The sequence below is a fragment of the Mesorhizobium sp. B2-3-6 genome (genome assembly GCF_006442305.1).
Lineage (GTDB): Bacteria > Pseudomonadota > Alphaproteobacteria > Rhizobiales > Rhizobiaceae > Mesorhizobium.
The window spans coordinates 112,376-168,056 of sequence record NZ_VFVW01000008.1; the positions used below are offsets into that span (position 1 = coordinate 112,376).

The window sequence follows — 55,681 nt, forward strand, 5'->3', positions numbered from 1 at the left end:
CAGGCTGGACTATGTGGATCTGGCACAGGCCTATGAGCGGTTCCAGCGTTTTCCGATGATTTCCATTTCACGCAGCCAGAGGACGAGGCTCGCGTCCGCCAACTGGTTGGCGACCATCCATCATGGGCTGCCGCTCGATCTCTATGGGCCGGATTTTGAAGCCGGCTCCGACGGCACATATCTGGCGTTCCTCGGCAGGATGTCGCGCGACAAGCGGCCGGACCGGGCGATCGAGATTGCCAGGCGCACGGGCCTGAGGCTCAAGCTCGCGGCCAAGGTGGGCGACGGCGACCGGGCCTATTTCGAGGAGGTCGTCCAGCCGCTGATCGATGGCGATCGCGTCGAATATGTCGGCGAGATCAGCGAGGACCAGAAGAGCAGGTTTCTCGGCAATGCCGCTGCCTTGCTGTTCCCCATCGACTGGCCCGAGCCTTTTGGTCTGGCGGTAATCGAGGCGATGGCCTGCGGAACCCCTGTCATGGCTTGGAGCTGCGGCGCCATGCCCGAGATCATCGATCACGGTGTGACCGGCTTCGTCGTCGAAACCCTCGAGGATGCCGTCGCCACCATGCCGGCCCTGCTTCAGCTCGACAGGCGCCGGATAAGGGCCGTTTTCGAAGGACGGTTCTCGGCCGACCGCATGGCGCGCGACTATGTCGCCACCTATTCACAGGCGATCGACACTCAACAAATCAGGGCTTCCTAGTACAGTGCCCCGTTCAGAAACAAGCACGGGACAGTCTTCTTGACCATCACCCAACTTGACGAGCGCAAGCTTGATCCCGCAATAGCCCTGGCCTCCCTGGACGAAACCGCGCCGAGGGAACCGCACCGGCTCTTCGCACTCAAGCATGGCGACTGCTTCGCCGTCGCCGATTCCTATGGCGACATACGCGGTGTGGGCGACGGCTTCTTCCGCGACGACACGCGCGTGCTTTCCGAATTCCGCCTCGCGGTGGGCGGTCGTTCGACGTCGTTGCTGGGCGCATCGCTGAGCCAGGACAATGTCCTGTTCACCTCCAACCTGACCAATCTGCCTATAGAGAGTGCCGGCGGCCGTCCCATCCCGCAAGGAGCGATCCACATCGAGCGTGTCAGGCTGCTGTGGGAGGACCGGCTGTATGAGCGCCTGACCCTTTCCAACTACAGCCAGGAACATTCGACCGTCCTGCTTTCGCTGCGCTTCGCCGCCGATTTCCGCGACATGTTCGAAGTTCGTGGCTCGACACGCGCCAAACGAGGCACCGCCCATACCGCCGAGATGGACCAGAACTCGGTTCTGCTTCGCTATGAAGGCCTGGACAAGGTGGTGCGTACGTCGACGATATCGTTTTCGCAGAAACCCGACGAATTGACCTCCGACCGGGCGGATTTCTTCATTGCAGTCACCAAACGCAGCCGCAAGACACTGTATGTCGAGGTCGGCAGCGAGATGGCCGATGTGCCCGACCGCGACCGGTTTCGCGCCGCAGCGGCGCGCGCGCGTTTCGGCATGCGCGCCAAGCGCCGCCATGGCGCGACGCTGCACAGTTCGGGCAGGGTGTTCAACGACTGGATGGAGCGCGCCCGTGCCGATGTGGCGCTGCTCACCACCGAACTTGCGACCGGCCCTTATCCCTATGCCGGCATTCCGTGGTTCTCGACGGCCTTCGGCAGAGACGGCGTGATCTCGGCGTTGCAGATGCTCTGGCTCAATCCCGGCCTGGCGCGCGGCGTGCTTGCCTTTCTCGCGCAACATCAGGCGACCGAAACCTCGCCCTTCAGCGACTCTCAGCCCGGCAAGATCATGCATGAAACGCGCAAAGGTGAAATGACGGCGCTGAGCGAGTTGCCGTTCGGCCGCTACTATGGCGGCGTCGACACCACCCCGCTCTACGTTCATCTCGCCTGCGCTTACGCGGACCGCACCGGCGACATGGTCTTTATCGACGGCCTGTGGCAGTCGCTATGTGCAGCCGCCGAATGGATCGAGGCGGCAAGCGCTTCGACCGGATTCGTCACCTACCGGCGTGCGGCGGAGTCAGGCCTCGCCAACCAGGGATGGAAGGACAGCTTTGATTCGGTCTTTCATGCAGACGGTCGTATCCCGAAGGGGCCGATCGCGCTGGTCGAGGTGCAGGGCTACGTCTTCGCGGCGTTCCAGGGGCTGGCGAGACTGGCTCGCCGGCGAGGCGAGACAGAAAAGGCGGAAGGCTGGGAAAGGCGGGCCGAAGAGATCCGCCGGCGGGTTGAAAGTCATTTCTGGATCGAAGAGCTGGGTTACTACGCGCTGGCGCTCGATGGCGACGGCCGACCATGCGAGGTGCGCACGTCCAATGCTGGACATCTGCTCTATGTGGGGCTTCCGGATCCGGATCGGGCGCGGATCGTCGCCGATCAGTTGCTGTCGGCTTCTTTTCACTCCGGCTGGGGATTGAGGACGCTCGCCGACGACGCAATATTCTTCAATCCCATGTCGTATCACAATGGCTCCATCTGGCCGCACGACACGGCGATATGCGCGGCAGGCCTTGCGCGGTACGGCATTCGCGACAATGTGGTGCGGCTGATGAGCGGGACGTTCGAATCCGCCGTCCATTTCAACATGCGCCTGCCCGAACTTTTCTGCGGCTTCACCCGCGCACCGGGCGAGGCGCCGATCGCGTATCCGGTCGCTTGCCTGCCGCAGGCCTGGTCGGCAGGTTCCGCCTTCATGCTGATGCAGGCCTGTCTGGGCCTCCATATCGACGGCTGGGCCGGCGAAATCCATGTCACAAGGCCGCGCCTGCCAATCGGCATCGACAGCCTGGTGATCCGCCATCTCGCGGTGGCGGGCACGGCAGTCGACCTGACGTTCCAGCGTGTAGGAGATCGTGTGGGCGCGTTCCTGGCCGACCGCCATGAAGGGTTGGCGCCTTTGATCGTGCGCAGCTAAAAACCGGAACCATCACCGGCGACGTGCGTTGCACCATCTCCCCCGCGGAGAGGCGCGACCTAGGCCGGAGCAATTCACATCGATGCCAGACAACAATTTTGACTTCCTCCACTCTGCCTCCGCTCTATGGTTCGTCATTCTTGCCAGCCTCTGCGTTTCCCTTGTTGCCTTGGTGATTTCCGCGCTGCGATCCCGCCGGACCCCGCCGGAACCGGCGAATGTCGAGCCTCCACCGGCTCGTGTCGTATTGCGGGAGTTCGAAAAGAATGGCCATTCCGCCGACGCGGCGCTCGTCAACTGGTCGCCCTCGACACTGCGCGAAATCCTGGCGAAGGAACTGCCGGATGCGCAAGTGATCGTCGTCTCCAACCGCGAGCCCTACATTCACAATCTCAGGGATGACAATGTCGACCTGGTTGTGCCGGCCAGTGGACTTGTCTCGGCGCTGGAGCCGATCACCCGTGCCTGCGCGGGAACCTGGATAGCCTATGGCGGCGGCTCGGCGGATCATCTCGTCGTCGACCAGAACGACCGCATCGAGGTCCCACCTGAGAACCCATCCTACACGTTGCGCCGTGTCTGGCTGACCGACGAGGAACAGCAAGGCTATTATCTGGGCTTTGCCAATGAGGGTCTCTGGCCCCTGTGCCACATAGCCTTTACGCGGCCCGTCTTCCGCACGTCCGACTGGGAAACGTACGAAGCCGTCAATCGCAAATTCGCCGATACCGTCGTTGCCGAAGCGCGGAACGAACGCCCGATCGTCCTCGTCCAGGACTATCATTTCGCGCTGCTGCCGCGAATGATCCGGGAACGCCTGCCCGATGCGATCATCATCACCTTCTGGCACATTCCGTGGCCAAATTCGGAAGTCTTCAGCATCTGCCCCTGGCGGGAAAAGATCCTGGACGGCCTGCTGGGGAGCTCTATCATCGGCTTTCATACGCAGTTCCACTGCAACAACTTCATCGAGAGCGTCGACCGCTTCCTGGAAAGCAGGATCGAGCGCGAGGATTCGGCGATCTCCTATGGCGGCCAGACCAGCCTGGTCCACGCCTATCCGATCTCGATAGAGTGGCCGCCGGCTCAACTCGGGAAATTGCCCGCCATCGCGCAGTGCCGCGCGCGAATTCGCGAAAAATTCGGGCTGGCGGACAATGTCAGCCTCTGTGTCGGCGTCGAGCGCCTCGATTATACGAAAGGCATTCTCGACCGGTTTCATGCATTGGACGAACTGTTCAAGCAACACCCGGAGTGGATCGGCCAGGTGGCCTTCCTGCAGATCGCGGCGCCAAGCCGTGGAACCTTGCCGGCCTACCAGCAACTGCACGAGGAATGCCTGCGTTGCGCGGCGGAGCTCAACGAGCGTTATGGCCGGGACGGCTACACGCCTGTCTTGATGGTGGCTGAACACCATTCCCAGGAGCAGGTCTACGAAATCTACCGAGCCGCCGATGTCTGCATGGTGACCAGCCTGCACGACGGAATGAACCTGGTCGCCAAGGAATTTGTCGCCGCACGCGACGACGAGCAGGGCGTGCTGATGCTCAGCATGTTTGCCGGCGCTTCCAAGGAGCTTCTCGAGGCACTGATCGTCAATCCTTACGACGCGACGATGATGGCCGAGGCGTTGCTGCAGGCATTGACCATGGTGCCCGCCGAGCAGCGCCAGCGCATGCAGCGCATGCGCGAGATCGTCCGCGACAACAATGTCTATCGCTGGGCGGGCAGCATGCTTCTCGACGCCGCCCGCTTGCGCAAGCGAATCGCGATCGACCCTGCCGGGCCGGGCTCCGTTGCCGCGGCCAATGTGATATCGCTGCTTGATCGCAAACGGGTCGCGGCGCTGTGATGTCGGGATCGGCAAATCTGTCCGTGCCGACCGTCCCGCAAGGCCGATGGGCACTCTTCCTGGACATTGACGGTACGCTTCTGGAACATGCCGCCCATCCCGACGCGGTGGTCGTCGGCGATGCGTTGCGAAGCATGCTAACAAGGCTGGACGGGCGTCTGGCTGGCGCTCTGGCTTTCATTACAGGAAGATCCGTTTCCGCCGTCGACCGGCTCTTCCAGCCGCTGCGCCTACCGGCTGCGGGTCTATACGGCCTGGAGCACCGGCTTGTCCGTGACGGGCCTGTCGAGGCGGCCGACGAGCCCGCCGACATTGCCGCGCTTGCCGAGGAAATCGAGGCGGAACTGGACAATGTGGACGTCTATATCGAGCGCAAGGGCCCGATCCTGGCCATTCATACGCGTGCGGCGCCGCAGTTGCTGCAACGGGCGACGCAACTGGTCGAACAGGCCCTGGAGCGGCTTCCGCGAGGATATCGGGTTCTTGCCGGCAATGCCGGGGTGGAACTGATGCCGCTCGAGGCGGCCAAGGGAGCGGCAATCAGGCGTTTCTGCGAGTTGCCGGCTTTCCGGGGGCGGATTCCCGTATTCCTCGGAGACGACACGTCGGATGAGAACGGCTTCGAAGCCGTCAATGAAATGGATGGCATTTCGGTCCGCATCAAACCGCAAGGGAAAACCGTGGCGCGCCACGCGCTGGCCGATGTCGGCGAGACCCTGGCCTGGCTTGAATCCCTATGTCACGACCAATCGGGCACTGGCCGGTTTGAGGAGGCGGTCCAGCCCACTGTCCGGCAGAGTTGAGGCCGCAAAACGCATTTTGCGCCTTTGAAGAACGGGTTTCAGGAGTTGATCAATGATCCAATTCACCAGCCTCATCCACGAGATCATGCCTGCGTGGCTCCGGCGGCGTTCGCGCCGGCGCATGCAGGACACCGAGACGACTTTCGATCCCTCGCGTCCTGAAGACGCCGATGCCGTCTGGCGAAAGGCTGTCGAGAGGGACCTGTTCGGCGCAAACACGCCCGACTATACCGAGACCGAACAGAAGAAACGCGATCACCACTGACGGAGGCTGTCAGCCTTCCGCGAAGACCAGCGAGACATTGCCGCCGGCATGCCGTTCGAGCCGGCCGGCGAGGTCGAGCTCCAGGAGCACCATGAACACCTGCGCCGGATGCAGGCCGGTGTGGCGGATGATCTCGTCGATCGCCACCGGCGTCGGGCCGAGCGCTTCGGTCACCCTGGCGCGGTCGTTTTCGCCGGGTGGCGGCGTGGCCGAGAAATCGGGGGGATCTTCAAAGGGCGGCAGTTCGGGGGCCCGCAAACCGGTCAGCGGCGCGATTGCCCTGTGAATGTCGGCGGCTTCGGTGACCAAGGTGGCACCGTCCTTGAGCAGGCCATTGGTGCCGGCGGCGCGTGGATCAAGCGGCGAGCCGGGTACGGCGAAGACCAGCCGGCCCATTTCGCCTGCGAGCCTGGCGCTGATCAGGGATCCGGAACGCTGCGCCGCCTCGACCACCACCAGACCGACTGCCGCGCCCGCGACGAGGCGGTTGCGGCGCGGAAAATCCTGCGCACGCGGCTGCCAGCCGAACGGCATCTCCGAAATGATGGCGCCGCCGCGCTCGACGATCTCGTCGCACAGGCCGGCATTCTCAGGCGGGTAGGGCAGATCGAGGCCTCCGGCCAGCACGCCGATCGTGCCGGTCGAGAGGCTGCCCTGATGTGCTGAAGTGTCGATGCCGCGCGCGAGGCCGGAGATGATGGCGTAACCGTCGCGGCCAAGGTCGGTCGCCAGCATGCGCGCCATCTTGATGCCGGCGAGCGAGGCGTTGCGGGCGCCGACGATAGCCACCGCGGGCAGCCGGAACACCGCGCCTTCGCCTTTCACCGCCAGCAGCGGCGGCGGATGGTCCATGTTTTTCAACAGGGCGGGATAGTCCGGCTCGCCGATACCGACAAAGCGGGCGCCTGCCCGCCTTGCGGCCTCCAGTTCCGCTTCGGCCTCGGCGATCGAGGGAATGCGGGCGACCCTGATGGCGCCGCCCGAAATCATCAGTTCCGGCAGCATTTCCAGCGCGACTTCGGCCGAACCGAAGCGGTTGATCAGGTCGCGAAAGGAGGCAGGACCTACATTCTGGGTGCGGATCAGCCGCAGCCAACTCAACCGCTGCCGGTCGCTGAGGCGCGGTCCGGCGAGCGGCTTGCTCACTCCTTCGCCCCGATTTTGCCCTCGGTGCCGGCAAGCAGGCGTGAAATGTTGGCCCGGTGCTTGATGAAGACGATCAGGCTCATCACGACGAACAATGCGGCAATCTGCGGTGTGCTCAGGAAATAGAGGGCGATCGGCACGGCGACCGCGGCCGTCAGCGCTGCAAGCGAGGAGTAGCGGAACAGGAATGCCATGGCCAGCCAGACGATGGCGAAGATCAGCGCCACCTGCCAGGCAAGGCCGATCAGCACGCCGAGATAGGTGGCCACGCCCTTGCCTCCCTTGAATCCGAGCCAGATCGGGAAGAGATGGCCGAGGAAGGCGCCAAGGCCGGCCCAAGCGCCGAGTTCGGGCGCGAAATGGCCCGCGATCAGCACCGCGGCCGTGCCCTTCAGCGCGTCGAGCAGCAGCGTGGCCGCGGCAAGGCCCTTGTTGCCGGTGCGTAGCACATTTGTCGCGCCGATGTTGCCGGAGCCGATCTGGCGCACGTCGCCAAGCCCTGCCGCACGGGTCAGCAGAAGCCCGAACGGAATCGAGCCCAAGAAATAGCCGAGCACCAGCGCCGGGATCAGGTTGTAAGTCATTGTTCCCCCCGCATTTCCCCCTGACGGGCTGAATTCGGCGCGATGCGCCGCCGCCAGCTCAGACCGAGAACACTGTGCGGCCCGCCACCAGCGTTTGCAAGACCTTGCCCTGCAGGCGCGCGCCTTCGAAACAGGTGTTCTTCGAGCGCGAGCGAATGCCGCTTTCGCTGACGATCCAGGGTTCATCCAGATCGACAAGCGCAAGGTCCGCGACAGCGCCGGGCTTGAGCGTGCCGCCAGGCAGGCCGAACAGCCTTGCCGGCGCCGTGGACAAGGTCTCGATCAGCCGCGGCAGCGGCACGTCGCCATTGTGGTAGAGCCGCAAGGCGGCGCCCAGCAACGTTTCGAGCCCAATGGCGCCGGCTGCGGCGTCGGCGAAGGGCAGGCGCTTGGTGTCGACGTCCTGCGGATCGTGCGAGGAGACGATGATGTCGACCGTGCCGTCCCTGATCGCTTCGATCATCGCCAGGCGGTCTTCCTCGGCGCGCAGCGGCGGGGTCAACCGGAAGAAGGTGCGATATTCGCCGACATCGTTTTCGTTGAGTGACAGATTGTGGATCGACACGCCCGATGTGACGGTCGCGCCGTCGGTCTTCGCGCGCGCCACCGATGCCGCCGCCATCGCCGTCGATATCTTTGCCGCGTGGTAGGAGCCGCGCGTCAGGCGCGCCAGGGCAAGGTCGCGCTCCAGCGGGATGGTTTCGGCTTCACGCGGAATGCCGGAAAGCCCCAGCCAGCTGGCGTAGAGTCCCTCGTTCATCACGCCCGACGACGCGAGGTCGGCATCCTGGGTTTCGTGCACGATGGTTGCGCCGAAATCGCGGGCATAAGTCAGCGCCCGGCGCATCACCAGCGCGCTTGATATGGTGTGGCGGCCGTCGGTGAAGGCGGCGGCGCCGGCCTCGCGCAGCAGCCCGAATTCGGTCATCTCGCGGCCGTCGAGGCCCTTGGTGATGGCTGCGGCCGGGAAAATATTCACGATTGCCGTGTCCTTGGCGGTGCGCAGCACGAATTCGACCAGGGCCACATTGTCGATGACCGGATCGGTATCGGGCATCATGACGATCGAGGTGACGCCGCCGGCAGCCGCGGCGACACTTGCCGACGCGATCGTTTCGCGATGTTCTCCGCCCGGTTCGCCGATGAAGACGCGGCCGTCGATCAGGCCTGGAATGACCGCCTTGCCGGCGCAGTCGATGATGGTGGCGCCCTCGGGCGCCCCCTGGTTCAGCGCAGCCTTGCCGGCGGCGGCTATCTTCTTCCCGTCGACGATGACCGTCCCGGTCTCGTCTACGCCGCGCGAGGGGTCGATGATGCGGGCGCGCTCGAACACCGTAATGGTCATGCGCCGCGGCCCTCATGGTTGCGGCGCGGATCGAGCAGCGCTTCCATCACCGCCATGCGCACGGCGACGCCCATCTCGACCTGTTCCTGGATGACGCTCTGCGGGCCGTCGGCGATTTCCGAAGCGATCTCGACGCCACGGTTCATCGGGCCCGGATGCATCACCAGCGCATCGTCTTTCGCGGCCTTCAGCTTCTCGGCGTCGAGGCCGAAATAGCGGAAATATTCGCGCACCGAAGGCACGAAGGCGCCTTCCATTCGCTCGCGCTGCAGGCGCAGCATCATCACCACGTCGGCATCTTTCAGGCCCTGGGCCATTGAGCCGGTGACGATCACACCCATCCTGTCGATGCCCGCAGGCAGCAGCGTCGAGGGTGCGACGACGCGCACCTGCGCGCCGAGCGCATTGAGCAGCATGATGTTGGAGCGGGCGACGCGCGAATGCAGGATGTCGCCGCAGATCGCCACGATCAGTTTCGACAGCGGACCCTTGGCGCGACGGATGGTCAGCGCGTCAAGCAGCGCCTGTGTGGGGTGCTCGTGCGCGCCGTCCCCCGCATTGACCACGGAGCAGCCGACCTTCTGCGCCAGGAGGGCGGCCGCACCGGCCGACTGGTGGCGGATGATCAATATGTCGGGCCGCATGGCGTTCAGCGTCATGGCCGTGTCGATGAGCGTCTCGCCCTTCTTCACCGAGGAACTCGCCACCGACATGTTCATGACGTCGGCGCCGAGACGCTTTCCGGCCAGTTCGAACGACGACTGCGTCCGCGTTGAGGCTTCGTAGAAAAGGTTGATCTGGGTGCGGCCGCGCAGTGTCGAGGTTTTCTTCTCGGATTGCCGCGAGATCGCGACAGCCCGGTCCGCCCTGTCGAGCAGAAGCTCGATGTCGGCGGGGGAAAGATCGCGGATCCCCAGAAGATGGCGGTGGGGATAGAGTGGCAGGGACGAAGCGTCGGTCATCTCAAGGGGCTGCTATAGGGTGGACGTTCCATGGCTGCAAGCGCCAGCTTTGGATTGCGGCTGTTCTCCCCGGTATTTTCGTCGCGCGCCTTGGGCTATATCTAGCCGATGGCTCCGGATTCGTAGCCGCCTGGCAGTAAGGATGAAGCGTGACCGACGACGTGACGAACCAGCCGCCGCCGCTGACAGGCGGCAACGCCTGGCGGGGCGATCCGTTGCTGATCCAGCTTGCCGAGCGCTTTTCCGATCCGGTGCGCAAGGATCTCGACGGGCTCGGCCGCTTCGTGTTGACGCAGGAGGCCCAGGAACTGGCCCGCCTCGCCAATGTCGAAACGCCGAGGCTCAGGACGCATGATCGCCAGGGCCGGCGCATTGATCTGGTCGAGTTTCACCCCGCCTATCACGCCTTGATGCGCCGTTCCGTCGCCAACGGGCTGCACTCCTCGGTCTGGGAGAACGGCGACGCCGAGATCGGCCGCCGCCATCAGGTGCGCGCGGCCCGGTTCTACCTGACGGCCGGACTCGAGACCGGACATCTGTGTCCCATCACCATGACCAGCGCTTCGCTGGCAGCGCTGATGGCAAGCCCGAAACTGTTCCGCGAGTGGGCGCCGCGCGTGACGACGCGCAAATACGATCAGAGCCAAAAGCCGCCGGTCGAGAAGACCGGGCTTACGCTTGGCATGGGCATGACCGAGAAACAGGGCGGCACGGATGTGCGCGCCAATGTGACGAAGGCCGAGCGCGTCGGCAGCGGCTTCTATCGCCTGACCGGCCATAAATGGTTCATGTCGGCGCCGATGTCGGATGCATTCCTGGTGCTGGCGCAGGCGCCGGAGGGATTGTCGTGCTTCCTCGTGCCGCGCGTCCTTGGCGACGGCTCGGGCAACGGCTTCCGTTTCCAGCGCCTGAAGGACAAGCTCGGCAACCGGTCGAATGCGTCTTCCGAGGTGGAGTTCGTCAGCGCGATCGGCGAGATGGTCGGCGAGCCGGGCGCCGGCGTGAAGACGATCATGGACATGGTGACCTTGACCCGGCTCGACTGCGCCGTGGCGTCTTCGGCGATCATGCGGGCGGGTCTGGCCGAAGCCGTTCATCACGCCCGCCATCGCCAGGTGTTCGGCACCAACCTGATCGAGCAGCCGCTGATGCAGCGCGTGCTGGCCGACATGGCGCTCGACGTCGCCGCTGCCACGGCGCTGTCGTTCCGTCTGGCGCGTTCCTTCGACGAGGCGGCGAGCGATCGCGGCGAGGCGGCCTTTGCCCGTGCCATGACGCCGGTCGTCAAATATTGGGTCTGCAAAATTGCGCCGCCGCTGCTCTACGAGGCGATGGAATGCCTCGGCGGCAACGGCTATGTCGAGGAGGCGCCGCTCGCTCGCTACTATCGCGAAGCTCCGGTCAACGCTATCTGGGAAGGATCGGGCAATGTCATGGCGCTGGATGTGCTGCGCGTGCTTGGCCGCGCGCCGGGCCTATTCGAGGAGGTGCTTGCCGGCATCGATCGCGACCTGGGCGCGGGCGGACGCGGCACCATCGGTGTGCTGAAGGCGGCGATGCAAGTCGCCGCGACCGACGAAGGCTCGGCCCGCCTGCTGACGGAGCAACTGGCGCTGTCGGCGGCGGCGGCGGAATTGCGCCGGTTGGGGGCAGGGCGGATCGCCGATGCCTTCGTCGAGACGCGGCTGGCGGGCCAGTGGCGCAACACCTACGGCATGCTCGATTCGCGCCATGATGCGCGCATGATCATCGACACGCTCTATCCGCCAACCACCTGAGCAGCAGCCATGGACCACGCCTTGGTCATTCCCCCGCGCCGTTAACCTTAACAAATGGTTTCCGTTGCGAGGGCTGGCGGCAAAGCCCACTGTCATTCCTGTCGAAGCAGGAATCACGATGCGACAGGTATTGACCTCTTTTCTCGCCTTGCACTGGACGATCGTTTTCGCCCTGCTGGCGATCATCTGCATCGATGGAAACCGCGGCGTGGCCGGGGCGCTTGGGGTGCTGGGCGTGACGATCGAGAGCGCCCGCTTCGTCGATCTCGAAAATGTCGTCGTGGTTGCGCCTCTGGCAACGGCCCTGCTTGTCGTGGCGGTGCTGTTCTTCTGGGCTTTTGTCGAGGCGCTGATCAACAATGCCAGCAATCCGGGCGCCGACAGCGTTGCCCGCATCGCCTTCATCAGCGCTTCCGGCGTGCTGTCGCTGATCTTGGTCGGAGGCGCGGCGCAAGGCATCAACGGGCTGTTCCTGGTCGTCGCCGTGCAATTGGCCGCACTTCTGGCCTCCTATGTCGCCATGCTTGCCGAGCGCCGCACCCTGGCCACATTGGATGAGGTCGAAATCCACGCCACGGCGCACAGCATGGCCAGGGCCGCAGCTCACAATTCGCTGCTTTCGCTGATATCGGGCCGACCCCAGCCGATCCGGAAGGGAGGCCGCTGATGCGTTACATCTTCGCATTGTGGGCGGCTCCGATGGCGCTTTTCTGGGGCTGGTTCTACCTGTCGCTCAACGACATGAATTTCGGCTACGTCATGCTGAGCCGGCAGTTGCATGATTTCGTCTTCCAACTCTACGGCCAGATGCTCGGCATCGACCCGGCAATCATTCCCGGCATGGTGGGAAGAGCCTGCATATTCGACGGCCTGCTGCTGCTGGCGATCTGGGCGTTTCGCCGCCGTCGTGAAATTATCGGCTGGATCAGGGGGCGGTCGGCGGTTCCGGTGCAGTTCGAGCGGCTGCACCGAGCGAGCGAAGCCGGTCCAAAACTCCCTGCAGAATAAAGGCGGCGGCGGCCGAATCGATCTTGCCGGCGCGCTTGGCGCGCGAAAAATCCATCTCGATCAGCGTCCGTTCGGCGGCTACCGTCGACAGCCTCTCGTCCCATAGCAGGAAGGGAAGGTCGCTCAAGGCGGCCATGTTGCGTACGAAGGCGCGCGATTTCTGCGCGCGCGGACCTTCCGAGCCGTCCATGTTGACCGGCAGTCCAATCACCACCGCGCCGGCATTCTCCTTTTGCAGCAGATCCAGCAGCACGGCCGCGTCGAGCGAGAATTTTCGTCGCATGATGACCGGGCGCGGATGCGCGAAGGAAAAGCCACGGTCCGAAACGGCGACGCCGATGGTCTTGTCGCCGAGATCGAGCCCGGCAAGCGTCCTGCCGCTGGCCAGCCGCGCCGGCAATTCCTCGATGGTAATGATAGCCAACGGTTTTCCTTTGACCCGACAGCGCCGTCGCGGCGTTTTGAACACGCGAGGACGCCGTAACACTTTGCTCTTGAGCTGACGCCGTTCTATCCTCCGACGGAGCAAAAATCGAGGAACTCGCTGATGAAACTCACTTGGTACGGACAATCCGCCTTCAAGATCGAGGTGGCGGGCGCAAGCATCCTGATGGACCCGTTCCTGAGCGGCAACCCGCTTTGGAGGAAAAGTTGGGAAGGCCCGGCCGAAGGTGTCACCCACGTGCTTTTGACGCATGGTCACGGAGACCATGTCGGCGATGCGCTCGAGATCCTCAAGAAGACCGGGGCGATGCTGGTCGCCAACCCCGAGGTCTGCGGCTATCTCGGCGGCCAGGGCGTCGACCAGAACAATATCAACCAGGGCAACACCGGTGGCACGGTGGACTGCGGCCCGTTCACGACGACTTTTGTCCAGGCATTGCATTCCTCGTCCTATGGGGACGGCATCTATATGGGCAATCCCTGCGGGCTGGTCCTGCATTTCCAGGCCGACAAGACGCTCTATCACATGGGCGATACCGACATCTTCTCGGATATGGCGCTGGTCAACGAGCTGCATGAGCCGAAGATCGGCCTGGTGCCGGTCGGCGACCGCTTTACCATGGGAGGCGCTGTCGCGGCTCTCGCCTGCCGCCGCTATTTCAAGTTCGATGTCGCCGTCCCATGCCACTATGCGACTTTCGGCCTGCTCGACCAGACCCCCGACAAATTCGTCGCCGGAATGGAGGGTTCGGGCGTGAATGTCGTCGTGCCTGGGATCGGCGAGGCGGTCACGCTATAAATTGAAAACGGAATTAGAACATGGGCTTGAGGAACTCTCTTTGCGTTTCGATTCTGTTTGCGGCGTCGCCGGCGTTTGCCGCGGACGATTTCATTGAAGGGGTCTACCTCAAGTCCGAGGAGCTCTGCGCACAGGCCGGGAAAGACACCCTGCAGACGCTGATCGATGCCGGCAACATCGTGCTGTCGGCCCATGGCCTGCAGGGGGTCGAATACAATTGCGAGTTCTTGCAGATCAGTAAGGCGACACGCTCGCCGAGCTGGGCGGTGACGGCCATTTGCCAGGAGCCGGGCTACGTCTTTCCCGACGTGCTCTCGGTGACGCAGATGAGCCCGACTGAGATCGATCTCGTCTCCGTCCGGCCCATCGAAGACGAGAGCGAGGCGAGCGGCAACAGCGGCAGCTACTATCTGTGCGAGGGCATGGCCCCGCCGTGAGGCCATTTGCCCGATTGTGGGCATGCACATGTTGCGCGCCGCGCGCGGCGCCGCTATAGGCCGGGGCTGGTTTTCCCGAGGCACAAACATGTCCGTTGACGTCAAGACAGTGAAGCGCGTCGCGCGTCTCGCCCGCATTGCGGTGAGCGAGGAAGATGCCGAACGCATGACCGGCGAGCTGAATGCCATACTGGGCTTCGTCGAACAGCTGAACGAGGTCGATGTTTCCGGGGTCGAGCCGATGACTTCGGTAACTCCGATGGGGATGAAGAAGCGCCAGGACGTCGTCACCGACGGCGACAAGGCTGCCGACATCGTCGCCAACGCGCCTGCCACGGAAGAGAACTTCTTCCTCGTGCCGAAGGTCGTGGAGTAACAGGCCGATGGCCATCGAAATCGCCATCGAGACGCCGCTGCAGGACGATGTGCGCGGCTTGGTCGCGGAGCTCAACGAGACGCTGCTCGAACTGACGCCGCCGGAACACTGCTATCACCTGACCGTCGAGCAGATGGCCGGCCCGGAGACCACGGTCTTCGTCGCCCGCGACGACGGTCTTGCAATCGGTTGCGGGGCGCTGAGGCGCCATGACGGTGCCATAGGCGAGGTCAAGCGCATGTACACGCGGCCCACGCATCGCGGCCAGAAAATCGGCGCCAGGATCGTGGAGCGTGTCGAAGCGCTGGCGCGCGAGGAAGGATTGAAGCGTCTGGTTCTGGAGACGGGCGATCGCCATCCTGCCGCCTGGGCTGTCTATGAACGTTCCGGCTTCTCGCGTTGCGGTCCGGTGCTGGATTATCCCGATTCCGAGTGGTCGGTGTTTTACGAAAAGAGCCTTGCCTGATGAGCGACCTGACCCGACTGACGATTTCGCAGGCCCGCGCCAAGCTGCGCGCCAAGGAAATCACCGCGACCGAGATCGCCGACGCCTATCTTGCTGCGATCGAGCGCGCCAATCCGGCGCTCAACGCCTACGTCGTGGTGACCGGCGACAAGGCGCGCGACATGGCCAAGGCCTCCGACGCCAGGCTGGTCAAAGGCGAGGGCGGTGCGCTGGAAGGCATTCCGCTCGGCATTAAGGACCTGTTCGGCACCGAGGGCGTGCACACCCAGGCCTGCAGCCATGTGCTCGACGGTTTCAAGCCGCATTACGAATCGACCGTCACCTCCAATCTGTGGGCTGACGGGGCGGTCATGCTGGGCAAGCTCAACATGGACGAGTTCGCCATGGGCTCGTCCAACGAGACGTCCTATTACGGGCCGGTGGTCAACCCGTGGCGGCGTTCGCGCGTCGATACGATGGTGATGCCGACCACGCATCAGGGCGATGGCGGCTTCGTTTCGGCCGGCGGCACCAGGACCGCGCGCACCCTGGACAATGCGCAGCTGGTGCCGGGTGGCTCGTCGGGCGGCTCGGCCTCCGCCGTCTCGGCTTTCCTGTGCGCGGGCGCCACGGCCACCGACACTGGCGGCTCGATCCGCCAGCCGGCCGCGTTCACCGGCACGGTCGGCATCAAGCCGACCTATGGCCGCTGCTCGCGCTGGGGTATCGTCGCCTTCGCCTCGTCGCTCGACCAGGCCGGGCCGATCGCCCGCGACGTGCGCGATGCCGCGATCCTGCTCAAATCGATGGCCTCCGTCGATCCGAAGGACACGACCTCGGTGGACCGGCCTGTGCCGGATTATGAGGCGGCGATCGGCAAGCCGATCAAGGGCATGAAGGTTGGGATTCCCCGGGAATACCGCGTCGACGGCATGCCGGAGGAGATCGAGGCCCTTTGGCAGAAGGGCATTGCCTGGCTCAGGGATGCCGGCGCCGAGATCGTCGACATCTCCTTGCCGCACACCAAATACGCGCTACCGGCCTATTACATCGTGGCGCCCGCCGAAGCCTCGTCCAACCTTGCGCGCTATGACGGCGTCCGCTACGGCCTTCGCGTGCCGGGCAAGGACATCGTCGAGATGTATGAGAAGACCCGCGCCGCCGGCTTTGGCCGCGAGGTCAAGCGCCGGATCATGATCGGCACCTATGTGCTGTCGGCGGGCTATTACGACGCCTACTATCTGCAGGCGCAGAAGGTGCGCAATCTGATCAAGCGGGACTTCGAGAACGTCTTTGCCGCCGGCGTTGATGTCATCCTGACACCGGCGACGCCATCTGCCGCCTTCGGCATTGCAGACGAGGACATGGCTTCCGATCCGGTGAAGATGTACCTGAACGACATCTTCACCGTCACCGTGAACATGGCGGGCCTGCCGGGCATTGCGGTGCCCGCCGGCCTAGACCCCAAGGGCTTGCCGCTCGGCCTGCAACTGATCGGCAGGCCGTTCGAGGAAGAGACGCTGTTCCAGACCGCTGCCGTCATCGAGCAGGCGGCCGGAACGTTCCAGCCGGAGAAGTGGTGGTAGGATCGTTTCTCATCTAAGGGGTGAGGGATGTTCTTTTACCTTTCGAAAATCTTCTGGTTCTTTATCCAGCCGCTCAACCTGACGATCTTCCTGCTGCTGGCGGGGCTGGTCTCGGCATTTTTCGGCCGCCCGCGGCTGGCAGCCACCGGCGGCGTGCTGGCGTTTTTGGTTCTGGCGCTTTCGGCCTGGACCTCGCTCGGCGCATTGCTGCTCAACCCGCTGGAGGAACGCTTTCCGCGCCCGCCGCTGCCGCAAAAAGTCGATGGCATCGTCGTGCTCGGCGGCGGCTTCGAGGGCGGCATCAATCTGGTGCGCGGCGGTTATGAGCTGAACAGCGGCGGCGACCGGATGGTCGAGACGGCCGTGCTGGCGCGGCGCTTCCCCAACGCCAAGGTGGTCGTCTCCGGCGGCAATGGCGAATTGTTCCTCGACGGCGAGGGCGATGCCGCCACCGCGCCGCGCCTGCTTGGCGCCCTCGGCGTGGCGCCGGAGCGCCTGATCCTCGAGGGCAAATCTCGCAACACCTATGAGAATGCCGTCTTCACGAACGCCTTGATAGCGCCGAAGCCGGGCGAAATCTGGCTGCTGGTCACCTCGGCCTACCATATGCCGCGCGCCAAGGCGCTGTTCGACAAGGTCGGCTTCGCGACCGTCCCGTGGCCGGTCGACTATCGAACGTCGGGAGACGAAGGCATCGGCCTGTTCCGCGACAATCCGGCCGATGCGCTGCAGGCGGCCACAATGGCGATCCGCGAATGGATAGGGCTGTTCGCCTATTGGCTGTCCGGCCGTATCGATCAGCCTTTTCCCGCACCTGGCGGCTGACCGATCACGGCGCGGCGCGCCGCCGAGAAGAACTGGCGCCGCACCAGAACGGCCAGGAGCAGAAGCGTCGACAGCACGAACACCAGCGGATCGACGAACCAGCCGAGATAGCCGATCGAAAAGAACACGCCGCGCAGGCCGGAGTTGAAATGCTTGCCTGCCAGCATGTTCATCTGCGCCGCCCTCCACACCGCCGTTTCGGTGACCGGGTTGCGCGAGGCTTCGCCATGTGGGATCGGCACAGCACCGATCAGGATCGAGCAATAGTTGAACAGACGGTAGGCCCAGCCGAACTTGAAGAACGAAAACGCCAGGATCAGCACCAGTCCCAGCACCTTGATCTGAAAAGCCGGGCGCGACGGGGCGCCGCCCAGAGGCAGGGTGCTCAACACCTCGAGCACGCGGTCGGAGGCACCGAGCAAGGCAAAGCAGCCGCCAAGCGCGATCAGGGAACTGGAGGCGAAGAAGGCGGTGCCTTGCTGCAGGCCACCCATGATGGCTGTGTCGACGATGCGGATCTCACGCTCGGCCATTGTGCGCATCCAGGCTTGACGCTGCGCATTCATCGCCGTTGTCAGCGACATGCGGCTGACCAGCACACCGTCCGAGGCGAGCGTATGCAAAACCCACGCAATGAGGAAGAACGCCAGCGCCGCGAGATCGGCTGTCGAAAGATCGAGGGAATCGCCCATTGGCGGAACCTATCACATCCAGTGCGATTGCTTCGATCGTCCGCCGGCAGCGACGGTCATGTCGCTGCCGGAGCAAACAAGGTCGGCGGGCGCTGCGCCGCGCCGTTCAAAACAGCGGAAACATCGCGGGAGTTCCTATATGTAGTCCCAGAGCGGCTTCGGGAGATTGTGGCCCGTGTTCCTTTCGGTTTTCGACCTGTTCAAGATCGGCATCGGACCATCGAGTTCGCACACGATGGGACCGATGACGGCCGCCCGCCGTTTCCTCGACGAGATCGCCGGAGACGACTGGCCGCGTCCGGCCGGCGCCAAGGTTGCTCGCATCGGCGCCAGCCTGCACGGCTCGCTCGCCTATACCGGCATCGGCCATGGCAGTGACCGTGCCGTCATTCTCGGCCTTGCCGGGCAGACGCCGCAGACGGTCGACCCTGACCAGGCGGACGGCATTGTCGCTCGCATCACCGCCGACAAGCTGATTTCACCGCCCGGCCACCCCTCCTACCGTTTCGATCCGGCCGGCGATCTGGTGCTCGACCGCAAGACGCCGCTCACCGGCCACGCCAACGGCATGGCGTTTTATGCCTATGATGCCGGCGACCGCCTGCTGCTCAAGCGCATCTATTATTCGATCGGCGGCGGCTTCGTGGTTTCGGAAGAAGAGCTGCAGCGCATGAAAGCCAAGGGTTCGGTGACGACCGAAGGCAAAAAAGTCCCTTATCCCTTCAAGAACGCCCTCGAGATGCTGAAGATGGCTGGCAAGAGCGGCCTTTCCATTGCCGAGATGAAGCGGGTCAACGAGGAAACACAAATGTCGCGCGATGAGCTCGACGACGGCCTCGACGCCATCTGGGGTGCCATGAAGAGTTGCATCGAGCGCGGCCTGTCGCAGGACGGCATCATGCCGGGCGGGCTGAAGGTGCGCCGCCGGGCCAGGCAATTGCACGACAAGCTGCAGGAGCAGTGGCAGCAGAACCGGCCCAATCCGCTGCTCGCCAATGACTGGCTGTCGATCTATGCCATGGCCGTCAACGAGGAGAATGCGGCCGGCGGGCGCGTCGTCACCGCGCCGACCAACGGCGCGGCCGGCACGCTGCCGGCAGTACTGCGCTACTGGCTGCATTTCCATCCCGAGGCCGACCAGCCCAGCATTCGCGATTTCCTGCTCACGGCAGCCGCCGTCGGCGGCATCATCAAGTCCAATGCGTCCATCTCCGGCGCCGAGGTCGGCTGCCAGGGCGAAGTCGGCTCGGCTTCGGCCATGGCGGCGGCCGGCCTGTGCGCCGTCATGGGCGGCACGCCCGAACAGGTCGAGAACGCCGCCGAGATCGCGCTGGAGCACCATCTGGGCATGACCTGCGATCCGGTCGGCGGGCTGGTGCAGGTGCCCTGCATCGAGCGCAATGCGCTGGGCGCGGTCAAGGCGGTGACGGCCGCCTCGCTTGCCATCAAGGGCGACGGCACCCATTTCGTGCCGCTGGACGCCGCGATCGAAACCATGCGCCAGACCGGCCTTGACATGAACGAGAAGTACAAGGAGACCAGCCTCGGCGGGCTGGCGGTCAATGTGGTGGAGTGTTGAGCCCGCTGGCACTGTGGAGAACTTGCTCAGGCCGTTGACGCATCCATGCGACGGATTAAATCTTGGGCAATGGCTCTCAACCTCCTAAAGCTCTGCGTCGGCTGCGACAGCGTCGAGGATCTCGAAGAATGGATCGCGTTCCGCCTCGACGAGCGGCGCCGTGCCGGCGAACCGGCCGAGCATTGGCACACCACCCGCATGGTGCCGACGCGCGCCGATGAGGTTACCGACGGTGGCTCGCTCTACTGGGTGATCAAGGGAAGTGTGCAATGCCGGCAGTTGATCACCGAGATCCGGCCATTCACCGATGACGAGGGCATCGGCCGCTGCCATCTGATGCTGGATCCGCAAGTGGTGCGCACCGACTGGCAGCCGCGCCGCGCCTTTCAGGGCTGGCGCTATCTAAAGCCATCGGATGCACCCGCCGATCTCGGCAAGGGCAAGCCGGGGCAGGTCGAAATGCCGCCGAAACTCCGGCGCGAGCTCGCCGATCTCGGCCTGCTCTAAATCACTATCGGCTTGCTCCGAGCAGCCCATTGGCTTGCTCCGAGCAGCCAGTTGGCTTGCTCCGGGGCAATCTGGCGGCATGGTCGGCCCGTATAGGCGGACTGCGGTTGCTGGCCCTCAATGTTGCTGTCCGTTGGACTTGCAAGCGTCGCGACAACGCCACATCTTGAAAATCATGAGCGATAGGAACCATCCGGTTTCGATATCTGACGCACTCGCGCCGACCACATCGCGCCGCGGCGTGGTGGGATGCGGACCATGTGTCGCGCAAGGTCATGATTGCGGCGCAGAAATAACACCCGGTGGCGGCATGCTCGTGTTCAGGAATAGTCTGGAAAACCGGCCGATCGCCAGGCATTCACGGGGCAGTGGAATATGGTAGGCGCGATCATCGCTGTCGTCGCATTGCTGCTGGTGCTGATGGGCCTGGCAACGGCTTTCGTGCGGGCCGACCCGAGCAGGCTTGCAGGCGACATGAGGAAGGTTGGGCCGGTTTTGCTGGCGTTGGTCGGGGGCGCCGTGCTGCTGGTCGGGCGCGGCGGTCTCGGCGGCATCATCCTGCTCGCAGCGATCGCCTGGTACGGCTCGATGCGGCTGAACCGGCGAGCCGTGATGCCGGCGCGGAGACGCTCGACCGTACGCACAGCGGCGCTGGAAATGGACCTCGATCACGATACAGGAGGCCTTGAAGGCCTTGTCCTGGCAGGCCGCCATGAAGGCATGATGCTTGGTGCGATGGGCAAAGCCGAATTGCTGCAGCTGTTTCGCGAACTCTCCGGTGACCCGGAGAGCCGGCAACTGCTAGAGACGTATCTTGACGGCAGATTTCCCGTCTGGCGCAAAAACGCTGAGGCGCACAGTGGCGAAGGGCTGGGTATTGCGCCAGGTCCGGGCGCCATGACTAAGGAGGAGGCCTACAAGGTCCTTGGTCTTGAAGCGGGGGCCGCCGCGGCGGATGTCCGCAAGGCGCACCGCCGCCTGATGCAACGCCTGCACCCCGATATCGGCGGCACGTCTTTCCTGGCGGCGCGGATCAACGAAGCCAAGGACGTCTTGCTCTCCAATCACAACTAGTCTCCTTCGACGCAGAAATTTTCCGGGAGATATCTTCTACGCCGTCCCTACTGCTGGACGGCGTAGCACTCGATTTTCTTCTTCTTGAGGGCGGTGCAGGCCTTCCAGGCCGCGGTCTTGGAACCGAAGCCGCCGAAGCGGGCGCGGTAGTACGTGACGCCGTCCTTGTCGAAGGCGACGGTGAAGCCGGAGGCATCTGCCAGCGCCTTGGGCGCCTGCTTGGTGGTCTTGTCGAGGAAGGCCTGGGCTTCGGACTGTTTCGGCGACGAGGCGACCTGAATGGCCCAACCCGACGGCACCGACGCGGTATTGACCGGGTCGACGGCCGGCGCGGGCTCGGCATAAGCGGACACCACCTGTGCCGTGGCGACCTTGGGGGCGGAGACGATAACCGTCTTCACCTTCTTTGCCGGAACAACCACTTTGGTTTCTTCGGCTGCGTTATCGTCGGCGTCCTCGCTGTCGCCCTGGGCTACCGTCGCGTCGTCGGCAACGGCCTCGTCCGCGTCATCGGCGCTGGCCACCGCCATCGGCTTCTCATCCGGAGTCGGTGCGTCGTGCTTGGGCAACAGCACCTTGGCCAATGCCGTCACCGGGTTGCCGCTATCGGCCTTGGCGACCAGATCGCCGCCGCCTCGGGTCGATGCCCGCGGCAGATAGGTGTTGATCAGGGCCGCCATCTGATTGTCGCGGCTGCTGCCCGAGGTGCCGCCCATGACCACGCCGACAATGCGACGGTTGCCGTCGGAAACCGACGAAACCAGGTTGAAGCCCGAAGCGCGGGTGTAGCCGGTCTTGATGCCGTCGACGCCCTTGATGCGTCCAAGCAGGCGGTTGTGGCCGTTGATGCGCTGGCGGCCATAGAGGAAGGAGCGCTGCGAGAAATAGCCGTAATATTGCGGGAAATGTTCGCGCAGCGCGATGCCGAGCGTTGCCATGTCGCGCGCAGTGGTGAACTGGCCGGGATCGGGCAAGCCGTTGGCGTTGCGGAACACGGTGCCGTTCATACCGAGCTGCCGCGCCTTGGCAGTCATCATGCGGGCGAAGTTGGTCTCGTTGCCGCCGAGCATTTCGCCGAGCGCGGTGGCCGAATCATTGGCCGATTTGGTCACCATCGACAGGATGGCGGTCTCGACCGCCACCGATCCGCCCGGCTTCACGCCGAGCTTCGTCGGCGGCTCTGCCGCGGCATGAGCCGAGAAGACGACCGGCGAGTTCCGGCTGATCTTGCCCTTGGCCAGAGCCTCGAAAGTCAAATAAAGCGTCATCATCTTGGTGAGCGAGGCGGGATAACGCCGGGCGTTGGCATCCGAGGAGTAGAGCACCTTGCCGGTCTTGGCGTCGACCACGATGGCCGCGGACTTCGCGGCGAGCGACGGGGCCGCACTTGCAACGACGATGGTCATCGCCACGGCGATGATCATGACCGTTTTGAAAGGGGACGCGGATTTGGAAACGATGCCCGACAACGCCTGACGCACTGATAGTTCCTTTGAATTTCTTGTTGCGCTGGAGGCGGCAAAGGGATCCTGCCTCACTTCCGGGCAAGCTATCGGGGCAGCGTTACCAATCCGTTTATGGTAACCGCCGCGTTCACCATTTTCTGGTGGTTTGAGCCTCTGTTTATTCGAATTTTAGCCATTGCCCACACCGGCTAGGACGGAAGCTGGCGATTTCTTGACTTTTGTGCGTCGCACAATATATTCGAGTGCATTGCACAAGGCGCTCGGGGCAGGGCGCATCAACCGTCCAGGGAGAATTGAAATGACGCAGACCTATGAGGACTTCAGCAAATACGGCAAAGAGTTCGCCGACACCGGCTTGAAGAGCTTCGCCTCTTTGTCCAAGGGCGCGCAGGCAATTGCGGCCGAGGCCGGCGAATACACCAAGAAGAGCTTCGAAGCCGGCAGCGCCGCTTTCGAGAAGATTGTTTCGGCCAAGTCGCTCGACAAGGCGATCGAGGTCCAGTCCGACTATGCCAAGCAGTCCTATGAGGCGTTCGTCGCCGAGGCCACCAAGATCGGCGACCTCTATGCCGAACTCGCCAAGGAAGCCTACAAGCCGTTCGAATCGATCGTTGCCAAGGCGAAGTAATTTCGTTCGGCAGTACGAGATCTGGGCCCATTGGGCCAAGACAGAGCCCGGCCGCGCCAGCGTGGCCGGGTTTTTTCATGTCAATTTCCGATCAGGGGCCTGGCTCGCCTTCACGATTGCGAAAATCCGCCAAGTTGGGCACCTAGCCATATTGTCAGCTAACCAGAAGGGCTTAAAATCGTCCATCGAACACCTACATGTCGAACTCGCATGAGGATTCGAAAGAGGCAGGATTACGTGACGATCGGTTTGACTGCCACCAGGGCACGGATGCAGAACGGCAGCGGCGACGGCAATGAGGCCGGCCGCGGCACGGCGGTCATCACGCGCACAAAGACCAAGACCAAGAAACCCAGCCTCTATCGGGTCCTCATCCTGAACGACGACTACACACCGATGGAGTTCGTGGTTCACGTGCTGGAACGTTTTTTCCAGAAGGACCGCGAAGCCGCCACACGCATCATGCTTCATGTTCACAATCATGGAGTGGGCGAGTGCGGGGTCTATACATTCGAGGTGGCCGAGACCAAAGTGTCCCAGGTCATGGATTTCGCCCGACAAAATCAGCATCCGCTGCAATGCGTGATGGAGAAGAAGTGAGGTAACATGCCGGCTTTCTCCCAAGGCCTGGAAAAGGCGCTTCACCAAGCGCTGACGCTCGCCAACGAGCGGCACCATGAATATGCAACCCTTGAACATCTGCTGCTCGCCCTGATCGACGACACCGAGGCGGCCGCCGTCATGCGCGCCTGCAATGTCGATCTCGACGAGTTGAAGCACACTGTTCTCACCTATATCGACACCGAGCTCGACAATCTGGTTACCGGCTATGACGAGGATTCCAAGCCGACCGCCGGCTTCCAGCGCGTCATTCAGCGTGCGGTGATCCATGTGCAGTCGTCCGGCCGCGAAGAGGTCTCCGGCGCCAACGTGCTCGTCGCCATCTTCGCCGAGCGCGAGAGCCATGCCGCCTATTTCCTGCAGGAACAGCAGATGACCCGTTACGACGCGGTCAACTACATCTCGCACGGCATCGCCAAACGTCCGGGCGCGTCGGAGACGCGTTCGCCGCGCGGCGCCGATGACGAGCAGGGTGGCGCGAACGGCGCCGAGCCGCAAGAGGAAGGCGGCAAGAAGAAGCAGCAGCAGGACGCGCTGACCGCTTATTGCGTCAATCTCAACAACAAGGCCAAGGCCGGCAAGATCGATCCGCTGATCGGGCGCGAGTCCGAGATCAACCGCACCATCCAGGTGCTGTGCCGCCGTTCCAAGAACAATCCGCTTTATGTCGGCGATCCCGGCGTCGGCAAGACGGCGATCGCCGAGGGCCTCGCCAAGCGCATCGTCGAGGGTGATGTTCCGGAGGTGTTGCACAACGCCACCATCTTCGCGCTCGACATGGGCACGCTTTTGGCCGGCACGCGCTATCGCGGCGATTTCGAGGAGCGACTGAAGCAGGTCGTCAAGGAGCTCGAGGATTATCCGGGCGCTGTGCTGTTCATCGACGAGATCCACACCGTCATTGGCGCCGGCGCGACGTCGGGCGGCGCCATGGATGCGTCGAACCTGTTGAAGCCGGCACTGTCTTCGGGTGCGATCCGCTGCATCGGTTCGACAACCTACAAGGAGTTCCGCCAGTTCTTTGAGAAGGACCGCGCGCTCGTACGTCGCTTCCAGAAGATCGACGTCAACGAGCCGACCATCGAGGACGCCATCGAGATCATGAAGGGCCTGAAGCCCTATTTCGAGGAGTTCCACAAGGTCCGCTACACGACGGAAGCCATCAAGGCTTCGGTTGAGCTGTCGGCGCGCTACATCAACGACCGCAAGCTGCCGGATAAGGCGATCGACGTGATCGACGAGACCGGCGCCTCGCAGATGCTGGTGCCGGAGGCCAAGCGCAAGAAGACCATCGGCATCAAGGAGATCGAAGCGACGATCGCCACCATGGCGCGCATCCCGCCGAAGACTGTTTCGGCCGATGACGAGAAGGTGCTGCAGGGTCTCGACATCGAGCTGAAGCGCGTCGTCTACGGCCAGGACACTGCGATCACCGCGCTGACCTCGGCGATCAAGCTGGCGCGTGCCGGCCTGCGCGAACCGGAGAAGCCGATCGGCTCCTATCTGTTCTCGGGTCCGACCGGCGTCGGCAAGACCGAAGTCGCCAAGCAATTGGCCGCTTCGCTCGGCGTCGAGCTGATCCGTTTCGACATGTCGGAATATATGGAACGCCACACGGTCTCTCGGTTGATCGGCGCGCCTCCCGGCTATGTCGGTTTCGATCAGGGCGGCCTTTTGACCGACGGCGTCGACCAGCATCCGCATTGCGTGCTGCTGCTGGACGAGGTCGAGAAGGCGCATCCGGACCTGTTCAACATCCTGTTGCAGGTGATGGACCATGGCAAGCTGACCGACCACAACGGCAAGCAGATCGACTTCCGCAATGTCATCCTGATCATGACCACCAATGCGGGCGCGTCGGATGCGCAGCGCGCGGCGATCGGTTTCGGTTCGACCAAGCGCGAAGGCGACGACGTCGAGGCGATCAACCGGCTGTTCACGCCGGAGTTCCGCAACCGTCTCGATGCGATCATCCCGTTCGGCTCGCTGCCGGTGCCGGTTATCCATCAGGTGGTGCAGAAGTTCGTCATGCAGCTGGAGGCCCAGCTCTCCGAGCGTGGCGTCACCTTCGACCTGTCGCCGGATGCGATCGCCTGGCTCGCCGACAAGGGCTATGACGAGCGCATGGGTGCGCGTCCGCTCGGCCGCGTCATCCAGGAGCACATCAAGAAGCCGCTGGCAGACGAAGTGCTGTTCGGCAAGCTCAAGAAGGGCGGCACGGTGCGCGTCAGCGTCGAGAAGAAGGAAACCGGCGAGACCGGCCTGAAGCTCGAATCGCTCGCCGACGAGGCACCGGTGAAGCCCAAGAAGGAAGAACCGGAAGACACCCCCAAGCAGCGCAAGGCAGTGGCCAAGAAGCCGGCGGTCAAGAAGGCCGTCGCGCAGAAGCCCGAGCCCAAGGGCAAGGACGGCGGCAAGCGCAGCCTGGTGCCGCAACTGCCGCGCAAGAGCTGATAGTCACTCCCTCGAAAAAGCCCCGGAAACGGGGCTTTTTTGTTGGCACAAAGGGACGATCACTGAAGCGTTGCCGGCGGCCCCTGGACAGCAAGCGGCGTCGGGCGGATTTTGGCTGATTTGTCCGTCCAGGACGGCGGTGCTCCCACCTTGGCGCCGACCATGCCGGACAGGCCGGGTGCCCGGCCGAAGGCCTCGCAGGCCGCGTATTTCGGCTTACCGCCGAGGAACGATTTTATATGTTGGCCCAACGGTATCGAGATATGCAATCCCGACGGCGCCTTGCCGGTAACGAGCATGCGCGAAAAGTCGTTTCCGAAAGTAGCGCCCAGACTGTACGCATCGCCGATCTCGGAGACCATGGCCTCGTTGGTGAAGGAGTTCGCTCCGCGGGACCAGACCATGGCGGCGCGTTGGATGCCGTTCCGGTCAAGTGCCTCCATGAGACGGGGAATTTTATGTCTGAACCAGGCCAGATCATCATCCTCAACGGCGCACCGCGATCGGGGAAATCGAGCATCGTCCAGGCAGTTCAGGAGAGCTTCGAGGGCCCATGGATGAACCTGGGGGTCGACACCTATGAGCAGGTCACGCCGCTGCGCTGTCGCCCGGGGATAGGTTTGCGGCCCGGCGGCGAGCGCCCGGATATCGAGGGTCTCGTGCCGAGGTTCTACGCCGCGCTCTACGAATCGATCGCCGCCCACAGCCGAGTGGGGTTGAATGTCGTGGCCGATCTCGGTCATCACGACAGCTATTCGCGACCCCTTGATTGCCTTGTCGATTGCGCCCGGCGCCTCGCAGGCCTGCCGGTTCTGTTTGTCGGTGTCCGCTGCCCGATCGAAATCATCATGCAGAGGCGCGCCGACAGTCCGGCGGGGAGGGGATATGTGACGGGATCGCCCGACGACTCCGTGCCGTTGGCGGTGCGCCTGTGGCAGGAGGAGGTACACCGGCCTGGCGTGTATGATCTGGAAGTCGACACATCGCTGCTGACGCCAGCACAATGTGCGGATGCGATCCGCGGGCGCCTCAGGCAAAATGTAGAGCCTCCGACGGCGTTTGAGAGGCTGTCGGCATTCTCCAGGGACAAGCTATCCTGATCGCGTGCTCTCAGCCGGCGATGGGGGAATCTCGGCCGCGCGGCGCGATCGTCGTCCACGGCGGGCACAATTTGGTAGATGTTCAGCGGAATGGCGATCACGCTGATATGCTGGCGGCTCGGGTTCATCGTTTTCGATGCGCAACTTCCCCAGACGGCCGCAATGGGGGCAGCTGAAAGCCAGGCGTCAGGATAGCGGCATGGCCGCCTTTATCCGGCCGGCATTCTCGGCCAGCACCTCGGGTTTCTCCATCTGGCCCGTATGCGGCTTCAGCGCGATGCCTTCGAAGCGCGGAATGACGTGGACGTGAAGGTGATAGACGGTCTGCCCGGAAGCCGGCTCGTTGAACTGCATCACGGTGACGCCATCGGCCTTGAATGCCTCGCGGACGGCGAGCGCCACCTTCTGCACGACTGTGAAAAGCGGGCCGAACGTTGCCGGATCGGCGTCGAGCAGATTGCGCGAAGGCGTCTTCGGCACCACCAGCGTATGGCCTGGCCCCTGTGGCATCACATCCATGAAGGCAACGACCGCTTCGTCCTCGTAGACGCGGTGCGAGGGAATTTCACCGCGCAGGATCTTGGCAAAGATGTTGTCGGTGTCATAGGCGGTTTCGGCCATGGCGAACGCTCCGGATTGTGCCTCGCTGATTGGTGTAGCGAAGCCTCTCGTGAGCGGCAAGACGATCAGGCGAGATCGATGAAGCCGATCTCGACAGGCGTGCACTGCCAACCCAAGGGATGCCGAACCTGACATATGCTCCTGCCCCGCGGGATGGCCTACTCCTCCAGATCCTTGCGGAATGGCGTGTGTTCTTCGAGATATTCGCTCATGCGTTCCACCTCGCGCCGTTCGCGCCTGAGATAGTCGGCGACGGCGTTGCGCAGGCCGGGATGGGCGATGTAATGCGCGGAATGCATGATCACCGGCCGGTAGCCTCGCGCCAGCTTATGTTCGCCCTGTGCGCCCGCCTCGACCACCTTCAGCTTGCGTTCGATGGCGAAGTCGATGGCCTGGTGATAGCAGACCTCGAAATGCAGGAACGGATGATCCTCGATGCAGCCCCAGTTGCGGCCGTAGAGCGCATCAGAGCCGATGAAGTTGATAGCGCCGGCAATGTAGCGGCCGTTGCGCCTGGCCATCACCAGCAGGATGTCATCGGGCATCCGCTCGCCGATCAGCGAGAAGAATTCGCGGTTCAGATAGGGCCGGCCCCATTTGCGGCTGCCGGTGTCCATGTAGAAGGCGAAGAAGTCGTCCCAGGCGCGTTCGGTAAGGTCCTTGCCGGTAAGCCAGTCGATGGAGATGCCGTCGGCAAGCGCCTCGCGGCGCTCCTTCTTCATCGCTTTGCGCTTGCGCGAGGCGAGCGTGGCGAGGAAATCGTCATAGGTCGAGAAGCCCTCGTTGACGAAGTGGAACTGCTGGTCGGTGCGATGCAGGAAGCCCGCCGCCTCCAGCACGTCCACGTCGCTCTCCTGCGCGAAGGTAACATGGGCGGAAGAGACGCCGAGCCTTTCCGTCACCGCCTTCAATCCCGCGGCGAGCCCGGCCTTGACGGTGCCGGAATGCTGGCCCCTGCTCACCAGTAGGCGAGGGCCGGTGACCGGCGTGAACGGTACCGAGCATTGCAGCTTGGGATAGTAACGGCCGCCGGCGCGCTCGAAGGCATCCGACCAGCCGTGATCGAACACATATTCGCCCTGGCTGTGTGATTTGAGATAGCAAGGGACCGCGCCGAGCAGCGTGCCTTGACCATTCTCCAGCCTGAGATGATGACCTTGCCAGCCAGTGCGCCGCACGGCGCAGCCGGAATCCTCGAGTGCGCTCAGGAAAGCATATGAAACGAGGGGGTTATAACCGTTTTCGGCATCACTGCGCGTGGTCCCGGCGAAACCGTCCCACTCTTCGCAGGTGAAGGCGCCGATGCCCGCCGCAATGCGGATCGCATACTCCGCATCAACCGTTTGCCCGTCGCCGTCGTCGCCCTGATCCATGAGGCTTATTTAAGCTCCATCCGGACCGCTACAAGTCACGTTCTAGGCACCCATATCAAGCGACCTTGACCAGATCGGGCTCGAACCCTTCGAACGTCATCTGGTCCGCATATTTGAATGTAAGATCGACCGCCGGCTGGTCATGCACCGTCCAGGTGATGACCGGCATTTTGAGCCGTTCACGGACAAAGCTGACGAATGGATTCGGCAGGTCGCCCGCTGCGTAGGAGGTGAAGGCGATCTGATGCGCCAGCATGGCGAAATGCGCTTCGATCAGCCTGTCGTCCTTGCCATAGGCGGTCAATCCAGCCGGGATGCCCGGCGCATCCCTGGCGAAATCGCGGATCAGCCAGTGGTCGAACGACATGATCGCCACCTTGCCCTTGTAGCGCTTGAGCAGCCTACCGACGCTCGCCACAAGGCCATTGTCGTATCCAGCCACGCCTTTTAGTTCGACCACCAGCGGCACCCGCCCGTCGATCAGATCGAGCGCCTCGCGCAGCGTCGGCACATGATCAGACGTGCCGCCGACCTTGAGCGCCGCCAGTTCGGCCGCCGTGCGCTGCCAGACGAAACCGTCGTGCCCAGTCAGCCGCTGCAAGTCGCCATCGTGGATAATGACGGGAACTCCGTCCGACGACAGGTGCACGTCGCACTCGATGGCATAGCCGCGTTCGGCCGCGGCGGCAAAGGCGGAGAGGGTGTTTTCCCAGCGCGTCTTGTTCATGTCGTGAAAGCCGCGATGGGCGACGGGCCGGGCAATCAGCCAGGAAAGGTCGGTCATGTCAGGCTCGCTCATTCGACTTCGAAGATCGCTTCGATTTCCACCGCGGCATTAAGCGGCAGCGAAGCCGTGCCGACAGCGGAACGGGCGTGCTTGCCGCGGTCGCCGAGCGCCGCCACCAGGAAATCGGAGGCGCCGTTGGCGACCAGATGCTGCTCGACGAAATCCGGCGCCGAGGCGACGAAGACGGTGATTTTGACGAGCCGGCGTATCTTCTCGAGATCGCCAAGTGCCGCCTTGGCTTGCGCCAGGATGTTGATCGCGCAGTATTTTGCCGCTTCCTTGCCGGTTGCTGTGTCGACGTCGCGGCCAAGCAGTCCGCTCGCCTGCAGCTTGCCGTCCTTGAGCGGCAATTGTCCGGCGGTGAAAAGCAGGTTTCCGGTCCTGCAATGCGGCACGTAGTTGGCGGCAGGCGCCGCGGCCGCGGGAATGGTGACCCCGAGGTCGTTTAGCCGCTTTTCGATTGTTTCACTCATTGCTTTTCCCTATTGCTGGAAGGCGCCGCGTCAGCCGGGCCGAAATTGCTATTTTTGCCTCGCTTCCGCCACGACTTTTTTTAAGCTGGACCATCTTTCCCTGCGGCCTGCCATCAGCCGCGACGATCGGAGCCTCTCATGCGCGCAACGCGCCTTGCATTCCATGCCGTCCTGTTGCCGGCGGTCTTTTCGATAGGTCCCGCTTTCGCCGTGCCGGCGCTGCAGGCGCATCGCGCCGTCTACGACCTTACCCTCAAGAAGGCGGACGACCGCTCCGGGATCACCGGCATTACCGGTCGCATGGTCTACGAATTCAACGGCTCGGCCTGCGAGGGGTATACGGTGAAATTTCGCTTCGTCACCCAGATCGCCACCAGCGACAATACCAAGCTGACCGACCAGCAAACGACGACGTTCGAGGATGCCGAAGGCAAGACCTTCTCGTTCGTGACCAAATCCTTCGTCGATCAGAACCTCGACAAGGAGGTCAAGGGCGTCGCCACGAAGGAAACGAAAGGGCTGAAGGTCGATATCGACAAGCCCGAGAAGAACAGCCTGGAACTTGCCGCCACCCAGTTTCCGACCCAGCACCTGGTCGAATTGATCGACAAGGCCGAGAAGGGTGAAAACTTCTATCAAACCAATCTGTTCGACGGTTCCGAGGACGCCAACAAGGTGATGTCCACCACCGTCGTCGTCGGCAAGAGGACCGATGCCGACAAGGCCGATCCGGAAGCGCCGGCGCTGGCCAAGCTTGCCACCGACAAATACTGGCCGGTCGACATCGCCTATTTCGACGACAGTGCCAAGAACGGAGAAGAGACGCCGGAATACCGGATCAGCTTCAAGCTGCACGAGAACGGCATCACCCGCGATCTAACCATGGACTATGGCGATTTCTCCATGACCGGCAAGCTGGTCAATCTGTCGCTTTTCGACCAGACGAAGGCCTGCCCGACGAAATAAACTTCGATTTGCCTCGACGCAGCGCCGTCGCGGTCCACGGCTTGAAAGCGTCGCGGCGGCTTCTCATCTTCTCGAGGCCGCCGGCCGCTTCATCTTCTGTGCGAATCCCTTCTATCATCGCTCGTCGCCGGTACCGGTCGGCGGAAGAAGGAATGCGGCGAGCCTCATGGCGGTCTATGTCGACGCGGCGATCTGGAAATGGGTTGGCCATCGCTGGTGCCATCTGATGGCCGACGACACCGATGAACTGCATCGTTTCGCCGCGCAACTCGGCATCAAGCGCTCATCCTACCAGGGGCCGCCGAAGACATCGGCGCCGCATTATGACATAACCGGTTTCGAGCGCGACCGCGCGGTGCGGCTCGGTGCCATCGAGTGCAATCGTGAAGAGATCGTCGCGATCTTCCGGCGGGTGAGGGTGCCAAAGGGTAAGATAAAGTGTTGAGGGCACGCGCGGATCGCCGCAGGCGCGCCGCAATGCGTCGTTGCGCTTGCGTTTGGAGCACTTCCCCTCTATATGCGCGCTCATTCCACACACGGACTTTGGTGTCTGCCCGGGAGAAATCCGGCTGAAACCTCCGGTGGCATCGAGGACTTCGTCCGAAAATGCCTGTGTCCGTGGAGGCTAACCGGAAAGGAAAATGAGAATGGCTCTGCCTGATTTCAGCATGCGCCAGCTTTTGGAAGCTGGCATTCACTTCGGCCACCAGACCCACCGCTGGAACCCGAAGATGGCGCCCTATATCTACGGCGCCCGCAACAACATCCACATCATCGACCTCAGCCAAACGGTGCCGTTGCTGCACCAGGCGCTGAAGCAGGTTTCCGACACCGTCGCCAAGGGCGGCCGCGTGCTGTTCGTCGGCACCAAGCGCCAGGCGTCCGACATCGTCGCCGATGCCGCGCAGCGTTCGGCCCAATACTATGTCAATTCGCGTTGGCTGGGCGGCATGCTGACCAACTGGAAGACGATCTCGAACTCGATCCAGCGCCTGCGCAAGCTCGACGAGATGCTGGCCGGCGAGGCGCAAGGGTTGACCAAGAAGGAGCGTCTCAACCTCGACCGCGAGCGCGAGAAGCTCGACAAGGCTCTCGGCGGCATCAAGGACATGGGCTCGACGCCCGACCTGATGTTCGTGATCGACACCAACAAGGAAGCGATCGCCATCCTCGAGGCCAAGCGCCTTGGCATTCCGGTCGTCGCCATCATCGATTCCAACTGCGATCCGGACAAGATCGATTTCCCGATCCCCGGCAATGACGACGCCGCGCGCGCCATCCAGCTCTATTGCGACCTCATCGCGAAGGCTGCCATCGACGGCATCGCCCGCCAGCAGGGCGCGCTGGGTGTCGACATCGGCGCTTCGGTGGAAGCTCCGGTCGAACCGGTGCTCGGCGAAACTCCGGCGGCGGAAACTCCGGAAGCGTGATAGCGAAGGCCGGTCACGGCCTTCATCTTTCTAATATTTTGACGCGTTAAACGGACGCACCGTCGAGATTCGATGGTGCGTCGGCGCATTTGAACAAAGAGGCGACAATGAGCATTTCGGCTGCACAGGTCAAAGAACTCCGCGACTTGACCGGCGCGGGCATGATGGACTGCAAGGCGGCGTTGAACGAGACCAACGGCAACATGGAAGAAGCCGTGGACTGGCTGCGCAAGAAGGGTATCTCCAAGGCCGACAAGAAGGCAGGCCGCACCGCGGCCGAGGGCCTGATCGGTGTCGATTCCGGCGTGCGTGAGGCCGCGGTCGTCGAGGTCAATTCCGAGACCGACTTCGTCGCCCGCAACGCCGCCTTCCAGGAGATCGTCGCCAACGTCGCCAAGGTGGCGCTGGCCTATGGCACGAGCGAGGCCGTGGCTGCCGCGAAGTACCCGGGTTCGGACAAGTCGGTCACCGACACCATCAAGGACGCCGTCGGTACCATCGGCGAGAACATGGGCTTCCGCCGTTCGGCCAAGCTCACCGTTCCGCACGGCGCCGTCGCGACCTATGTTCACAACGCGGTTGCCGACGGCCTTGGCAAGCTGGGCGTCCTGGTCGCTATCGAGACCACGGGCAACGAGCACGCGGCCAATGCATTCGCCCGCCAGGTCGCCATGCATGTCGCCGCCACCAACCCGATGGCGCTGACCACCGAGGAACTCGATCCCGCGGCAGTCGAGCGCGAGAAGGCGATCTTCGCCGACCAGGCGCGCCAGTCCGGCAAGCCGGAGGCGATCATCGAGAAGATGGTCGAGGGCCGCCTGCGCAAGTTCTACGAGGAAGTCGTGCTTCTGAAGCAGGCCTTCGTGCTCAATCCCGATATTACCGTCGAGAAGGCGCTGAAGGATGCCGAGAAGGAGATCGGCGCTCCGGCCAAGATCTCGGCCTATCTGCGTTTCGCGCTCGGCGAAGGCATCGAGAAGGAAGCGACCGATTTCGCGGCGGAAGTCGCGGCGGCGGTCAAGAAATAGCCCGGAGAACAAGTAAGGCTAAACGGCTCAGGCAACTCGGCCGGGTGTCCGCATGGATGCCCGGCCGATTTCTTGTGCGGTGTCGATGAAGGCCCTCAGCTTCGGCGCCATCGATGCCCGGCGCGGAAAATAAAGGAAAAGACCGGGTTCCTCGATTGCCGTCTTTGGCAAGACCTGGACGAGGCGTCCGGCGGCAAGATCGGCGCGCACCAGCGGCTCGAACACATAGGCGAGCCCGACCCCTGCAAGCGCAAGGTCGATCGCCGCCAGCGAATCGGTCACGACGGCCGTGCCACGCGTCTCGACCACGACCTCCTTGCCATTGTCGTTCAGATCCCAGCGATAGAACGCGCCGGAGCGGAGAAGCCTGTAGCCTATGCAATTATGGTTCGCGAGGTCGGCCACGTCGCAGGGACGGCCGTGCCTTCCGATATAGTCCGGCGAGGCGACGAGCACGGCCTTGAAGGGCTGCGTCAGCCGTATGGCGGTCATGTCCTGCGCGATCATCTCGCCCAGCCTAATGCCGGCGTCAAAACCTTCCCCGACGATATCGACCAGGGCTTGATCGGCGAAAACCTCGACCGTCACATCCGGATAGCGATCGGCCATGGCTGCGATCACAGGCGTCACCGCCAAAGGGATCGCGATGTTGGAGGCATTGATCCTGAGCAGGCCAGAGGGCCGCCCCTTGACGCCGCGGATGCGGTCCATCCGCTCCGCGATGTCCTGGAGGGCAGGGCCCGTTGTCTCCACCAGTGCCTTGCCGGCTTCGGTCAGCGAGACGCTGCGCGTCGTGCGCGCAAACAGCGGCTGGCCGATGCGCTCTTCCACCAGCCGCACAGCATGGCTGACCGCCGACGGGCTCATGCCGAGCTCGGCCGCGGCAAGCGCGAAGCCGCCCCGTCGCGCCACGGCAACGATGACGGGCAGGTGGGTAAGCAGGTCCCGGTCCATTCATGAATGATATCGCATAGTCTTTGCGAACAATGCAATCTTATCGATGGCGGCCCGTTGACCCACATTGTCCTCGACACAGCGGGCGGGCTGATTTCCTGGAGACGAGACATGAACGCTTTGAAACACGTGACCTTCGCCGCAGGATTGGCGCTGGCGCCGATCGATGCCGGTGGCGCCGAACCGGCCAGATGGCAGGTGCTTGCCGACGAGCGCGCGGTCATCCGCATCGCCGATGCCATCGACCGCGCCGTCGATGCACAGGACTGGAAACTTGCCCGCAGCTATTTCGCGGATCGGGTTACCGCAGATTTCAGCAGCCTGTCCGGACAGCCGGCGGCCAACATTGCCTCCGACGACCTGATCGGCGCCTGGGCCGGCAACCTCAAGGGCAGCAAGACCAGCCTGCATCTGCGCACCAATCACCAGGTCGTTCTCGAAGCGGACACGGCGACCGTCCTGTCGAACGGCTATGCCTGGAACCGGATGGAAGGCAATGGCGACCCGCTTTGGGAAGTCTGGGGCACATATGAGCACCACCTGACCCGCTCCGGCGCGGGTTGGAAGGTCGACGGCTTCACCTTCCGCGTGACCCATGAGCGCGGCAATCCCTGGGTCAAGACGACACCCGGCCAATAACCCAACATCAAACTCGATCGGAGAATATCATGACCATGAACTACTACACGCTTGGCAACAGCGGCTTGCGCGTCAGCCGGTTGGCGCTGGGCACCATGACCTTCGGCACCGAATTAGGCTGGGGCACTGATAGGGATACAGCCCGCGCAATCTTCGACGAATATGTCGAGGCGGGCGGCAATTTCTTCGACACGGCCGATCTCTATACCGGCGGCACCGCCGAGACCTGGCTCGGCGAATTCGTCGCCGAGCGCGGATTGCGCGACAAGGCGGTGATCGCCACTAAATTCACCTTCAATTCAGAACCGGGCAATCCGAACGCCGGCGGCAATGGCCGCAAGAACATAATGCGCGCCGTGGACGCCTCTCTGAAGCGGCTCGGAACCGACTATATCGACCTCTATCTCATGCATGTGTGGGACAGGCTGACGCCGGCCGAGGAGGTGCTGCGCACGCTGGACGACCTGGTGCGCGCGGGCAAGGTGCGCCACGTCGGCCTTTCCGATGTGCCGGCCTGGTATGCGGGGCGGGCGCAGGCGATCGCAGAATTGCGCTGCTATGAGCCGATCTCGGCCCTGCAGCTCGAATATTCGCTGGCCGAACGCTCGATCGAGCATGAGTTCGTGCCTTTCGCCACGCATCATGGCGCCGGCGTCATGGTTTGGAGCCCGCTGGCCAGCGGCTTGCTCAGCGGCAAATATCGCCCGACGCAAGCCGGCAATGCCGGCCGGCTCGACGGTTTCCGCAACACCACGCATCCGAGCTTCCGGAAATTCAGCGACCGCAATTGGGCGATCGTGGCCGAGCTCGAAAAGGTGGCCGCCGAACTCGGCCGCAGCATGGCCCAGGTGGCACTCAACTGGGTGGCGACGCAGCCCGGCGTCGCAACCGTCATCCTGGGCGCGACCAAGCTCGCACAACTGCAGGACAACCTCGCGGCGCTGGATTTTTCGATTGCCCCCGAACTCCGCAAGCGGCTGGATTCGGTGAGCAGCATGCCGGCGCCGTTCCCGCATTCCTATTTCGGGCCCGAGATCCAGGTCAGGGTGGCCGGCGGTGTCGTGACCGGCGACAAGCCCTCCGGCTATTCGCCGCAGGTTCTGGTGGAAGGCGAGGCGGTCAGCATCAGCAGCAACTGATCGAAAAAGCCTGGGATTTTGCGCAAGGGCGCGGCGTGACATCGCCGCGCCCTTCGTGTATCGGGTCGAACCATCATGCCAGCGCCGCCAGGCGAAGCGGGGCAGTTTCGCCTCCTGATTTGCCGCGCCGAGATTTTCGAGGACCAGATGACGGTGAAGCCCCTCTACCGACGTGTCTTGCTGAAAGCGTCTGGTGAAGCGTTGATGGGCGAACAGCATTTCGGCATCGACGTCTCGGTCGTCGACCGCATCGCCGGCGACATCGCCGAAGCCCGCGCGCTCGGCATCGAGGTTGGCGTCGTCATCGGCGGCGGCAATATCTTTCGCGGTGTGGCGGTTGCCTCCAAGGGTGGCGACCGCGTCACCGGCGACCATATGGGTATGCTCGCCACCGTCATCAATTCGCTGGCGCTGCGCACCTCGCTGAACAAGATCGGCGTCGATGCGGTGGTTCTTTCCGCGATCGCCATGCCTGAGCTTTGCGAGAGCTTTTCGCAGCGCCAGGCAACCGCCTACATGAACCAGGGCAAGGTGGTGATCTTTGCCGGCGGCACCGGCAATCCGTTCTTCACCACTGATTCGGCCGCGGCACTTCGCGCCGCTGAAATCGGCGCCGACGCGCTGTTCAAGGGCACACAGGTCGACGGCGTCTATTCTGCCGACCCGAAGAAGGACCCGAACGCGACGCGTTTCGAGCGCATCAGCCATGCCGAAGTGATAAATCGCGGCCTTTCCATCATGGATACGGCAGCGATTGCACTTGCGCGCGAAAACAACATTCCGATAATCGTCTATTCGATCCACGAAAAAGGTGGTTTCGGCGATATTCTAAGGGGCGGCGGCCGCTGCACGGTCGTCGCGGACGATTGATCCGGGGCCTGATCGCGGAAAAAGGCGAAAACCGGTTTCGAAATCAGGCTCGAACACGGGGCCTTGCCCCGAAAGCAGTGAACCCGCGTCAGACGGGTCGAGGAGACTAAGATGAGTGGTGAGTACGACGATCTCAAGCGGCGCATGGATGGGGCAATCGCCGCGTTCAAGCATGACCTGGCTTCGCTGCGGACCGGTCGCGCTTCCAGCAACCTGCTCGACGCTATCCAGGTGCAGGCCTATGGCACCAGCATGCCGATCAACCAAGTGGCCAATGTCACGGTGCCTGAGCCGCGCATGATTTCGGTGTCGGTCTGGGACAAGTCGATGGTGGGCGCGGTCGATCGCGCCATCCGCGAATCCAATCTGGGCTTCAATCCTATCGTGGACGGCACCAATCTCAGGATTCCGCTTCCGGAACTCAATGAGCAGCGCCGTAAGGAACTCGTCAAGATCTCGCATGGCTACGCCGAGAACGCCCGTGTCGCAGCGCGCCATGTGCGCCGCGACGGCATGGACTTCCTGAAGAAGGCGGAGAAGGACGGCGTTATCAGCGAGGACGATCAGCGCAAGCGCTCCGACCAGGTCCAGAAGCTTACCGACGAAACGATCAGCACCATCGACCACCTGCTTTCCGACAAGGAAGCTGAAATCATGCAGGTTTAGGGTCTGGCCGGCGGCTGGCCCGAAAGCGAGATCATGGCAACGCCCGCGCATGTCGCGATCATCATGGATGGAAACGGACGCTGGGCCAAGGCGCGCGGCATGCCGCGGCTCGCCGGCCATCGCGCGGGCGTAGAAGCACTGCGCAAGACGGTGCGCGCCGCGCCCGATCTCGGCATTTCCTACCTGACTGTCTATGCCTTCTCTTCGGAAAACTGGTCGCGGCCGAAATCCGAAGTCAGCGACCTGATGGGTCTGTTGAAGCTGTTCATCCGCCGCGATCTCGCCGAACTGCACCGCAGCGGCGTGCGCGTGAGGATCATCGGTGACAGGGCTGGGCTGCAGCCCGATATCAGGCTCCTGCTGGAAGAAGCCGAAGCGCTGACCTCGGCCAACGAGGCGCTGACGCTGATCATCGCCTTCAATTACGGCGGACGCGACGAGATCGTGCGCACGGCGCGCAAGCTTGCCTCGGCCGTCGCGCGCGGCGAGCTCGACAGCGAGGCGATCACCGCCGAATCCTTTGCCGGCTGCCTTGACACGCAAGGCATTCCCGATCCCGAACTGGTCATACGCACCAGCGGTGAGCTTCGCCTTTCCAATTTTCTTCTGTGGCAGGCTGCCTATAGCGAGCTTGTGTTCCTGCCCTGCTATTGGCCCGATTTCAGCCGAGAGCATCTCGCCGAGGCTTTGCGCGAGTTCGCCGGGCGCGAACGCCGTTTTGGCGGGCTGGATCCGCAAGATGTCGCTTCGCGGCCGGCCGCGGGATGAGCAATCTCCAGCTTCGCGTTCTTTCGGCGGTCGTGCTTGCCATCGCGACGCTTGGCCTGACCTGGTTCGGCGGCCTGCCGTTCCGGCTGCTTTCAGCCGCGATTTCGGCGGTCATCTTCTACGAATGGACGCGCATGTCTCGCCCTTCCGGGACGACCGGGCTGGGTTTTTTGCCGGAAGCGCTGCTGCTGGTGTTTCTCGGCGCCCTGATCACCGGCCTGCCTGCCTTGTGGCTGCTGCTTCTGGTGGCTGCACTGGTCGCCGTCACGGCCATCGCCGCCCAACTGCGCGGGGCCGGGCAGTGGGATGCCTCCGGCCTTGCCTATGCAGCCGTCTCGGGTCTTTCCCTTGCGCTTCTGCGTGACGGCGACCATTCCGGCCTCGTCGCCATCCTGTTCCTGTTCGCGGTGGTCTGGGCGACCGACATCTTTGCCTATTTCGTCGGCCGGGCCGTCGGTGGCCCGAGGCTGGCGCCGTCCATCTCTCCCGGCAAGACGCGAAGTGGCGCGCTCGGCGGCGCCGTGGGCGGGGTCGTTGCGGGGCTCATCCTGGCCGTCGCCGCCGGTGCGGGCAACCTGCCAATGCTCGGTCTCGTCGCGCTCGCGCTTTCAATCGTCTCCCAGGCTGGCGACCTCCTGGAATCCTGGGTCAAGCGCCGCCACGGCCGCAAGGATTCGGGCGCGCTCATTCCGGGCCATGGCGGCGTCATGGACCGTGTCGACGGGCTTGTCGCGGCGGCTTTCGCCCTATACGTCATCGGCTGGATTTCGGCGGGCGCCGATCAGCCGGCACAGGGGCTGTTTCCCATTTGAACGGCATCGTTCCACGATCGATGCGGGCGCGCCTTGGATTCGCCTGGATTGATGTCACAGTCGCGGCGCAACGGTGTCGCGGAAGAACTGAGGATTTGAGTTGAACGAGATTCTTCACGCGATCTTCGGCATGGAAGGCTTCCTTCTCGGCACGCTCGTGCCCTTCCTGTTCGTGCTGACCGTGGTCGTGTTCGTCCACGAGATGGGCCACTATCTCGTTGGCCGCTGGTGCGGCATCGGCGTCAGGGCCTTTTCGATCGGTTTCGGCCCGGAACTCTTCGGCTTCAACGACAGGCACGGCACGCGCTGGAAGCTCTGCGCCATACCGCTTGGCGGCTATGTCAAATTCGTCGGCGACATGAACGCCACCTCCAGCCAGCCGTCGACGGAAGAGATCGAAACGCTGACCGACGAGGAACGCAAGGTCGCCTTCCACACCCAGCCGATCTGGAAGCGGGCGGCGACGGTGGTAGCCGGGCCGCTGTTCAATTTCCTGCTGACGATCGTCGTCTTTTCGGTGCTGTTTTCAGCCTATGGCCGCTATGTCGCGGAACCCATGGTGGCCGAGGTGACCGCCGGCAGTCCGGCGGCGAAAGCCGGCATCCTGCCCGGCGACCGATTCGTCAGCGTCGACGGCAGCAAGATCGAAACCTTCGGTGACGTCCAACGCCTGGTTTCGGGCCGGGCCGGCGACAGCATCACCTTCGTCATGCTGCGCGGCGGCAAGGAAGTGACCGTGACCGCCACGCCGCAGCTGATGGAGCAGCAGGACGCGCTTGGCAACAAGGTCAAGGTGGCCGTGATCGGCGTCGTCAACAACCAGGAACTCGGCCAGCCCAGGCTGATCACCTACAGCCCCGCCGGCGCGTTGACCGCGGCGGTGGAGGAAACCGGGCACGTCATCCAGCGCACCGGCCAGTTCCTGCAGCGCTTCGTCGTCGGGCGCGAGGACAAGTGCCAGCTCGGCGGCCCTGTGAAGATCGCGGACATGGCCGGCAAGGCGGCGAAGCTCGGCTTCGAATGGCTCGTGCAGCTCGTTGCGCTTCTGTCCGTGGGCATCGGCATCCTCAATCTTTTGCCGATTCCCCCCCTCGACGGCGGCCATCTCCTGTTCTACGGCGTGGAGGCCGTCATCCGCCGGCCGGTGTCGGAACGGATGATGGAAATGGCCTATCGGGCCGGTCTGCTTCTGGTTTTGGGCTTCATGGGTTTCGTATTCTGGAACGATCTGTTTGGATGCTGAAATCATGAAGAAATTTGGCTTCGGCATGGTCGATGTTGAGACGCCGTTTACCATGCACGGGGATATGAGTGACGCGAAAGCCACGCACCAGGGTTAAGTAAATACAAATTAACCAGAAGCCTTGCGTGTAGGGAAAATCCGGTTAATACGGTACGAGAAATTACCGCACGTCCGGTTTTCTCGCCGTGGGGACTACGAGAAAAGGTTATTAAGCCCGATGAAGGCAGCATCCAAGTTTTTGAGCGCCGCTTCCGCGGCAGCCCTGTCCGCGGCTTTGGTCGTGCCAGGTGCGCTCGCAGTGCAGTTCGTTGCCACATCGGCGGCCGAAGCCGCTGTCGTCAGCAGGGTGGAGGTGAGCGGCAACCAACGTGTCGACGCCGATACCATCCGCAATTACATCACCATCAAGCCGGGCAAATCCTTCTCCAGCTCCGACATCGACAGCGCGGTCAAGGCGCTGTTCGGAACCGGGTTGTTCTCGGATGTGCAGATCAATCAGGTCGGTTCGACGTTGGTGGTCAAGGTTTCCGAGTACCAGGTCGTCAACCAGGTGCTGTTCCAGGGCAACAAGAAGCTCAAGGACAACGCGCTTGCGGCTGCCGTGCAGTTGAAGCCGCGCGGCACGTTCTCGCAGGCGGCGCTCGACGCCGATGTAGAGTCGGTCAAGGCCGCCTACAGACGTATCGGCCGTGACGATGCCGCCGTGACCACCGAGGTCATGCAGCTCGGCGACAACCGCGTGAACGTGGTCTTCCATGTCAATGAAGGTGATCGCACGCAGATCGCGGCGATCAATTTCGTCGGCAACAGCGCTTATTCGAGCCGCCGCCTGTCAGATGTGATCACGACCAAGCGCTCGTCCTGGGTTTCGTTCATCCTGCGCGACGACGTCTATGACGACGACAAGCTGCGCGCCGACCAGGAGCTGCTGCGGCGCTTCTACTACAATCACGGCTATGCCGACTTCCAGGTCGTGTCCGCCGTCGGTGAGCTCGACAACGCGACCAACAAGTACACGGTCACCATAACCGTCCAGGAAGGCGAGCGTTATACGTTCGGCGACATCAGCGTCGAAAGCACGATTCCGGAAGTCGACTCGAAGGCGCTGGAATCGGTGGTCGAGACCCACAAGGGCGACGTCTACAACGCCAAGAACGTCGAGGACACCATCATTGCCCTGACCGAGAAGGTGGCCGGCTCCGGCTACGCCTTCGCGCAGGTCACGCCGCGTGGCGACCGCAATTTCGAGAATCATACGATTTCGGTGGTCTACACCATCGACCAGGGCACCAAGGCCTATGTCGAGCGCATCGAGATCCGCGGCAATGACCGCACGCGCGACTATGTCATCCGCCGCGAGTTCGACGTCAGCGAAGGCGATGCGTTCAACCAAGTGCTGATCCAGCGCGCGAAGAAGCGGCTGGAAGATCTCAATTACTTTGACAAAGTCGAGGTTTCGACGGTCCCCGGGTCGGCGCCGGACCAGGTCGTGCTGGTGGTCGACGTGGTCGAAAAGTCGACCGGTGAGTTCTCGGTCGGCGCCGGCTATTCGACCGGTGGCGATACCGCCGGTCCGTCCGTCGAAGGATCGATCACCGAGCGCAACTTCCTCGGCCGCGGCCAGTTCATCAAGGTGTCGGCGGGTGGCGGCAAGAACTCGCGCGATTACAGCCTTTCGTTCACCGAGCCCTATTTCCTCGGGCGCCGTATCGCCGCCGGCTTCGATATCTACAAGCGGACCAGGGAATACGACGACTACGACAGCGACACGTTGGGCGCGACGGTGCGCTTCGGCCTGCCGATCACCGACAGCATCTCGACCCAGCTGGCGTATAATATTTCCCGGGAGAAGTATGAGCTGGATGACAGTTGCGACGACAACGGGGACGGTGTTCCCGACTCAGGCTGTGATGTTTCCGAGGCTATCTTGGATGGCATCGATCAAAGCCCGTGGATCAAGTCGTCGGTCAGCCTGGGACTGGTCTACAACACCATCGACGACATGAAGAACCCGCATGAGGGTATCTATGCCACCACAACCGTGGAAGTGGCAGGTCTCGGTGGCGATGCAAAGTTCGTAAAGGTGACGGGACGCGGCAGCGTCTATCAGACGCTGTCCGAGCAGTTCGATCTTGTCGGCCTCCTTTCGGGCGGTGCCGGCCATGTCGAAGGCTACGGAAACGACGGCGATCTGCGCATTTTCGATCATTTCCAGAGCACCGACCGAATGATCCGCGGTTTCGCCTATGGCGGCATCGGCCCGATTGCTTCCGGCACCAGCGGCGATCATCTCGGCGGCACCACCTATTTCAACGCCTCGGCGGAAGCGCAGTTTCCGCTGCCGGTCGTTCCGGAGAGCTTCGGCTTGCGCGGCGCGGTCTTTGCGGATGCCGCCACGCTCTACGGCAGCAAGATCGACGACCAGAGCTTGGTCGATCAATCGTCCACTGGCATGCAATGGCGCGCCTCGGTCGGTGTCGGCCTGATGTGGGCTTCGCCGTTCGGCCCGATCCGTATCGACTATGCGATCCCGGTCAAGAAAGAAGCAAGGGACGACGTGCAGGAATTCAACTTCGGCATATCGACCCGCTTCTGACCGGCGGATGACGATGCTCCCGGCTCGTTGAGATCCGGGAGAAAATGTTCCGATCTAGCTGGATATAGCTTCTGGAATGACCGATCCGGTGTTCTTCGCGCCATCACGCCGGTATACGGCGGGCGAAGTCGCGAATCTGACCGGCTCGGTGCTTGTCGATTCCGGCCAGTCCGGCGTTTTCATCGACGCGCTGGCGCCTGCCAACGAAGGCGGCGAGAATGCGCTCGTTTTCGTCGATGGCAAACGCAATTCCGTGCTGATGCCGTCGCTGCGGGCGGCCGCTGTGCTGTGCCCGGCGGAGTTCGCCGGCAAGGCGCCTGCCGCCATCGCCGTCCTTGTGCATCCCCGTCCGCAACAGGCATTCGCGCTGGTCGGACGACTGCTGTTTCCGACAGCGGCGACCCCGGGGCCGATGACCGGTGAAACCGGTATCTCGCCGCATGCCCATATCGATCCGAGCGCACATGTCGAGGAAGGTGCCGTCGTCGAAGCCGGCGCGGTGATCGGTCCTGCGGTGTCCATAGGCGCCGGCACCGTCATCGCGCCTCACGCCGTCGTCGGCCGTTCCTGCCAGATCGGGCGTGACGGCTATATCGGCCCGGGCGCCAGCGTCCAGTATGCCTTGATCGGCAACCGCGTCATCATCCATGGCGGCGCCCGGATCGGCCAGGACGGCTTTGGCTTCGTTGCCGGCGCCAAGGGGCCGGAACGTGTTCCGCAGATCGGCCGCGTCATCATCCAGGACGACGTCGAGATCGGTTCCAATTCCACGGTCGACCGCGGCGCCATGTCCGACACGATCATCGGCCAGGGCACCAAGATCGACAATCTCGTGCAGATCGCGCATAACGTCCGCATCGGTCGCAACTGCATCGTGGCCGGACTTTCGGGTATCTCCGGTTCCGTCGTGGTGGGCGACAATGTCACCATGGGCGGCGGTGTCGGGCTTGCGGATCACCTGACCATCGGGTCGGGCGCGAAGCTTGCCGCGAGAAGCGGATTCATGAGCAATGTGCCCGCGGGCGAGATCTGGGGCGGCTATCCGGCACAGCCGATGGCGGAAGCCATGCGCGAGATAGCCATGCTGCGCAAGCTCGCCAGGACCCGCAAACAGGGCGAGGGGAGCAATGGCTGACATCACCGGGACGACGCTGGAAGCAGTCGACATATTGGGGCTGATGAAGCTCCTGCCGCATCGCTATCCGTTCCTGATGATCGACCGCATCGTCGACATTGATGGCGACGAATCCGCCACCGGCATCAAGAACGTGACCATAAACGAGCCGCATTTTCAGGGTCACTTCCCCGAGCAGCCGGTCATGCCAGGCGTGCTCATCGTCGAGGCGATGGCACAGACTGCCGGGGCCATCTGCATCCGCAGTCTTCGCACTGAAAAGCCGTCGCTGGTCTATTTCCTGACCATCGACAACGCCAAGTTCCGCAAACCGGTCGTTCCCGGCGATCAGTTGAAGATCCATGTCAAGAAAATCAAGAAACGCGGCAACCTGCTCAAATTCGCCTGTGAAGCCCTGGTCGACGGCAACAAGGCCGCCGAGGCCGAGATCTCAGCCATGATGGTCACCGGCGACTGACAATCGAATGCTTATGAAAATCAAGACATCCATCCATCCTTCCTCCGTCGTGGAGGAAGGCGCACAAATCGGCCAAGGCGTCCGCATAGGACCGCTCTGTTATGTCGGCGCAGATGCCGTGATCGGCGACGGCGTCGAACTGGTCAGCCATGTCTCGGTGATAGGCGCAACGACGATCGGCGCGTCGACCAAGGTCTATCCGATGGCGATACTGGGCGGACCGCCGCAGAACACCAAGCACAAGGGCGGCCGCACCACGCTCGTCATCGGCGAGAACTGCACGATCCGCGAAGGCGTCACCATGCATGTCGGCACCGATACCAGCCGCGGCGAAACGACGGTCGGCGACAATGGCAATTTTCTCGCCTACGCCCACATCGCCCATGACTGCGTCGTCGGCAAGAACGCCACCTTCGCCAACGGCGCGACGCTGGGCGGACACTGCGAAATCGGCGACAACGTCTATATCGGCGGTCTCAGCGCCGTTCATCAATTCGTGCGGGTAGGCGACAACGCTTTTCTTGGCGGGTGCTCGGCTTTTGTGGGTGATGTCATTCCCTATGCCATGGCGGCGGGAAATCGGGCCAGCCTGCGCGGCCTCAACATCATCGGGCTCAAGCGCTCCGGTCTGCCAAGATCCGAGATCTATCTGCTGCGCAGGGTCTATAAGACAATATTCGACCGCTCGCGCACCGTTGGCGAGAACATCGAATTCGCCAAGGCGGAATTCGCCACGTCACCGACCGCCATGAAGATCATCGATTTCATCTCCAGTCGCGGCAAGCGGCACTATGCTGTGCCATCGCTCAAGGGGAGCGATGGCGATGACGGCGATGACGAAGACTGAGGCGGCGGCAGCGGATTTCGTTCTCTCGCCGGGGGCCAGGGTCGGCATCATCGCCGGTGGCGGCAGCCTGCCGGTGGAAGTCGCTCAAGGCCTGGCCGCGCATGGCTACCCGCCCTTTATCCTCTTGATGGAAGGCGAGGCCGATCGCCGGCAGGAGTTGCTGCGATACGAGCACGGCAGCCTTGCCCTCGAGCAGATCGGTTCACTGGTGGCGACGCTGAAGCGCCACGGCATCACTCATGTGATCCTTGCCGGCGAAATCAGACGCCGGCCCCGGCTGACCGACATCCGCCTGAGCCTTGGCTTGCTGGCGATCGTGCCATCGGTGATCATGGCGCTGGCGCGCGGCGATGATGGACTTTTGAAGGTGGTGACACGCGGCCTGGAGAAGCGGGGCATCAAAGTGGTCGGCGCGCATGAGGTCGTTCCCGAACTGGCCGCCGGCGAAGGCACGCTGACCGCGGCGAAACCAAAGCAATCGGACTGGCGCGACATCGAGGCGGCCAGGCTGGCCGCCAAGGCCATCGGCGCGCTTGATATCGGGCAGGCGGCGATTGCGATCGGAGGCCGGGCCATCGCGCTGGAAGGCATCGAAGGCACGAGCGGCCTGCTCGAAAGAGCGCGCGCGCTGCGTGGCCATGGCAGGCTTGCCGGAAAGACCCGCGGAGTGCTGGTCAAATGCGCCAAACCCGGCCAGGAGCTGCGGGCCGACCTGCCGTCGATAGGGCCGCAGACGGTGGAAGCAGCCCATGCGGCGGGGCTTGCCGGAATTGCCGTCGAGGCGGGGCGCTCTCTCATCCTGGAAGGGCCGGCGACGCTGTCGCGGGCGAATGCGCTCGGCCTGTTCATCGTCGGCCTGCCAGCAGGGGAGCCGGCGCATGGCTGACAAGGCGCTGAAGATCGCAATCGTGGCCGGCGAGGAATCCGGCGACCTGCTTGGCGCCGACATCGTGCGCTCGATCAAGCAGTCGACGGGGCGCGAGGTGCAGATCGTCGGTCTCGGCGGCCGCCATCTGCAGGCGCTCGGGCTGGTTTCGCCGTTCGACGCCGGAGAGATCGCCCTCATGGGCTTCAGCGCCATCTTGCGTGACCTGCCGCGGCTGATGCGGCGGATCGGCCAGCTGGCCAGGACGGTCGCGGATGCGAAGCCCGACTGCCTCATCACCATCGACAGCCCCGACTTTTCGCTGCGCGTGGCCAGGAAAGTGCGCGCGGCCAACCCGTCCATCCCGATCATCCACTATGTCTGTCCCAGCGTCTGGGCATGGCGGCCGGGCAGGGCGGTGGCGATGAAGCCCTATGTCGACCACATCCTCTGCATCTTGCCGTTCGAGGTGAAGGAGCTAGGCAGGCTCGGCGGACCGCCAGGGACCTATGTCGGACATCGCCTCACCCATGACGCGGGCGTGCTCTCGGCAGCCAGGACGCAGGCCCAACCGCGGGATCTTTCGCCGGATCGCCTGAAGACGCTGCTCGTCCTGCCCGGCTCGCGACGCAGCGAAGTGCGGCGGCTGCTCGAGCCGTTTGGGGAGACCGTGTCGATGCTGCGGGCACGCGGGCATCGCCTGCGGCTGATATTGCCGACCGTGCCGCATGTCGCCGATGTCGTGCGCTCCGCGGTCGCTCGCTGGGACGAGAAACCAGAGATCATCCTCGACGCTGAGCGAAAGTGGCAGGCCTTCGGCAAGGCCGACGCGGCGCTGATCGCGTCCGGCACGGTTTCGCTTGAACTGGCGCTGTCTGACGTGCCGATGATCTCCTGCTACCGACTCGACCCGGTTGCGCGCATCGTGGCGCCATATCTCGTTTCGGTCTGGTCGGCGCTGCTGCCCAATTTGATATCGGACCGGGCGCTGATCCCGGAATTCTACAACGAGTATGTCAAGCCGAACAATCTGGCCCGCCAACTCGAAGCGCTGTTCGCCGACACAGGCATGCGCAGATGGCAGAAGGACGGGTTCGCCGAGATCGCGCGGCGCATGACAACCGCCAAGCCGTCAGGCGACATCGCCGCGCAGGTGGTGATGGGGTATATCAAAGGAGTGAGTAGTGAGTAGTGAGTAGGAAATGCCGCTCTTTTCCCTACTGACTACTGACTACTCACTACTGCCTTATCTTACCGCTTCGCGATCGGCACGTAGTCTCGCTCGGGTGCGCCGGTGTAGAGCTGGCGGGGGCGACCGATCTTCTGGCGCGGATCCTCGATCATCTCCTTCCACTGCGCGATCCAGCCGACGGTGCGGGCGACGGCGAACAGCACGGTGAACATGGTGGTGGGGAAGCCCAGCGCCTTCAGCGTGATGCCGGAATAGAAGTCGACATTGGGGTAGAGCTTCTTCTCGATGAAATAGGGATCGGTGAGTGCGATCTTCTCCAGTTCCATGGCGATGTCGAGCAGCGGATCGTCCTTGATGCCGAGTTCGCCCAGCACCTCATGCGCGGTCTTTTGCATGATCTTGGCGCGCGGATCGTAGTTCTTGTAGACGCGGTGGCCAAAGCCCATCAGCCGGAACGGATCGTCCTTGTCCTTGGCGCGGGCGATGAATTCCGGAATGTGATCGACATGGCCGATCTCGCCGAGCATGTTCAGCGCCGCTTCGTTGGCGCCGCCATGCGCCGGGCCCCACAGGCAGGCGATGCCGGCGGCGATGCAGGCGAACGGATTGGCGCCAGACGAGCCGGCGAGCCGAACGGTAGAGGTCGAGGCGTTTTGCTCGTGGTCGGCGTGCAGGATGAAGATGCGCTCCATGGCGCGCGCCAGGACCGGGTTGATCTTGTATTCCTCGCACGGCACGGCAAAGCACATGTGCAGGAAGTTGGCGGCGAAATTCAGTTCGTTCTTCGGGTAAATGAAGGGCTGGCCGATATGGTATTTGTAGGCCATGGCCGCGATCGTCGGCATCTTGGCGATCAGCCGCATCGACGCCACCATGCGCTGGTAAGGATCCGAGATGTCGGTGGAGTCGTGATAGAAGGCCGACAGCGCGCCGACCACGCCGCACATCACCGCCATCGGATGCGCGTCGCGGCGGAAGCCGGTGAAGAAGCGCGACATCTGCTCATGCACCATGGTGTGGCGCGTCACGCGGTAATCGAAATCGTCCTTCTGCGCCTTGGTCGGCAGTTCGCCGTAGAGCAGGAGATAGCAGACTTCGAGGAAGTCGCCATGTTCGGCCAACTGATCGATCGGATATCCGCGATGCAGGAGAATGCCGGCGTCGCCATCGATGAACGTGATCTCGGACTCGCAGCTTGCCGTCGAAGTGAAGCCGGGATCGTAGGTAAAGGCGCCGGTGGTGCTGTACAGCGTGGCGATGTCGATGACGTCAGGCCCGACCGAACCACTTCGCACCTTGAATTCGTGCGTCTTGCCGGCGAATTCCAGCTTTGCCGTGGCTTCCTGGGTCTTGCCGCCCAGTTCCCGTCTTGTCGCAGCTTCGGTCATTGCAAACTCCTTCTTGTTTCCTCATGCCGGCAAAGGCAAATTCTGCAAAGCGACACGTCGAAGTCACCGAATGCGCGTATTCGCGACCGCATTTTAGGAAGTGCGTGCCAGATTGGGCCAAGGCTCAATGTTGCACTGCGAAACGCGCCTTTCAATGCCAATCTTCTTGGGCCAGATTGCTCCTAATCGATTTGATCCGCGATGCGCGCCAGGCTCTCCTCGCGACCAAGCACGGCTAGAACGTCGAAGACGCCGGGCGAGGTGCTCTTGCCGGTCAAGGCGGCGCGCAAGGGCTGGGCGACGGCGCCGAGCTTGTAGCCGCCGGCCGTCGCATAGTCGCGGATCGCGGCTTCAGCCGAGGCCGCCGTCCAGTCGCCTGAAACCGCCTCGAGGGCGTCGTGAGCGCCACGCAGGACCTTGCGCGCATCGTCATTGAGCAGCAGGGCTGCCTTCTCGTCGATCGGCAGTGGCCGCGCGGCAAACAGGAAGGCGGCGCCATCGACAAGCTCGACCAGCGTCTTGGCGCGCTCCTTCAGCCCCGGCAACGCTGCCAGCAACTGTGCCCTGTTCCGGTCGTCGAGGCGTGCGGCCATTGCCGGGCCGCCCTCGAGATAGGGCAAGGTGGCGATGAAGATGTCGAACAGCTCGGCATCGCCCATGCGGCGCATGTGCACGCCGTTTAGCGCCTCCAGCTTGGCGAAATCGAAGCGGGCGGCGCCCTTGTTCACATCGCCGATATCGAACCAGGCGATCATGTCCTGGATCGACATGATCTCGTCGTCGCCGTGGCTCCAGCCGAGCCGAGCCAGGTAGTTGAGCAGCGCTTCGGGCAGGTAGCCCATGGCGCGGTAGGCCTCCACGCCCAGCGCGCCGTGCCGCTTCGACAGCTTGGCGCCGTCGGCGCCGTGGATCAGCGGTATGTGCGACATTGAAGGCACATCCCAGCCCATGGCGTTGTAGATCACGGTCTGGCGGGCGGCATTGGTCAGGTGGTCGTCGCCGCGGATGATGTGGGTGATGCCCATGTCGTGGTCGTCGACGACGACGGCATGCATGTAGGTCGGATTGCCGTCCGAGCGCAGGATGATGAAGTCGTCCAGATCCTTGTTGGGAAAGCGCACGTCGCCCTGGACACGGTCATGCACCACCGTCTCGCCTTTGGTCGGCGCCTTGATGCGGATCGCGCCCTTGACGCCAGGAGGCGCCTGCGAAGGGTCGCGGTCACGCCAGCTTCCGTCATAGCGCGGTGGCAGACCCCTGGCCCGCGCCGCCTCGCGCATTGCCTCAAGCTCGGCAGGGGTCTCGTAGCTATAGTAAGCCTTGCCCATGCGCACCAGCTCCTCGGCCACCTCGCGATGGCGCGGCGCGCGCTCGAACTGCGAGACGGCATCGCCGTCCCAGGTGAGGCCGAGCCAAGTCAGTCCTTCGAGAATGGCTGCTGTCGCCGCATCGGTGGAGCGCTCGCGGTCGGTGTCCTCGATGCGCAGCAGCATCGTGCCGCCGGTGTGTTTGGCGTAGAGCCAGTTGAAAAGCGCTGTACGCGCGCCGCCGATGTGCAGGTAGCCGGTGGGCGAGGGGGCAAAACGGGTGACAACCTTGTCGGACATACAACTCTCGGGAAACGTCTGGAGCGGGGTGCGGATCACACGCACTTTCGCGCGTCGCGCGTTCATGTAGCATAGGGTGTCGAGGGCGCAAGGGGCAGACCCGATGGCTGGAGCGGGCCGGGGCGCGGAGGAAGGCGAGGACGTCGTTGCCGGCGTCAGCGAACGCGCTCTTTTTGCCAGGCCCGCGCCCGCCTCATTGCCGCTGGCGTTGCCGCCCCTACAGCAGCCGGGCAAGTCGCCGCCGGCGGATGTTTCCACGCCGCCCGGCATTCCCGCAGCCGGCGCGGCCGTGCGTCTGCGCCGTGAGTTCGGCCGTGCTTCATGGCCTCGTCTGCGCAACGGCGTGGCCAGAGCGTCCGAGCTCGAACTCGATCGGGGCATAGCCTTTCTGCTCGTGCCGGTGTTCCTGGCATGCGGATCGATCGCCTATTTTTCGCTGGCGGCGGAGCCGGGCTTTGCCAAGCCTGTCGCGGTCGCGATCCTGATGTCGCTGTGCGCGCTCGTTTCACGCTCATGCCCGAAAACGCATCTGTGCTTCATGGCGGCGCTGTTGTGCGCGCTCGGCATGCTCGCCGGCAAAGTCGAGACGTGGCGAGCGGGAACGCGGATGCTGGGCTCGGAAATCTCCACGCAAATCACCGGCCGCGTCGTTTCGGTCGACCAGATGGAGACCGGGCGCATCCGGCTGACCATCGATGTGACATCGACCGCGCGGCCGAAACTACTCTACGCGCCGGAGCGCGTTCGCCTTTCGGCACGCAAGGTGCCGGCTGAAGTGACGGCCGGTTCGCTCGTGACCGGCTATGCCAGGCTGTTGCCGCCGACCGGACCGGTGCGGCCGGACAGCTACGACTTTTCCTTCGACAGCTACTTCGCCGGCATAGGCGCCAGCGGCTTCTTTCTCGGCAACCCCAAAATCGTCTCAGCCGATGACAGGCCGCTGTGGGCCGCCCTTTCAGCCGCCATCGAGAGTGCTCGCGAAAGCATTGCCGACCATATCAGGGGCAGCATCGGCGGTGCCGAGGGCGAGATCGCCGCGGCGCTGATCGTGGGTGTGCGCGCCGGGATTCCCGACGAGATCAATGAAGCGATGCGACGCACCGGCATCTACCACATCATCTCAATTTCCGGGCTGCACATGGCGCTGGTCGCCGGCACGGTCATGGGTCTGCTGCGTGGCGGCTTCGCGCTGTTCCCGAATTTTTCCTCCCGCCGGCCGGTCAAGAAATACGCGGCCGCGGCGGCACTTTTCTCGATCGCCGCCTACCTCGTCATTTCGGGCGTCGTTGTCGCCGCCGAACGCAGCTTCATCATGCTGGCGGTGATGCTGATCGCCGTTCTGTGCGATCGGGCGGCACTCACCATGCGCAATCTGGCTATTTCGGCGATCGCCGTCATCGTGGTGTCGCCGCACGAGGTGGTAGGGCCGAGCTTCCAGATGTCGTTCGCCGCCACCGCGGCCCTGGTCGGCGGCTATGCCGGCTGGTCGGATCGCAAAGCCGACAAAGCGCGGACCCCGCCGCCGCAACGGACCTTGCCTGGCCTCCTGACGCGAAAATTGCTGCTGGCGACAGGTGGGCTGGCGATGACCTCGATTATCGCGGGAAGCGCCACGGCGCTTTTCGCCATCTGGCATTTCCAGCGCGTGTCGCCGCTCAGCCTGTTCGCCAATCTTGCCGTCATGCCGATCGTTTCGGTCGTGATGTTCCTTGCGGTTGCCAGTGCGCTGCTGATGCCGTTCGGGTTCGATGGACCATCCCTTTATCTGATGGGCAAGGGACTGACCGCGATGATCGCCATATCAGGATGGATCTCGCAACGCTCGCCGGTCGACGCGGTCGGGTTGATTTCGCAGCAATCCGTCCTTCTGGTGGCGATCGCCCTGGTCATCGCGACGATGGCCACGACATGGCTGCGGCTGGCGGCACTTCCCTTCGCGCTCGCCGGCCTGTTGACCGTCTCGGACACGCGCACGCCGGACGTGCTGATTTCGGAGGATGCCCGCCTGGTGGCACTGCCGATCGGCGGCGGTGAGCTCGCGATCAACCGGGCGCGCCCGAACGAATTCACCGTCGATAATTGGAAACGCGCGCTGAAGTCCGAAACCATCGTTGCGCCGGAACTGTTCGACAGCGGAGACCGACAGTTCGACATCTTCGATCCCGCGCAACTTCCGGCGGGAGCGCCTTTCTATTGCTTCACAGGCCTGTGCATGGCCCGGCATCCCTCGGGGGCGATCATCGCGCAGGTGGAGGATCGCAAGGACGCCTGGAGGGCCTGCTCCTATGCGGATCTGATCGTCATCAACGACCCCGCGGGCTACGATCCCTGCCACAATCCGCTGGTTCTCGTCATCACCAAGCGGCAGCTCGCTCGTAAGGGAAGTGCCGCCGTCTTCTTCGACCAGCAATCGGCGACGGCACCGGCACGGGTCAGCTTTGCCGTCGACAGGCCATATCGGCCTTGGCACGAACAGCGGAAATTCTCACGCGAGGCAAGGGGACTGCCGCCTTACCGTAAACCCGAAAAGCCCACCGCCGACCCCGCTCAGTAGCGCCTGATCAGGCCGACTAGCTTGCCTTGCACCTTGACCCTGTCCGGTCCGAAAATACGTGTTTCATAGGCCGGATTGGCAGCCTCGAGCGCAATCGAAGCACCCTTTCGGCGGAAGCGCTTCAGCGTTGCTTCCTCCTCGTCCACCAGGGCCACGATGATCTCGCCGGGACTTGCGGTGTCGGCATTGCGGATGATGACCGTGTCGCCGTCGAAAATGCCGGCCTCGATCATCGAATCGCCCTTGACCTCCAGCGCATAGTGTTCGCCGCCCATGATCATGTCAGGCGGCACTGAAATGGAATGCGTCTGATGCTGGATGGCGTCGATCGGCACACCCGCTGCGATGCGACCCATGACCGGGATCGACACCGCTGAAACCGCATCGTCGTCATTGCCGGCAGCGGGCAGACGCGAAGACGTCGCCGGCTTGATCTGCCGGCTAGGGCTGCTGCCCTGTCCGAGGCTGCCCTGGATGACGCTCGGGGAGAACTTCTTTGCCGCGTTAAGACCCGGCGCGATCGAGTCCGGCAGGCGCAGCACCTCCAGCGCGCGCGCCCGGTTGGGCAGGCGGCGAATGAAGCCGCGCTCCTCCAACGCCGTGATCAGCCGATGAATTCCCGACTTGGAGGCGAGGTCCAGCGCTTCCTTCATCTCGTCGAAGGACGGCGGAATGCCGCTTTCCTTCAGCCGTTCATGGATGAACATCAAGAGTTCATGTTGCTTGCGCGTGAGCATGGCGGCCCCCAAAGGCATTGCACGAAGGGTCTGGAACCAGAATCAGAAAACAAACCCAGAACAAACACTATCTGTTCCAGTTGTGTTCCGCAACCATTTAAAGTTTAATGAATTTGTTAAGGCGACGGAAACGAAATGCCCTCCCGCAGCCAGCATCCTGCCAGCGCGGTCCGTCGTCAATGCGCTCCCGGGCCCTTTGAAACTATTTTGGTTAATGGCCTGTGGCCCGACCGGTCCCCACTCTTGGCACAAGCCTGCAAGCTGGGTGACCGGCAGGTGCGGGGTGCGTTTGGGCGGATTAGAAACCCCTGCGGCTCGTGAACGAAACGAAACCAAAATGCCAACTTCCGCCGGAAAACGGCCAGACACCACCACTGGTCGCGACGGGCTGCGTTCGTTCGTTCGCTTGACGAAACCGTATAATAATGTACGGTTTTCGAAGAGGAACACCAATGACCACGCCGAAGCAGGCCGCGCGACGCGAACGGATAGAGGAGGCCGCCTATGCGGTGCTCCGGGAAGCCGGCTACAAGAGCGCCTCCCTGCTTGCTATCGCCAAGCGGGCATTGGCCTCGAACGAAACCCTCTACAACTGGTACGGCAACAAGCAGACCCTGTTTCGATCCTTGATCGAAGCCAATGCGGGAGAGGCAAGGAAGCTGCTGGAGGACGCCCTTCACCAGGCGCGCGATCCGCTCGAAACCCTGAACTTGCTCGGGCCAGTCCTGCTGACCCTCGTGACGGGCGACAAGGCGGTGGCGCTCAATCGCGCCGCGGCCGGCGACGTCAACGATACAGGCACGCTTGGCCAATCGATCGCGCAATTCGGCCGCAATACCATAAT

At 63.2% G+C, this 55,681-nt stretch carries 55 protein-coding genes and 1 pseudogene (2 of these 56 cut by a window edge); 40 read left to right on the forward strand and 16 right to left on the reverse strand.

Going from position 1 to position 55,681, the window contains the following annotated elements:
* The 5 genes from FJ953_RS22565 to FJ953_RS22585 all read left to right on the forward strand — a co-directional run.
* Nucleotides 1–706: the 3' portion of a glycosyltransferase family 4 protein gene (locus FJ953_RS22565; RefSeq protein WP_140625091.1), read on the forward strand. It extends 353 nt beyond the left edge of the window; only the last 706 of its 1,059 coding nucleotides appear in the window; its start codon lies beyond the left edge, outside the window; it ends in the stop codon at nt 704–706.
* Between the two features lie 45 nt (nt 707–751).
* Nucleotides 752–2,914 carry an amylo-alpha-1,6-glucosidase gene (locus tag FJ953_RS22570; protein ID WP_140525405.1) on the forward strand — a complete coding sequence of 721 codons (2,163 nt, stop codon included), beginning with the start codon at nt 752–754 and terminating at the stop codon, nt 2,912–2,914.
* Nucleotides 2,915–2,996: 82 nt separating this feature from the next.
* Nucleotides 2,997–4,766 carry a trehalose-6-phosphate synthase gene (locus tag FJ953_RS22575; RefSeq protein WP_140557735.1) on the forward strand — a complete coding sequence of 590 codons (1,770 nt, stop codon included), beginning with the start codon at nt 2,997–2,999 and terminating at the stop codon, nt 4,764–4,766.
* Nucleotides 4,766–5,569 carry a trehalose-phosphatase gene (otsB, locus tag FJ953_RS22580; RefSeq protein WP_140557734.1) on the forward strand — a complete coding sequence of 268 codons (804 nt, stop codon included), beginning with the start codon at nt 4,766–4,768 and terminating at the stop codon, nt 5,567–5,569. Before FJ953_RS22575 ends, otsB begins: the two co-directional genes overlap by 1 nt.
* Nucleotides 5,570–5,621: 52 nt before the next feature.
* On the forward strand, nt 5,622–5,834 hold the full coding sequence (locus FJ953_RS22585) for a hypothetical protein (RefSeq protein ID WP_140498769.1): 213 nt from the start codon (nt 5,622–5,624) through the stop codon (nt 5,832–5,834).
* Between the two features lie 9 nt (nt 5,835–5,843).
* Here the strand turns inward: FJ953_RS22585 and dprA are convergent, their stop codons facing one another.
* The 4 genes from dprA to FJ953_RS22605 are packed head-to-tail and all read right to left on the reverse strand — an operon-like array spanning nt 5,844 to nt 9,871.
* On the reverse strand, nt 5,844–6,980 hold the full coding sequence (gene dprA / locus FJ953_RS22590; protein ID WP_140625092.1) for a DNA-processing protein DprA: 1,137 nt from the start codon (nt 6,978–6,980) through the stop codon (nt 5,844–5,846).
* Nucleotides 6,977–7,564, reverse strand: coding sequence for a glycerol-3-phosphate 1-O-acyltransferase PlsY (plsY, locus tag FJ953_RS22595; RefSeq protein ID WP_140515331.1), 588 nt, complete (start codon nt 7,562–7,564; stop codon nt 6,977–6,979). Before plsY ends, dprA begins: the two co-directional genes overlap by 4 nt.
* A gap of 58 nt (nt 7,565–7,622) precedes the next feature.
* The gene (locus FJ953_RS22600) at nt 7,623–8,909 is read right to left on the reverse strand and encodes a dihydroorotase (protein ID WP_140525336.1); all 1,287 of its coding nucleotides are present in this window, start codon (nt 8,907–8,909) and stop codon (nt 7,623–7,625) included.
* Entirely contained in the window at nt 8,906–9,871 is a 966-nt protein-coding gene (locus tag FJ953_RS22605; RefSeq protein ID WP_140625093.1) for an aspartate carbamoyltransferase catalytic subunit, read from the reverse strand. Before FJ953_RS22605 ends, FJ953_RS22600 begins: the two co-directional genes overlap by 4 nt.
* Before the next feature lie 149 nt (nt 9,872–10,020).
* Here FJ953_RS22605 and FJ953_RS22610 point away from each other — a divergent pair, with 149 nt between their 5' ends.
* The 3 genes from FJ953_RS22610 (at nt 10,021) to FJ953_RS22620 (ending at nt 12,657) form a co-directional block, all read left to right on the forward strand.
* On the forward strand, nt 10,021–11,649 hold the full coding sequence (locus FJ953_RS22610) for a DNA alkylation response protein (protein ID WP_140625094.1): 1,629 nt from the start codon (nt 10,021–10,023) through the stop codon (nt 11,647–11,649).
* A gap of 118 nt (nt 11,650–11,767) precedes the next feature.
* Nucleotides 11,768–12,316 (forward strand): hypothetical protein, encoded by a 549-nt coding sequence (locus FJ953_RS22615; RefSeq protein ID WP_140625095.1) that lies wholly within the window; start codon nt 11,768–11,770, stop codon nt 12,314–12,316.
* Nucleotides 12,316–12,657: a DUF6105 family protein gene (locus FJ953_RS22620; protein ID WP_140625096.1), complete on the forward strand. Its 342-nt coding sequence runs from the start codon at nt 12,316–12,318 to the stop codon at nt 12,655–12,657. The genes FJ953_RS22615 and FJ953_RS22620 overlap by 1 nt, the downstream gene beginning before the upstream one ends.
* On the opposite strand, the gene ruvX is transcribed toward FJ953_RS22620, so the two are convergent.
* Nucleotides 12,575–13,081 carry a Holliday junction resolvase RuvX gene (ruvX, locus tag FJ953_RS22625; RefSeq protein ID WP_140625097.1) on the reverse strand — a complete coding sequence of 169 codons (507 nt, stop codon included), beginning with the start codon at nt 13,079–13,081 and terminating at the stop codon, nt 12,575–12,577. The genes FJ953_RS22620 and ruvX overlap by 83 nt on opposite strands.
* 123 nt (nt 13,082–13,204) lie before the next feature.
* Between ruvX and FJ953_RS22630 the strand changes: the two genes are divergently transcribed.
* The 6 genes from FJ953_RS22630 (at nt 13,205) to FJ953_RS22655 (ending at nt 17,569) form a co-directional block, all read left to right on the forward strand.
* Complete coding sequence (locus FJ953_RS22630; RefSeq protein ID WP_140625098.1) at nt 13,205–13,900, forward strand: metal-dependent hydrolase; 696 nt, start codon at nt 13,205–13,207, stop codon at nt 13,898–13,900.
* 20 nt (nt 13,901–13,920) lie between these two features.
* Nucleotides 13,921–14,337, forward strand: a complete 417-nt coding sequence (locus FJ953_RS22635; protein ID WP_140498747.1) for a hypothetical protein — start codon at nt 13,921–13,923, stop codon at nt 14,335–14,337.
* Between the two features lie 88 nt (nt 14,338–14,425).
* Nucleotides 14,426–14,713: an Asp-tRNA(Asn)/Glu-tRNA(Gln) amidotransferase subunit GatC gene (gatC, locus tag FJ953_RS22640; RefSeq protein ID WP_140625099.1), complete on the forward strand. Its 288-nt coding sequence runs from the start codon at nt 14,426–14,428 to the stop codon at nt 14,711–14,713.
* A gap of 7 nt (nt 14,714–14,720) precedes the next feature.
* Nucleotides 14,721–15,179, forward strand: a complete 459-nt coding sequence (locus tag FJ953_RS22645) for a GNAT family N-acetyltransferase (RefSeq protein ID WP_140625100.1) — start codon at nt 14,721–14,723, stop codon at nt 15,177–15,179.
* Nucleotides 15,179–16,744 carry an amidase family protein gene (locus tag FJ953_RS22650; protein ID WP_140625101.1) on the forward strand — a complete coding sequence of 522 codons (1,566 nt, stop codon included), beginning with the start codon at nt 15,179–15,181 and terminating at the stop codon, nt 16,742–16,744. The genes FJ953_RS22645 and FJ953_RS22650 overlap by 1 nt, the downstream gene beginning before the upstream one ends.
* 27 nt (nt 16,745–16,771) lie before the next feature.
* Complete coding sequence (locus FJ953_RS22655) at nt 16,772–17,569, forward strand: YdcF family protein (protein ID WP_140625102.1); 798 nt, start codon at nt 16,772–16,774, stop codon at nt 17,567–17,569.
* Here FJ953_RS22655 and FJ953_RS22660 read toward each other — a convergent pair.
* Nucleotides 17,542–18,261, reverse strand: a complete 720-nt coding sequence (locus FJ953_RS22660; RefSeq protein ID WP_140625103.1) for a DUF599 domain-containing protein — start codon at nt 18,259–18,261, stop codon at nt 17,542–17,544. The genes FJ953_RS22655 and FJ953_RS22660 overlap by 28 nt on opposite strands.
* 175 nt (nt 18,262–18,436) lie before the next feature.
* On the opposite strand from FJ953_RS22660, the gene FJ953_RS22665 reads away from it, so the two are divergent.
* The 3 genes from FJ953_RS22665 (at nt 18,437) to FJ953_RS22675 (ending at nt 21,421) form a co-directional block, all read left to right on the forward strand.
* Nucleotides 18,437–19,840: an L-serine ammonia-lyase gene (locus FJ953_RS22665; protein WP_140625104.1), complete on the forward strand. Its 1,404-nt coding sequence runs from the start codon at nt 18,437–18,439 to the stop codon at nt 19,838–19,840.
* Nucleotides 19,841–19,909: 69 nt separating this feature from the next.
* A complete protein-coding gene (locus tag FJ953_RS22670) occupies nt 19,910–20,347 on the forward strand; it encodes a DUF1489 family protein (RefSeq protein WP_140498734.1) in 438 nt (145 codons plus the stop codon).
* A gap of 375 nt (nt 20,348–20,722) precedes the next feature.
* Nucleotides 20,723–21,421 (forward strand): DnaJ domain-containing protein, encoded by a 699-nt coding sequence (locus FJ953_RS22675; protein WP_140625105.1) that lies wholly within the window; start codon nt 20,723–20,725, stop codon nt 21,419–21,421.
* A gap of 47 nt (nt 21,422–21,468) precedes the next feature.
* Here FJ953_RS22675 and FJ953_RS22680 read toward each other — a convergent pair whose 3' ends face one another.
* Nucleotides 21,469–22,902 (reverse strand): D-alanyl-D-alanine carboxypeptidase, encoded by a 1,434-nt coding sequence (locus FJ953_RS22680; protein ID WP_140525248.1) that lies wholly within the window; start codon nt 22,900–22,902, stop codon nt 21,469–21,471.
* Nucleotides 22,903–23,185: 283 nt separating this feature from the next.
* Between FJ953_RS22680 and FJ953_RS22685 the strand changes: the two genes are divergently transcribed.
* The 3 genes from FJ953_RS22685 to clpA all read left to right on the forward strand — a co-directional run bounded on the left by FJ953_RS22685 (nt 23,186) and on the right by clpA (nt 26,590).
* On the forward strand, nt 23,186–23,515 hold the full coding sequence (locus tag FJ953_RS22685) for a phasin family protein (RefSeq protein ID WP_140498728.1): 330 nt from the start codon (nt 23,186–23,188) through the stop codon (nt 23,513–23,515).
* Nucleotides 23,516–23,785: 270 nt separating this feature from the next.
* Nucleotides 23,786–24,115: an ATP-dependent Clp protease adapter ClpS gene (gene clpS / locus FJ953_RS22690; protein WP_027051901.1), complete on the forward strand. Its 330-nt coding sequence runs from the start codon at nt 23,786–23,788 to the stop codon at nt 24,113–24,115.
* Between the two features lie 6 nt (nt 24,116–24,121).
* Nucleotides 24,122–26,590, forward strand: coding sequence for an ATP-dependent Clp protease ATP-binding subunit ClpA (clpA, locus tag FJ953_RS22695; RefSeq protein WP_140515345.1), 2,469 nt, complete (start codon nt 24,122–24,124; stop codon nt 26,588–26,590).
* Between the two features lie 59 nt (nt 26,591–26,649).
* On the opposite strand, the pseudogene FJ953_RS22700 reads toward clpA, so the two are convergent.
* Nucleotides 26,650–27,030 (reverse strand): annotated as a pseudogene (locus FJ953_RS22700) (hypothetical protein); the annotation flags it as partial.
* A gap of 18 nt (nt 27,031–27,048) precedes the next feature.
* Here FJ953_RS22700 and FJ953_RS22705 point away from each other — a divergent pair.
* Entirely contained in the window at nt 27,049–27,690 is a 642-nt protein-coding gene (locus FJ953_RS22705; protein ID WP_140625106.1) for a chloramphenicol phosphotransferase, read from the forward strand.
* Nucleotides 27,691–27,876: 186 nt separating this feature from the next.
* Here the strand turns inward: FJ953_RS22705 and FJ953_RS22710 are convergent, their stop codons facing one another.
* The 4 genes from FJ953_RS22710 to FJ953_RS22725 form a co-directional block, all read right to left on the reverse strand.
* Nucleotides 27,877–28,311 (reverse strand): HIT family protein, encoded by a 435-nt coding sequence (locus FJ953_RS22710; RefSeq protein WP_140560942.1) that lies wholly within the window; start codon nt 28,309–28,311, stop codon nt 27,877–27,879.
* 158 nt (nt 28,312–28,469) lie between these two features.
* Nucleotides 28,470–29,684: a GNAT family N-acetyltransferase gene (locus FJ953_RS22715; RefSeq protein ID WP_140625107.1), complete on the reverse strand. Its 1,215-nt coding sequence runs from the start codon at nt 29,682–29,684 to the stop codon at nt 28,470–28,472.
* 55 nt (nt 29,685–29,739) lie between these two features.
* Nucleotides 29,740–30,468 (reverse strand): glycerophosphodiester phosphodiesterase, encoded by a 729-nt coding sequence (locus FJ953_RS22720; protein ID WP_140515351.1) that lies wholly within the window; start codon nt 30,466–30,468, stop codon nt 29,740–29,742.
* A gap of 11 nt (nt 30,469–30,479) precedes the next feature.
* Entirely contained in the window at nt 30,480–30,944 is a 465-nt protein-coding gene (locus FJ953_RS22725) for a RidA family protein (RefSeq protein WP_140525243.1), read from the reverse strand.
* Between the two features lie 138 nt (nt 30,945–31,082).
* Between FJ953_RS22725 and FJ953_RS22730 the strand changes: the two genes are divergently transcribed.
* The 4 genes from FJ953_RS22730 to tsf all read left to right on the forward strand — a co-directional run bounded on the left by FJ953_RS22730 (nt 31,083) and on the right by tsf (nt 34,368).
* Nucleotides 31,083–31,910 carry a cell envelope integrity EipB family protein gene (locus FJ953_RS22730; RefSeq protein WP_140525242.1) on the forward strand — a complete coding sequence of 276 codons (828 nt, stop codon included), beginning with the start codon at nt 31,083–31,085 and terminating at the stop codon, nt 31,908–31,910.
* A 166-nt stretch (nt 31,911–32,076) separates the two neighbouring features.
* Nucleotides 32,077–32,355: a DUF4031 domain-containing protein gene (locus FJ953_RS22735; protein WP_140525241.1), complete on the forward strand. Its 279-nt coding sequence runs from the start codon at nt 32,077–32,079 to the stop codon at nt 32,353–32,355.
* A gap of 202 nt (nt 32,356–32,557) precedes the next feature.
* Nucleotides 32,558–33,340, forward strand: a complete 783-nt coding sequence (rpsB, locus tag FJ953_RS22740; RefSeq protein ID WP_140498708.1) for a 30S ribosomal protein S2 — start codon at nt 32,558–32,560, stop codon at nt 33,338–33,340.
* A gap of 107 nt (nt 33,341–33,447) precedes the next feature.
* Entirely contained in the window at nt 33,448–34,368 is a 921-nt protein-coding gene (gene tsf / locus FJ953_RS22745) for a translation elongation factor Ts (protein WP_140498706.1), read from the forward strand.
* A 27-nt stretch (nt 34,369–34,395) separates the two neighbouring features.
* Here tsf and FJ953_RS22750 read toward each other — a convergent pair whose 3' ends face one another.
* Nucleotides 34,396–35,322: a LysR family transcriptional regulator gene (locus tag FJ953_RS22750; RefSeq protein ID WP_140625108.1), complete on the reverse strand. Its 927-nt coding sequence runs from the start codon at nt 35,320–35,322 to the stop codon at nt 34,396–34,398.
* A 111-nt stretch (nt 35,323–35,433) separates the two neighbouring features.
* On the opposite strand from FJ953_RS22750, the gene FJ953_RS22755 reads away from it, so the two are divergent.
* From FJ953_RS22755 to lpxB, 13 genes are all read left to right on the forward strand, one after another.
* Complete coding sequence (locus FJ953_RS22755) at nt 35,434–35,961, forward strand: nuclear transport factor 2 family protein (protein WP_140625109.1); 528 nt, start codon at nt 35,434–35,436, stop codon at nt 35,959–35,961.
* Between the two features lie 29 nt (nt 35,962–35,990).
* On the forward strand, nt 35,991–37,100 hold the full coding sequence (locus tag FJ953_RS22760) for an aldo/keto reductase (protein WP_140498700.1): 1,110 nt from the start codon (nt 35,991–35,993) through the stop codon (nt 37,098–37,100).
* A gap of 147 nt (nt 37,101–37,247) precedes the next feature.
* The gene (pyrH, locus tag FJ953_RS22765) at nt 37,248–37,970 is read left to right on the forward strand and encodes a UMP kinase (RefSeq protein WP_140498986.1); all 723 of its coding nucleotides are present in this window, start codon (nt 37,248–37,250) and stop codon (nt 37,968–37,970) included.
* 111 nt (nt 37,971–38,081) lie between these two features.
* Nucleotides 38,082–38,636 carry a ribosome recycling factor gene (gene frr, locus FJ953_RS22770; RefSeq protein WP_140498698.1) on the forward strand — a complete coding sequence of 185 codons (555 nt, stop codon included), beginning with the start codon at nt 38,082–38,084 and terminating at the stop codon, nt 38,634–38,636.
* A gap of 33 nt (nt 38,637–38,669) precedes the next feature.
* Complete coding sequence (locus tag FJ953_RS22775) at nt 38,670–39,404, forward strand: isoprenyl transferase (RefSeq protein WP_140515355.1); 735 nt, start codon at nt 38,670–38,672, stop codon at nt 39,402–39,404.
* Nucleotides 39,401–40,216, forward strand: coding sequence for a phosphatidate cytidylyltransferase (locus tag FJ953_RS22780; RefSeq protein WP_140498694.1), 816 nt, complete (start codon nt 39,401–39,403; stop codon nt 40,214–40,216). The genes FJ953_RS22775 and FJ953_RS22780 overlap by 4 nt, the downstream gene beginning before the upstream one ends.
* 100 nt (nt 40,217–40,316) lie before the next feature.
* The gene (rseP, locus tag FJ953_RS22785) at nt 40,317–41,459 is read left to right on the forward strand and encodes an RIP metalloprotease RseP (protein WP_140625110.1); all 1,143 of its coding nucleotides are present in this window, start codon (nt 40,317–40,319) and stop codon (nt 41,457–41,459) included.
* A gap of 217 nt (nt 41,460–41,676) precedes the next feature.
* Entirely contained in the window at nt 41,677–44,055 is a 2,379-nt protein-coding gene (bamA, locus tag FJ953_RS22790; RefSeq protein WP_140625111.1) for an outer membrane protein assembly factor BamA, read from the forward strand.
* Nucleotides 44,056–44,131: 76 nt separating this feature from the next.
* Nucleotides 44,132–45,190 carry a UDP-3-O-(3-hydroxymyristoyl)glucosamine N-acyltransferase gene (lpxD, locus tag FJ953_RS22795; RefSeq protein ID WP_140498688.1) on the forward strand — a complete coding sequence of 353 codons (1,059 nt, stop codon included), beginning with the start codon at nt 44,132–44,134 and terminating at the stop codon, nt 45,188–45,190.
* Nucleotides 45,183–45,647, forward strand: a complete 465-nt coding sequence (fabZ, locus tag FJ953_RS22800) for a 3-hydroxyacyl-ACP dehydratase FabZ (RefSeq protein WP_140498686.1) — start codon at nt 45,183–45,185, stop codon at nt 45,645–45,647. The genes lpxD and fabZ overlap by 8 nt, the downstream gene beginning before the upstream one ends.
* 13 nt (nt 45,648–45,660) lie before the next feature.
* Nucleotides 45,661–46,494, forward strand: a complete 834-nt coding sequence (gene lpxA, locus FJ953_RS22805) for an acyl-ACP--UDP-N-acetylglucosamine O-acyltransferase (protein ID WP_140498684.1) — start codon at nt 45,661–45,663, stop codon at nt 46,492–46,494.
* Nucleotides 46,466–47,380 carry an LpxI family protein gene (locus FJ953_RS22810; protein ID WP_140557156.1) on the forward strand — a complete coding sequence of 305 codons (915 nt, stop codon included), beginning with the start codon at nt 46,466–46,468 and terminating at the stop codon, nt 47,378–47,380. Before lpxA ends, FJ953_RS22810 begins: the two co-directional genes overlap by 29 nt.
* On the forward strand, nt 47,373–48,551 hold the full coding sequence (gene lpxB, locus FJ953_RS22815; RefSeq protein ID WP_140625112.1) for a lipid-A-disaccharide synthase: 1,179 nt from the start codon (nt 47,373–47,375) through the stop codon (nt 48,549–48,551). Before FJ953_RS22810 ends, lpxB begins: the two co-directional genes overlap by 8 nt.
* A gap of 59 nt (nt 48,552–48,610) precedes the next feature.
* Here lpxB and gltA read toward each other — a convergent pair whose 3' ends face one another.
* Both gltA and gltX read right to left on the reverse strand, forming a co-directional pair.
* Nucleotides 48,611–49,939, reverse strand: a complete 1,329-nt coding sequence (gltA, locus tag FJ953_RS22820) for a citrate synthase (protein ID WP_140498678.1) — start codon at nt 49,937–49,939, stop codon at nt 48,611–48,613.
* A gap of 182 nt (nt 49,940–50,121) precedes the next feature.
* Nucleotides 50,122–51,546, reverse strand: a complete 1,425-nt coding sequence (gene gltX / locus FJ953_RS22825) for a glutamate--tRNA ligase (protein ID WP_140625113.1) — start codon at nt 51,544–51,546, stop codon at nt 50,122–50,124.
* A 103-nt stretch (nt 51,547–51,649) separates the two neighbouring features.
* Here gltX and FJ953_RS22830 point away from each other — a divergent pair, with 103 nt between their 5' ends.
* Entirely contained in the window at nt 51,650–54,100 is a 2,451-nt protein-coding gene (locus tag FJ953_RS22830) for a ComEC/Rec2 family competence protein (RefSeq protein ID WP_140625114.1), read from the forward strand.
* Here the strand turns inward: FJ953_RS22830 and lexA are convergent.
* On the reverse strand, nt 54,094–54,837 hold the full coding sequence (gene lexA / locus FJ953_RS22835; RefSeq protein ID WP_140498674.1) for a transcriptional repressor LexA: 744 nt from the start codon (nt 54,835–54,837) through the stop codon (nt 54,094–54,096). The two genes, FJ953_RS22830 and lexA, sit on opposite strands and share 7 nt — an antisense overlap.
* Nucleotides 54,838–55,289: 452 nt before the next feature.
* Here lexA and FJ953_RS22840 point away from each other — a divergent pair, with 452 nt between their 5' ends.
* On the forward strand, nt 55,290–55,681 hold the 5' portion of the coding sequence (locus tag FJ953_RS22840) for a TetR/AcrR family transcriptional regulator C-terminal domain-containing protein (RefSeq protein WP_181173473.1). Its footprint extends 286 nt past the window's final position; only the first 392 of its 678 coding nucleotides appear in the window; the start codon lies at nt 55,290–55,292; its stop codon lies beyond the right edge, outside the window.

What these genes read in the sequence shown, in the direction of transcription:
- FJ953_RS22575 (WP_140557735.1), top strand. Translation starts at nt 2,997, where the DNA reads ATGCCAGACAACAATTTTGACTTCCTCCACTCTGCCTCCGCTCTATGG.
- otsB (WP_140557734.1), top strand. Translation starts at nt 4,766, where the DNA reads ATGTCGGGATCGGCAAATCTGTCCGTGCCGACCGTCCCGCAAGGCCGA.
- FJ953_RS22585 (WP_140498769.1), top strand. Translation starts at nt 5,622, where the DNA reads ATGATCCAATTCACCAGCCTCATCCACGAGATCATGCCTGCGTGGCTC.
- plsY (WP_140515331.1), bottom strand. Translation starts at nt 7,564, where the DNA reads ATGACTTACAACCTGATCCCGGCGCTGGTGCTCGGCTATTTCTTGGGC.
- FJ953_RS22600 (WP_140525336.1), bottom strand. Translation starts at nt 8,909, where the DNA reads ATGACCATTACGGTGTTCGAGCGCGCCCGCATCATCGACCCCTCGCGC.
- FJ953_RS22605 (WP_140625093.1), bottom strand. Translation starts at nt 9,871, where the DNA reads ATGACCGACGCTTCGTCCCTGCCACTCTATCCCCACCGCCATCTTCTG.
- FJ953_RS22615 (WP_140625095.1), top strand. Translation starts at nt 11,768, where the DNA reads ATGCGACAGGTATTGACCTCTTTTCTCGCCTTGCACTGGACGATCGTT.
- FJ953_RS22620 (WP_140625096.1), top strand. Translation starts at nt 12,316, where the DNA reads ATGCGTTACATCTTCGCATTGTGGGCGGCTCCGATGGCGCTTTTCTGG.
- FJ953_RS22630 (WP_140625098.1), top strand. Translation starts at nt 13,205, where the DNA reads ATGAAACTCACTTGGTACGGACAATCCGCCTTCAAGATCGAGGTGGCG.
- FJ953_RS22635 (WP_140498747.1), top strand. Translation starts at nt 13,921, where the DNA reads ATGGGCTTGAGGAACTCTCTTTGCGTTTCGATTCTGTTTGCGGCGTCG.
- gatC (WP_140625099.1), top strand. Translation starts at nt 14,426, where the DNA reads ATGTCCGTTGACGTCAAGACAGTGAAGCGCGTCGCGCGTCTCGCCCGC.
- FJ953_RS22645 (WP_140625100.1), top strand. Translation starts at nt 14,721, where the DNA reads ATGGCCATCGAAATCGCCATCGAGACGCCGCTGCAGGACGATGTGCGC.
- FJ953_RS22650 (WP_140625101.1), top strand. Translation starts at nt 15,179, where the DNA reads ATGAGCGACCTGACCCGACTGACGATTTCGCAGGCCCGCGCCAAGCTG.
- FJ953_RS22655 (WP_140625102.1), top strand. Translation starts at nt 16,772, where the DNA reads ATGTTCTTTTACCTTTCGAAAATCTTCTGGTTCTTTATCCAGCCGCTC.
- FJ953_RS22660 (WP_140625103.1), bottom strand. Translation starts at nt 18,261, where the DNA reads ATGGGCGATTCCCTCGATCTTTCGACAGCCGATCTCGCGGCGCTGGCG.
- FJ953_RS22670 (WP_140498734.1), top strand. Translation starts at nt 19,910, where the DNA reads ATGGCTCTCAACCTCCTAAAGCTCTGCGTCGGCTGCGACAGCGTCGAG.
- FJ953_RS22675 (WP_140625105.1), top strand. Translation starts at nt 20,723, where the DNA reads ATGGTAGGCGCGATCATCGCTGTCGTCGCATTGCTGCTGGTGCTGATG.
- FJ953_RS22685 (WP_140498728.1), top strand. Translation starts at nt 23,186, where the DNA reads ATGACGCAGACCTATGAGGACTTCAGCAAATACGGCAAAGAGTTCGCC.
- clpS (WP_027051901.1), top strand. Translation starts at nt 23,786, where the DNA reads ATGCAGAACGGCAGCGGCGACGGCAATGAGGCCGGCCGCGGCACGGCG.
- clpA (WP_140515345.1), top strand. Translation starts at nt 24,122, where the DNA reads ATGCCGGCTTTCTCCCAAGGCCTGGAAAAGGCGCTTCACCAAGCGCTG.
- FJ953_RS22705 (WP_140625106.1), top strand. Translation starts at nt 27,049, where the DNA reads ATGTCTGAACCAGGCCAGATCATCATCCTCAACGGCGCACCGCGATCG.
- FJ953_RS22710 (WP_140560942.1), bottom strand. Translation starts at nt 28,311, where the DNA reads ATGGCCGAAACCGCCTATGACACCGACAACATCTTTGCCAAGATCCTG.
- FJ953_RS22715 (WP_140625107.1), bottom strand. Translation starts at nt 29,684, where the DNA reads ATGGATCAGGGCGACGACGGCGACGGGCAAACGGTTGATGCGGAGTAT.
- FJ953_RS22720 (WP_140515351.1), bottom strand. Translation starts at nt 30,468, where the DNA reads ATGACCGACCTTTCCTGGCTGATTGCCCGGCCCGTCGCCCATCGCGGC.
- FJ953_RS22725 (WP_140525243.1), bottom strand. Translation starts at nt 30,944, where the DNA reads ATGAGTGAAACAATCGAAAAGCGGCTAAACGACCTCGGGGTCACCATT.
- FJ953_RS22730 (WP_140525242.1), top strand. Translation starts at nt 31,083, where the DNA reads ATGCGCGCAACGCGCCTTGCATTCCATGCCGTCCTGTTGCCGGCGGTC.
- FJ953_RS22735 (WP_140525241.1), top strand. Translation starts at nt 32,077, where the DNA reads ATGGCGGTCTATGTCGACGCGGCGATCTGGAAATGGGTTGGCCATCGC.
- rpsB (WP_140498708.1), top strand. Translation starts at nt 32,558, where the DNA reads ATGGCTCTGCCTGATTTCAGCATGCGCCAGCTTTTGGAAGCTGGCATT.
- tsf (WP_140498706.1), top strand. Translation starts at nt 33,448, where the DNA reads ATGAGCATTTCGGCTGCACAGGTCAAAGAACTCCGCGACTTGACCGGC.
- FJ953_RS22750 (WP_140625108.1), bottom strand. Translation starts at nt 35,322, where the DNA reads ATGGACCGGGACCTGCTTACCCACCTGCCCGTCATCGTTGCCGTGGCG.
- FJ953_RS22755 (WP_140625109.1), top strand. Translation starts at nt 35,434, where the DNA reads ATGAACGCTTTGAAACACGTGACCTTCGCCGCAGGATTGGCGCTGGCG.
- FJ953_RS22760 (WP_140498700.1), top strand. Translation starts at nt 35,991, where the DNA reads ATGACCATGAACTACTACACGCTTGGCAACAGCGGCTTGCGCGTCAGC.
- pyrH (WP_140498986.1), top strand. Translation starts at nt 37,248, where the DNA reads ATGACGGTGAAGCCCCTCTACCGACGTGTCTTGCTGAAAGCGTCTGGT.
- frr (WP_140498698.1), top strand. Translation starts at nt 38,082, where the DNA reads ATGAGTGGTGAGTACGACGATCTCAAGCGGCGCATGGATGGGGCAATC.
- FJ953_RS22775 (WP_140515355.1), top strand. Translation starts at nt 38,670, where the DNA reads ATGGCAACGCCCGCGCATGTCGCGATCATCATGGATGGAAACGGACGC.
- FJ953_RS22780 (WP_140498694.1), top strand. Translation starts at nt 39,401, where the DNA reads ATGAGCAATCTCCAGCTTCGCGTTCTTTCGGCGGTCGTGCTTGCCATC.
- bamA (WP_140625111.1), top strand. Translation starts at nt 41,677, where the DNA reads ATGAAGGCAGCATCCAAGTTTTTGAGCGCCGCTTCCGCGGCAGCCCTG.
- lpxD (WP_140498688.1), top strand. Translation starts at nt 44,132, where the DNA reads ATGACCGATCCGGTGTTCTTCGCGCCATCACGCCGGTATACGGCGGGC.
- fabZ (WP_140498686.1), top strand. Translation starts at nt 45,183, where the DNA reads ATGGCTGACATCACCGGGACGACGCTGGAAGCAGTCGACATATTGGGG.
- lpxA (WP_140498684.1), top strand. Translation starts at nt 45,661, where the DNA reads ATGAAAATCAAGACATCCATCCATCCTTCCTCCGTCGTGGAGGAAGGC.
- FJ953_RS22810 (WP_140557156.1), top strand. Translation starts at nt 46,466, where the DNA reads ATGGCGATGACGGCGATGACGAAGACTGAGGCGGCGGCAGCGGATTTC.
- lpxB (WP_140625112.1), top strand. Translation starts at nt 47,373, where the DNA reads ATGGCTGACAAGGCGCTGAAGATCGCAATCGTGGCCGGCGAGGAATCC.
- gltA (WP_140498678.1), bottom strand. Translation starts at nt 49,939, where the DNA reads ATGACCGAAGCTGCGACAAGACGGGAACTGGGCGGCAAGACCCAGGAA.
- gltX (WP_140625113.1), bottom strand. Translation starts at nt 51,546, where the DNA reads ATGTCCGACAAGGTTGTCACCCGTTTTGCCCCCTCGCCCACCGGCTAC.
- FJ953_RS22830 (WP_140625114.1), top strand. Translation starts at nt 51,650, where the DNA reads ATGGCTGGAGCGGGCCGGGGCGCGGAGGAAGGCGAGGACGTCGTTGCC.
- lexA (WP_140498674.1), bottom strand. Translation starts at nt 54,837, where the DNA reads ATGCTCACGCGCAAGCAACATGAACTCTTGATGTTCATCCATGAACGG.